Raw genomic sequence first — 56,809 nt, forward strand, 5'->3', positions numbered from 1 at the left:
GGCGCCACAGGGCCGGGTACGAACGGCCCAGGTTCTTCACTCTGCCCTGGTTGCGACGACTCCGTCTGATCCGGGACCATCTCTCCGCCTCCGTCCTGGGTGCAGAGCCCGACCGCCTGGCGGTCGGGCTCATTGCGTCTAGAACTTGTCCGTGGGGAACTTGGCGCCGGTGTTGCTGTGGCAGCGGTAGCCGTTGGGGTTTTTGTGGAGGTACTGCTGGTGGTAGGGCTCGGCGTAGTAGAAGGTGGTGGCGGGGGCTATTTCGGTGGTGATGTCGTCGTAGCCGAGGGGCTTGATGACGGGGGCGTAGAGGTCGCGGGTGCGTTCGGCCTCGGTGCGCTGGGCGTCGGTGGTGTAGTAGACGGCCGAGCGGTACTGCGAGCCGAGGTCGTTGCCCTGGCGCATGCCCTGGGTCGGGTCGTGGGTCTCCCAGAAGACCTTCAGCAGATCGGTGAAGGTGGTCTTGGTGGGGTCGTAGACGACCCGGACGGCCTCCGCATGGCCGGTGCGGCCGGTGCAGACCTCTTCGTACGTCGGGTTCGGGGTGTAACCGCCCGCGTACCCGACGGCCGTGGTGTAGACGCCCGGCTGCTGCCAGAAGATCTCCTCGGTGCCCCAGAAGCATCCGGTGCCGAACCAGACCTCCTCGAAACCCTCGGGCGCGGCGGCGGTCTGCGGCGTGTGCAGGACGATGTTCTCGTCCGGTACGGCGAAGCCGGGGGTGGGCCGGCCGGGCAGTGCGGCCTGCGGCTCGACCATGGCGGTGTTGCGGGTGAAGAACGACATTCTCACGCCTCTCGCAGTGTGACTCTCATAGTCTCCCAACGCCCCCGGCAAGGCGAACCTTCCCCACACCCCTTACGGCACGATGACGTGCCATCACGCGATCATCACGCCGGTCCGGCGGGTGGGGGCCACGGTCAGGGAGTCGTACGACGCGGCCAGCCGGTGTACGCCGTCCCGCAAGGCGTCCTCGTCGAGCGTGAACGGCAACCGGATGAACGACTCGAGGCCGCCGTCGGGGGAGAAGCGGGAGCCGGCTACCAGTAGGGCGCCGTTGCGCTGGGCGACGCCGACGAGGCTGGAGCCGACCGGTTCGGGGAGCTCGCACCACAGCGACAGCCCGCCCGACGGCAGCCGGAACTTCCACGCCGGCAACTCCTCCGCCACGGCGGCAGCCAGCGCGTCCCGCCGCCGGGCCAGCGCGGCGCGGCGTTCCGGGAGCAGCGTGGCGCGCCGTCGCAGCAGGTCCGCGACCACGAGCTGCTCCAGCACCGGCGCCCCGAGATCCAGCGACGCCCGCGCGTCCAGTACCCGGGCCACCAGCGCCGCCGGCACCCGCATCCAGCCGATCCGCAGCCCGCCCCAGAACGACTTGCTCACCGACCCCACGGTGATCACCCCGTCCGGGTCGTACGACGCGAACGGCGGCGGCATCTCCTGCCCGTCCAGCGACAGCTCGAACAGCGTCTCGTCCACGATCGCGGTCGTCCGCGACCGCGCGAACGCCCGCGCCAGCCGCTGCCGGTCCGCCGCGGACATCAGGAAACCGGTCGGGTTCTGGAAGTCCGCGACCAGCCACGCGGCCCGCGGCGCCGTCTGCCGGATGGTTGCCTCCAGCAACGGCAGGTCCCACCCGCCGGGCGACATCGGTACGGCGACCACCCGGCAGCCGCTGCGCCGGATCGCGTCCACCGAGTTCGGGTGCGTCGGGCTCTCGGTCAGGACCCGGTCGCCGATCTGGGTCGTCGCCCGGACCGCGATCGACGTCGCCGCGAGCGCCCCGGCGGTGACGATGATCTGGTCCGCGGTGGTCGGCAGGCCACGTGCGGAGTACGCCGCCGCGATCTCGACCCGCAGTACCGGCAAGCCCTGCGGGTGGTACCCGGGTGTCGCCAGGTGCAGCGGCAGTTCGAGCGCCGCGGCCGCCACCGCCGTACTGATGCCGGGCACCGCCGCGGGTGCCGCACAGGTGAAGTCGTACAGCCCCTCGGTGTCGATGCCGGGCGCGTGGTGCCGCCCGAGCTCGGGCTCGACCTTCGACGGCAGCGCGGTCACGCTGCCGGATCCGCGCCGGCTGGTCAGGTACCCGCTGTCCCGCAGCTCCCGATAAGCGGACGCCACAGTCGTGCGGCTGACCCCCAGCGCCTCGGTCAGTTCGCGCTCGCTCGGCAGCCGGGAGCCGGGCATGATCCGCCCGTCCGCGATCAGCAGCCGGAGCCGTTCGGCCAGCACGCGGTACGCCGGACCGGGGCCGCCGGCCCACTCGCCGAGCAGGCCGGTCAACGTACTGGCGGGGAGATAGCGAGCTTGCATGCAGTCCACTATCGCGCAATTGGCTATCGAATACCAGGCCACTTCCCCTGGACACTGGGGTGTGTGACCGCCACCTCCGCTGCCCCGCCGCGACAGCTCGCCCCGATCAACCCGATCCAGCAACTGAAGGCGGGCCACCTGCCCCGCCGACTGGTGCAGCTGTACGCCGGCCTCTCGCTGTACGGCGCCTCGATGGGCCTGATGATCCAGGGCAACCTCGGCCTGGACCCGTGGGACGTGTTCCACTCCGGCATCACCAAGCACGTCTCGCTCAGCTTCGGGACCGTGGTGATCGCGATCAGCTTCGTCGTACTGCTGGCCTGGATCCCGCTCCGCCAGTGGCCCGGGCTCGGCACGATCAGCAACGCGATCGTGATCGGCCTGGTCACCGACCTCACGCTGGCCACGATCGACCGGCCGCACGCGCTCTGGCTGCGGATCGTGTTCATGCTGTCCGGCGTCGTCCTGAACGCGCTGGCCGGCGCGCTCTACATCGGCGCCCAGTTCGGCCCGGGTCCGCGCGACGGCCTGATGACCGGGCTGGTACGCCGTACCGGCCTGAGCGTCCGGCTGGTCCGGACGACCCTCGAGCTGACCGTCCTCGCCACCGGATTCCTGATGGGCGGCTCGATCGGCGTCGGCACGGTCGTCTATGCCTTGTCGATCGGGCCGCTCGTCCACATCCTGCTGCCGATCTTCACGGTCCGCCTGAAGACCACCGAGCCGAGCGAATGAAGGTGAGAAGGTGGTGACGTGCAGCAGGCGGCGGCGGAGACGATTGGGACGGTGCTGTGAGGGCTTATCAGTTCACGGCGACGCTCTGGCTGTATCCGGGGGAGGCCGCGTGGCACTTCATCACGGTGCCGGAGGAGGTCAGCGACGAGATCACCGACCTGACGGAGGGGCGGCGTCGTGGGTTCGGGTCGGTGCGGGTTGCGGTGACGGTGGGTGGGAGCAGTTGGCGTACGTCGGTGTTTCCGACGAAGGACGGGACGTACGTCCTGCCGGTGAAGAAGCCGGTCCGTGTTGCTGAGGCGCTGATCGAGGGCAGCCCGGTGGAGACGCACCTCCAGCTTGTCGATCTCTGACGAGCCAGGCTCAGCGGCCGTCTCTGTTGGGCGACTGCTTCTGGGTGTCGTGGTGCGCACCGGTCCCGCTCTTGGTGCCTCCCTCGACGGCGGTCTTGACGTCGTCGGACTTCACGCTGCTGAGCGGAGGCTGGGCGTTCTGGAGTCGCGCCAGCGCCGCCACATCGTTCGCAGCCCCCTGCTGTTGACCGGTGGCCTGTGGCTGCTGGCCCGTCACCTGCGGCTGCTGCCCGGTTGCCTGGGGCTGTCCGCCGACCTGCGGCTGCTCGCCGGTGACCTGCGGCTGTTCGCCGGTGACCTGCGGCTGTTCGCCGGTGACCTGGGGCTGTTGCTGGCCGGTGACTTGGGGTTTGGCCGGCTGGGGTGTGTCGACGGCCGGCGCCTGGGGGTCGGCGGCCGGGCCGGAGGCTTCGGCGGCCGGTTCTTCCTGGGTGACGGTGGGGGTGGCCTCGCCCTCGGCTTCGAGGTCGTCGAAGGTCAGCTGCTCGTCGGCGACCAAGTCGTCGTCGAGTCCCGCGATCCAACGGTCGGCCATCGTCGGCTGCGCCGGCTCGGCGCCCTCGACCTGCGGTTCTTCGCCGACGGTCTGGTCGCCGGTCTCCACCTCGTCGGACGTGTCGACCGCCGGCTCGTCACCAACCGTCGGCCCGTCCGTGCCGTCACCGACGGCCGGCGCCGCGTTCTCGTCGACGGTCGGCGCGCTGGTGTTCTCGTCGAGGGACTGCTCGCCGCCGTCCTCGCCGATGGCGCGCGGACTCTCGGCTTCCGGTCCGGCGATCGGCGTCACGAACTGGACGTTGTCGTTGATCGGCTGACGTTCCGGCTGCTGGCCGAGCTCCGGCCCGGTCTGGCCCTGCCCCTGGTCGGCGACCTGCTGCTGGAGCTGCTGAATACGGGTCTCGAGCAGTCCTTGGAGCTGCGCCTGCGCCTCGAGGTTCTGCTGCATCGCCGAGATCACCCGGGACTGCTGCTCGATGGTTGCCTGCAGCGTCTGGATCTGCTCGGTCATCCGGTCGTCGAGCTGCTGAGCCGCCGCCGTCGGCTGCGGCTCCTGCATCTGCTGCCCTTGAACCTGCTGCCCCTGACCTTGCTGCTGCCCGGGCACATTCGAGAAGCGGCCCTCCGGGCGGAACACATCGTTCAGTCGGCCGGAGGCCAGTGCCGAGAGGTCGTGCTTGTTGATCCCCGACCGGCCGATCGCCCAGCGCACGGCCGGATCAGCGCGCTTCACGTCCCGTGCCCCCTGGGTGAAGGCCGCCTTGAGGGCCTTGGTCCCGCGCCTTGTGTTGCGCCAGCGCGAGTACCGGTTCGCAAGCCGGCGCAGCGGGTTCCTCGTGGGCGCAGGATCGGGGGATCGGTTCAGCTGAGCAGTGACGCTCTGGGCGAGCTGCTGCGACCGGTTGGCGTAGCGGTCGGCCTGGAACCGCGCATCCACATGGGCGTTCGCGAGGCTCTGCAGGTCGGCGCGGGTCATGTTCGACCGGCCGATTCGCTCCCGGACCGTCGGGTCCATCCGCTTGACGTCCCGGGCCGCCTGCGCGTACGCCGCCTTCAGCGTCTTGGTACCACGACGAGTCGTGTTCCACCGCGAGAACCGTTGGCGGATGCCGCGCGGGTTCTCCGGGTAGGACTGGCTCATGAGGTCTCCTAGTCGATGTACACGGCGTAGTTGACCCCGACAGACGTCGTCAGCGGGTCCTTGCTCGGCTTGGTGCTGTAGAGATGGATCTGGGCGCCGGGCCGCAGCCAGACGGCCAGGTGCCGGCGGCCGGTCCCCGCGCCCGGCTCCCACTCGTCCGCGAACGTCGGGCTGCTCTCGTCACCCACGTAGTCGGGCCGCCCCCAATGCCGGGTCGCGAGCGCCAGGTGGTCCGGCCAGTGCGCGTCCAGCCCGGCCTCGGCCGCGGTGATGTCGGCCGGGCCGATCTCGTACGCCGACCAGCCGCTGTCCGGGCAGTCCGGGAACGCGAGCCCGTCGAACACGATCATCGTGGTCCCGCGCCGGGTGGTGAACCCCCACGAGACCATGTCGGCGGCGATCACCTCGCCGGCCTGCAGCGGCCACGGCTGCCAGGACGTCCGGCCCATCACCCGATGCACCAGCGCGCGCACGACCTCCGGCCCGGCCTCGTCGCCGTCCGGCCCCGCGATCACGGTCCAGTCCGGGATCTCGGCGAGGTCCGCCATCGCCAGGTCGTCCTGGTCGAGCGGCCTGTCCTGCGTCTTCATCCGGCGCCGTCGTCCTTCCTGCCCGGTCCCACCCGTGGGGTCTCCTCCGAGCAACCGTAGGCGGCGGGTGGGTCATTCCGCCAGCCGGTACGACGTACCTGTGGACAACTCGGTTCCGCCGATCCGCCGGGCTGTGGACGGGCTGCCGGCGTTCAGCAGACCAGGCCGTACGCTGGTCCGGTGAACACCGAACACCAGTACGGCTTCGAGACACTTGCCATCCACGCCGGGAACGAGCCTGACCCGACGACCGGAGCGGTGGTCCCGCCGATCTACGCGACCAGCACCTACAAGCAGGACGGCGTCGGCGGGCTGCGCAACGGGTACGAGTACTCCCGGTCGGCGAACCCGACCCGGACGGCGCTGGAGGAGTGTCTGGCCGCGATCGAGGCGGGCAGCCGCGGTTTCGCGTTCGCCAGCGGCCTGGCCGCCGAGGACACGCTGATCCGGTCGGTGTGCGCGCCCGGCGATCACGTGGTCTTCCCGGACGACGCGTACGGCGGCACGTTCCGGCTGTTCTCCAAGGTGCTGAGCAACTGGGGTGTCGAGATGACGCCCGCCGCGGTCACCCACCCGGAGGCGATCCGGGCCGCGATCCAGCCCGGGAAGACCAAGGTGGTCTGGCTGGAGACCCCGACGAACCCGCTGCTGAACGTCGCGGACATCGCGATCGTGGCGCAGATCGCGCACGACGCGGGCGCGCTGCTGGTGGTGGACAACACGTTCGCCTCGGCGTACCTGCAGCAGCCCCTCGAGCTCGGCGCGGACGTGGTCGTGCACTCGACCACGAAGTACATGGGCGGGCACTCCGACGTGGTCGGCGGCGCGCTGATCGTCCGGGACGCGGAGCTCGCGGACAAGATCGCCTTCCACCAGAACGCGATCGGCGCGGTCGCGGGGCCGTTCGACTCCTGGCTGGTACTGCGGGGCATCAAGACGCTCGGCGTCCGGATGGACCGGCACAGCGACAACGCCGAGCGGGTCGTGGAGTTCCTGCAGCGGCACCAGTCCGTCAGCCAGGCGCTGTATCCGGGGCTGGACGGACACCCCGGCCACGAGACGGCCGCGAAGCAGATGAAGCGGTTCGGCGGGATCGTCAGCTTCCGGGTCACCGGCGGCGAGGCGCAGGCGCTGGACATCTGCAACAAGGCGGAGGTCTTCACCCTGGGCGAATCCCTCGGCGGCGTCGAGTCGCTGATCGAGCACCCCGGCAAGATGACCCACGCCTCGGTCGCCGGCACCCCGCTCGAGGTCCCCGCCGACCTGATCCGGCTGAGCGTAGGCATCGAAACCATCGACGACCTCCTCGCCGACCTCGACCACGCGCTCGGCTGATCCGCCGAACCCGCCGGCTCCATCCGCTACCGCCTGGTCATTTGAGTGGTGAACCTCTCGGATCGTCCCTTCACGTCTGGCATGCGAGAGGCGAAGGGACAATCTCCGGGGTGAACCTCCGAGGTGCCGGCCGGCGGGGCGGGCTGGATCCGGTGGCTGGCGGGAGGCGGAGCGGGCTGGATCCGGTGGCTGGCGGGCGGCGGAGCGGGCTGGGATGTGGATGGTTGTCGTGGCGAGGGGGTGAGAGCTGGTGAGCCTGGTGGTGGCGGTCGACTTCGGGTCGACGTTTACCAAGGCGGTGGCGGTGGATCCCGGGTCGGGGGAGTTGGTGGCCCGGGCAGAGCACCGTACGACGATCGACACCGATGTGATGGACGGCTGGCACGCGTGTCGCGCCGTACTGGAGGAGGCCGACCGCGGTGTGCGGAACGCCGAGGTGCTCGCGTGTTCGAGCGCGGGCGGCGGGCTGCGGATCGGTGTCGTGGGCAACGAAGAGCTTGTCACCGCGGAGGCGGGCAAGCGGGTCGCCCTGTCGAGCGGCGGGCGCGTGGTGGCGGTCGTCAGCGGTGGGCTGACCGCGACGACCCAGAAGGAACTGCGCAAGGACCGTCCGGACGTCGTGCTGCTGCTCGGCGGGACCGACGGCGGCAACTCGGCCGTACTGCTGCACGCCGCCGAGACGCTCGCGAAGTACACGTGGCGGAAACCGATCGTTGTCGCGGGCAACGTCGAGGCCCGGGACGAGATCGCCGGCACGCTGGCCGCGGCGGGCGTACCGCACGTGCTGGCGGACAACGTCGTACCGGAGATCGGGGTGTTCGCGCCGGGCAGTGCGCGGGCGGCGATCCGGGAGATGTTCCTCGCGCACGTGATCGGCGGGAAGAACCTGTCCAAGGACCCGGCGTTCGCGCGGATGGTGCGGGCCGCGACGCCGGACGTCGTACTGCGTGGTGTCGAGGTGCTGGCCGGTCTGCACGGGGATGTCGCGGTCGTGGACATCGGCGGCGCCACCACCGACGTGCACTCGGTGATCGAACTCGACCCCGAGGACGCGAACCTCGGCCGTGAAGTGGTCGCGACCCATCCCGTCACCCGGACCGTCGAAGGCGACCTCGGCATGCGGTGGAGCGCCGTACCGGTCGTGGACGCGGGCGCGGAGGCCGGGCTGATCGCGGACGTCGACGGGGCCCGGGCGGCGGCGGAGCGGCGGCGCGCGGATCCGGCGTACCTGCCGGGCGATCGGCGCGAGGCGGCGTACGACGAGACGCTGGCGAGTGTCGCGGCGACGGTCGCGCTGCGGCGGCACGCGGGGCGGCAGCGGATCGTGTTCGGGCCCGGTGGGCGGGTGATCGAGCGGTCCGGGAAGGACCTGCGCGAGGTCGACCTGCTGGTCGGCTCCGGGGGAGTACTGCGGCACAACCCGCCGGAGGTGGCGGCGCGGATCCTCGGCGCGATCGGGACGAACGCACGGGAGGAGGGCTGGCTGGTACCGGAACGCGCGCAGGTGTGCGTCGACGCGGACTACGTCCTCGCCGCCGTCGGCCTGCTCGCCGACGACGCCCCGAAGGCCGCCGAGGGCCTGGCCGCCCACATTCACGGAACAGGCCTCGCAGGGCATTAGGCTCCTCAACCAGGGAGGCCAGATGAGCGACGTTGGGCGGGACGACGAGACCGAAGAAAGTCCGGTCGCGGACCAGGAGGGGCTGGAGACTTCCAGCGAGCCTGCGGCCGGGACCGCGCCGGTGAAGGTCGATCACGGGGTGACGCCGGCGATGGAGATCGCCAGCGCGTGGTCGTGGCGGTTCCTGGTGGTGGTGGCGGCCGTGGGCGTGATCGGCTACATCATGCGGTACCTGTCCGAGGTCGTCGTACCGGTGACCGTCGGCATCCTCCTCACCGCCCTCCTGGTCCCGGTGACGAAGGGCCTGCAGAAGCTCCGGATCCCCCGCGGCCTCGCCGCCGGCATCACCGTCATCGCCACGCTGATCGTGGTCGCGGGCCTGCTGACGCTGGTCGGGACGCAGATCGCCGGACAGTTCGAGGACCTGTCCAAACAGGTCGGCGAGGGCGTGCAGAAGCTGCGCGACCTGGCCCGGATCAACTTCGGCCTGACCGACAGCGACATCACCAACCTGTTCAAGCAGATCCAGAAGCAGATCACCTCCGGCGGCGCCCTCGGTCAGCAGGCGGCCGCGGTCGGTACGACGGCGACGCACGTGGTGGCCGGGCTGTTCATCTCGCTGTTCTGCCTGTTCTTCTTCCTCTACCAGGGCGAGCAGATCTGGTCGTGGCTGGTCCGGCTGTTCCCGCGCCGCGCCCGCGACAAGGCCGACTCGTCCGGCCGTCGCGCGTGGGTGTCGCTGACCGCGTTCGTCCGCGCGACCGTGATCGTCGCCGCGGTCGACGCGATCGGCATCTCGCTCGGCGCGGCGATCCTCGGCCTGCCGCTGGTGAGCGCGATCGGGATCCTGGTGTTCGTCGGCGCGTTCATCCCGGTGGTCGGCGCGCTGGTCAGCGGCATCGTCGCGGTCCTCGTCGCACTGGTTGCCAAGGGCCCCTTCATTGCGATCGTGATGCTCGCGGTCGTGATCGGCGTACAGCAACTGGAGGCCCACGTCCTGCAGCCGTTCCTGATGGGCCGCGCGGTCAGCGTGCACCCGCTCGCGGTCATCCTCGCGATCGCCACCGGCGTCGTCATCGCCGGCATCGTCGGCGCCCTGGTAGCCGTCCCCACCGCCGCCGTCCTGAACGCCATCGTCAACCACCTGGCCGGCAACGACCCAGACCCGGAACCCCCGAGAAGACGCCGCCGCCAGCCAACCCCCGCCGACGACTGATCAGCTCCCCGCAGCCAGCTCAGGAAAGGCCTCGACCCACAACGCCGTGCACCGGCGAGGGAGGTGGAGCTGGGGCCAGAGGGCGAGCAGGACGTCGCCGTTCAGGAACTCGGTGAGGTCGGCCTGGGTCGAGGCCTCGCTGATCACCCGGTTGTACAGGCCGATCGCCTCGTCGCGGTTCCCCAGGTCGTACCTGTTGTTCGTGGTCCAGTCGAGCCGGGTCGGCAGTTCGACGGCGCCCGCGGTGGGTCCCTGGAGCAGGTCGAGCGACTCGGGTACGACGTACGAGATCATCCACCCGTAGGTATCACCAGGCTGAGCGACGTCACTCATGCGGTCATCTTCCCAGACAGCCTTTCCACTCAGGCACCGCTGAGCGTCGCGGACCATTCCGAGGCGGTACGCCGGATGCGCGCGATCTGCTCCGGTACGGCGGCGTACCGGACGAACGCGTCATCGGGGAGCTGGGCGCCGGCGCGCAACTGCGCCGAGAACATGCCGCGGTCCAACGGCGTCGCCTCCCGGAGATCTGCGAGCTCGAGCAGGGCGTCCTGGTCGTACCGGCAGCTGTCGAGCACGGCCTGTACGTCGATGAAGTCGCGGGCCTCCAGCCGGGAATAGATGGCGCCCACCTTGCTGCCGACCGCGTCGGCCTCGGACAGCACCGGGCCGAGGCTCATCCGGACCGGGGGATCCTGGCGGAGGTCGACGCCCAGGTCGACCTTGGTGGCTGTGTCGACGACCAGTCTGGCGAACTGCGGGGCGCGCCGGGCGACCTCGACCTTGTGACCGGCCGCGCGGTACGTGTTCACCAGTTGGGCGACGGATTCCGCGAACCGGACTGGATCGACGTCGTCGGTGAAGAGGTCGATGTCGTTGGAATCCCGGGTGCCGAACCCGTGGGCTCGGAGTGCGTAGCCGCCCGCGAGGACGAACCCCGGCAGGGCCTCCAGGCCGACGGTGGCCAGCTCGGTCTGCAGCGGAGTCATGGACCGAACCTACGTCTGGGCAGCAGTTCTGCCGTACAGCACGCGACCGGCCGCCCTCGTGGGAACGAGGGCGGCCGGGGAGTTGGCTGGTGCGGTGGTGTCAGCGCTGCACGCCGCCGTTGCCGTTCTGGCGGTCTGGTTGTGCCGGGCGCTGCTGTTCGCCCTGGCCCGTGCCCTGTGGAGTGGCAGCGGCAGGACCCTGAGCGGCGGGAGCCTTCGTCGCCTGGGACGCGGGCGCCTGGGTGGTCTGCATCATGGACGAGTTGTTCCGGTCGATCTGCTGCTGCAGCGCCGTGAGCAGACCCTGCGTGGCGGCAAGCCGCTCTTCCGGGGTCTGGGCCGAGACGACGGCAGCGGCGCGGTCCGCGAGGTCGAGCCGGTCGTGGCTGCTCACGTCGGGCGAACTCGGGCTCTTCTTGGCCTCGGCGAAGGCCCTTCGGCCGGCTTCGGCGGCGACGGTCGCCCGGCTCCACTTGTCGGCGACCCAACGGCCCACCGAGGCGACGCCGCGAGCGGCCGACACGGCCGCGGTGCCGACCGGTGAGTTGCCGACCCCGCGAGCGGTGGCCACCGAGACGTTCGCGATGCCTCGACCGGCGGTGCCGACCGGCGAGTTCGCGACTCCGCGTCCGGCGGCGACCGCGGCCTGGCCGAGCCCCCGGCCCGTCGCTGAGATCGCGCGGCCGCTGGCATCCCGGGTGTTGTCCCACGCCTGACCCGGGTTCTGCGCCGCGAACTGCGCGCCCCTGGCAGCGCTGCCCAGAGCACCGACGCTCGTCCGGGTGGCGGACGCAACGCCGTTGCCGAAGGCGCGGGTCTTCAGACCGGGCTGTGAGTTCCACGCTTCGGTGGCTACCTTGACCGAGGCGTTGTACATCCGCTTCAGCCTCGGCTGGTGGTTCAGCATCTTCTCGAAGTTCTGCTGTTGCTGGGGCGACAGGCTGGCAAGGTAGTCGACCGCAGCTCTGCGGTCACCTGGCGTGAAGAGCGGTCCTGATGGCTGTGACATTCCAACTCCTAGTCGAGGTAAACCGCGTAGTTGACACCGACTGCCTCGGTCAACGGCTCCAGCGCCGGCTTGTCGCTGAACAGACGGATTTGGGCACCGGGCCGGACCCACACGGCCAGGTGGCGCTTGTCGGCGCCGACTCCCGGAGCCCACGCGTCGTCGAAGTCCGGGTCGTTGTGGTCACCGACGTACGCCGGCTCGCCGAAGTGCTTACGGGTCAGCTCGAGGTGCTCCGGCCAGTGGGCGTCCAGCCCGGCCTCGGCCTCCGCGAGGTCGTTCGGGCCGATCTCGTAGGCCGACCAGCCGCTGTTGCGGGTGTCGGCGAAGGCCATCGCGTCGTACACGATGATCGTGCTGCCGCGTGGCGTGGTGAATCCCCAACCGGCGCTGTGCGGGCCGACGCCCTCGGGCGACTGCAGTCCCCAGGGCGTCCAATCGGTCACCGCGGTGACCCGCTCGACGATGCCCTTGATGGTTGCCGGGCCGGTGTTGTCCGAGTCCGGGCCGGCGATCGGGGTCCAGTCGGCGATCGCGGCGAGGTCTGCCAGCGCCAGGTCGTCCTCCTGGAGCGGCCTGTCCTGCGTCTTCATTCGGGACTTGTTCCTTCCATCGCTGCTCAAGCCGTCGTCGGCAACCGTACGGCGGGGTCAGGGTCAACAACAACGGGTTCTTCGGCTGCCTGTGGATAACTGGTTTTGGTCTGTTCGGGGAGCGGATTCCGCCCGGGGATCGGTGGCTGGACCGGACCTTTCAGCGGCTGCCGGTGCCGCGGTCGGTGCCGCGCTCAGGAGCGGTGCGGCCGCCGGTTTCGGGGCGGGCGCCGGTGGGGTTGGCAGCGGGATCGGTGGTGCGGGTGGTGCCCTTCGGTGGGGTCGCGGCGCGGAGGGCGGCGCCGAGGTCGGCGGACAGGGTGGGGGACTCGCCGGCTGCCTCGGCGGCCGCGGTGGCGCCGTGGGCGATCCGGGTCAGGTTCTCGGGGGAGACGGCGCTGGCCGTTCCGGTTCCGGTGCGGACGTCGCTGTTCGCGGCGGCGTCGCGCATGGTCGTCCGGTAGTCCTGCTTGGCTGTCGTCATGACCCCTCCTCGTTGAGGTACACCACGTAGTTGATGCCGACCGAGGTCGACAGCGGCTTGCGCCGCGGGCGGTTGCTGTACAGGTGGATCTCGGCGCCGGGCGGCGTCCAGACCGCCAGGTGCCGGCGGTCGCGGCCGGCTCCCGGGGCCCAGTCGTCGTCGAACCCGGTCTTCGTCTGTATTCCGACGTACGCCGGCTGTCCCCAGTGCCGGCAGGCGAGCTCGAATTTCCCGGGCCAGTGGTCGTCGAGGCCTGCCTCGACCTCCTCGAGGTCCCAGGGCTCGATCGCGAACGCCACCCAGCCGCTGAACGGGCTGTGCGCCAGCACCTGGTCGTCGTACACGGCGAGCTCGGTCTGCCGTTTGGTCAGGAAGCCCCAGCCGTCGAGCTGCTCGTCGATCACCGTGCGGCGGTTGATCGGCCACGGCTTCCAGTTGGTCGCCGACTTCACCCGGCGGATCAGCCGGCGCACCGGGACGGGCCCGGTCTGGCCGGCCTGCGGGCCGCCCAGGCGTCGCCAGTCGCGGACGTCCGCGAAATCGGCCATCGCGCGGTCGTCGTCGTCCAGTGGCCGGTCAAGTGTCTTCATCCGTGGGCCAGTCCTGTCGTTGCGGTACGTGTCGAAAGTACGACCCGGGGAGGGTCAGGCGGCCGCTGCGACAACGGAACAGCCGCCCTGGAAAAGCTTTCCAGAGCGGCTGTCGGGTAGGTCAACCGACGTTTGGTATCGGTTCGGTGACGCGGTCAGTGCATCGCGGCGGTCGCCGAGGCCTCCAGCGACTCGTCACCCTCGGCCTTCGGCCCGTCGTTGCGACCGGCCAGCCGCTGCTCCGGCGTGATCACCGCGAGGATCAGGGCCAGCGCCAGGAACGGCAGCGAGACCAGGAACACGTCGTCCATGGCGTCGACCAGCCCGTGCAGGGCGAAGCCCTTCAGCGGCTCCTTGAGCGTGTGCAGCGCCTGGACGCTGTTGGCCGCCTTGGCCAGTCCGTCGACCATCGACTGCGTGGCGTTCGGGATGATGTCGCCCAGGTGGACCTTCAGCCGGCTGGTCAGTACGGCGCCGTAGACCGCCGTACCGATCGCACCACCCATCGAGCGGAAGAAGGTCATCGTCGAGGTCGCGGACCCCATGTGCTGCCGGGGCACGCTGTTCTGCGCGGCGGTGACGGTGATCTGCATCGACAGGCCCAGGCCGGCGCCCATCACGAACATGTAGATCGCGAGCTGCCAGTACGGCGTGGTGAGGCTCAGCGTGGACAGCAGCACCATCGCGCCGCCGACCAGGATCGCCGAGATGATCGGGAAGTGCTTGTACCGCCCGCTCTTGCTCATCATCTGACCGCTCGGGATCGACGCGGAGAAGATACCGACGATCATCGGCAGCAGCGCGAGGCCCGACCGGGTCGGCGACAGGTCCTTGACGGCCTGCAGGTACAGCGGGAGGAAGATCAGCGCACCGAACATCGCGAACCCGAGCAGGAACGCGTACCCGGCGTACCCGGAGAAGATCCGGCCCTTGAACAGGTCCATCGGGATGATCGGCTCGGCCACCCGCAGCTCGATGATCACGAAGGCGACCGCGAGGACGACGGCGCCGGCCAGCAGCGCGATCGTGGTGCCGGTGCCCCAGCCGTTGGTCGGGCCGCTCCAGGAGATGGCCAGCAGCAGCGAGGTGACCGCGGCGGCGATCGTGGACGCGCCCAGGTAGTCGATCTTGTGCGAGCGCTTCACGTGCGGCAGCCGCAGTACGGCGGCGACGATGCCGAGGGCAACGAGACCGATCGGGACGTTGATCCAGAAGATCCAGCGCCAGCCGGGACCGTCCGTGAGCAGGCCGCCGAGCAGCGGGCCGGCCACCGAGGACAGACCGAAGACGGCACCGAAGTACCCCATGTACTTACCGCGCTCGCGCGGCGGGATCACGTCGCCGATGGTGGCGAAGGCCAGTGACATCAGACCGCCGGCGCCCAGACCCTGGACGGCGCGGAAGCCGATCAGCTGCTCGATGTTCTGCGACAGCGCGGACAGCACGGAGCCGCCGAGGAACGTGACGATCGCCGCGATGAACAGCGGGCGACGGCCGTAGAGGTCGGAGATCTTTCCCCACAGGGGGGTGGAGGCGGTCGAGGTCAGCAGGTACGCCGTGACCACCCAGGACAGCTTGTCCAGGCTGTTGAACTCGCTGACGATCCGCGGCAGCGCCGTACCCACGATGCTCTGGTCGAGCGCGGCCAGGAACATCCCGGCCATCAGTCCGCCCAGGATGACCAGGATCTGCTTGTGGGACAGGTAGTTGGGACCACCGTCGGTCGGTGCAGCGCCGCCGGCGGTGGCGGGCTCTGTGGTGCTCATCTGGTGCTCTCCAGGTTGTTGTCGTGGTTCGCGCTGCTGGCAGGGTCACTGTCGGCAGTGGAGTCTGTGTCGGTACTGCGCTCTGCCGGGGCGGGCTGCTGCAGTCGTGGTGCGACCGCGGCCCAGCCCTTGTCGGCCCAGGCGGCGCTGGCGGGTGCTTCGATGAGGGCGGTGACGCCGTCCGCGAAGCGGGTCATCAGCCGCTCGAAGGTCTGCACGTCCTCCTCGGACCAGCCCTCCATCGCGGCGCTCAGCAGTTCCATCCGGTGCCGGGCACTGGTCTCCCACTGCTCGATGCCCTGCTCGGTGAGCTCGACCCGGAAGGCCCGGCCGTCGTCGGGGTCGGGGGAGCGCCGGACCAGGCCGAGCTGCTCCAGGGACCGGACGTGCCGGCTCGCGGTCGAGGCGTCCAGCTCCAGCCGGGCGGCCAGGTCGGACAGCCGCAGTGCGCCGTTGCACCGCAGGGCGAACAGCACGACATGCGCGCTGTGGTCGATCGTGTCGCCGGGTTGCTTGGCCTTCAGCCGGCGCCCGATCCGGGTGAACGCGTGCATCACACCCTCGATCGGGGTCTGTGGAGCGTACGCGTCGTTTACTTGCATGCTGCAAGCATATACATGCTTGCGTGATACACGCAAATGAGTTTCCAAGATATTCAACTGAGCCGCCACTCATTTGCTCTCGGTCGCGGGATCGTCACTCTCCGCAGTACTTCGCAGGCTGCGGATACCCATTCGACGGCGGACGGTGGCGTTTTGTGACGCGGATCGGGATAGAAGTGGTGTTCGCCGCACCTGGGAAGGTCGGTCATGCTGGACGCCTGTTCGACGAGGCGGAAGGGTGACGGCATGACGCGGGTTGCGGTGGTGACCGGAGGCGGGTCGGGGCTCGGGCGGGAGATGGCGCTCGCGCTGGCCGGCGCCGGCTACCAGGTGTGGGTGACCGGACGCACCGAGGACAAGCTGAAGGAGACGGTTGCCCTCGGTGGAGAGCTGATGTGGTACGCCGTTCTCGACGTCGCTGATGGTGCTGCGGTGCGCGGGTTCTTCCAGGGGCTCGAGCGGGTGGACGTGTTGGTGAACAACGCCGGGACGGGGTCGCCGGCCGCTGGGGTGGAGGACGTGCGGGAGGAGGACTGGCGGCGGGTGGTGGACACCAACCTGACCGGGTCGTTCCTCTGTGCGCAGGCGGCGTACGACCTGATGCTGCGGCAGGACCCGAAGGGCGGGCGGATCATCAACAACGGGTCGATCTCGGCGCACGTACCGCGGCCGCAGGGGATCGCGTACACCGCGAGCAAACACGCGATCAGCGGGCTGACCAAGGGGCTCGAGCTGGAGGGGCGCGCGCACGGGATCACCGCGTGCCAGATCGACATCGGCAACGCCGCCACCGCGATGACCGCGCGGATGGAGCAGGGTGTGCTGCAGCCGGACGGGTCGATCGCGGTCGAGCCGACGTTCGACCCGAAGATCGTCGCGGACTTCGTGGTCCGGATCGCCGGCCTTCCGACGTCCGTCGCCGTACCCACGCTGACCGTGATGGCGGCGGGAATGCCCTACGTCGGCAGGGGATGAGGGACGTACAGGTCTGGCTGGGCGTCGTTCCAGAGGGCTGAGTTGTGGATGTCGGCCTCGTGGATGCCGGCCTCCAGGTCGACGTCGCAGATGAGTGACGCACCATCGCGCGGGGCCTCGGCGACCGTGGTGCCGTCCGGGGCGATCACCCGGCTCCGGCCGAACATCCCGCCGTCGCTCTGGTTCACGGTGATCCACCACTGACCGTTGGCGAGCGCGTTCGCCGGGTGCAGCAGGTCCCACCAGCTCTCGGCGGCGGTCTCGTACGCCGCCGGCATGACAACCAGCCGCGCCCCGCGATCGCGCAGCGCCCGCGCGTACCCGGGGTGATCGCCGTCGAAGCACGTCGCGAGCCCGACCGCGCCGAACCGCTCGGTGTCGAGCACTGTCACGGTCTCGCCGGCCGCAAACACAGCGTCCTCAGCGGTAGGCCGATAGAGATGCACCTTGCGATGTACGCCGACCAGTTCACCCTCAGGGTCGAACACCAGCGTCGTGTTGTACACGCGCCCGTCCGCCAACTCAGGCACAGACCCCGCGAACAGCCACAGCCCATGCTCACGCGCTGCCTGTGCCAACGCCTCACTACGAGGCCCAGGCACAGGCTCTGCGGTGGCGGAGACGATCTCGCCGAGCCGCGCCGCGTCGTACCCGCTGGCCCACAGCTCGGGCAGTACGACGAGCTCGGCGCCCTGCGCGGCGAGGCCCGCGACGACCTCGAGAGCCGTTGCCAGGTTGACGTTCTTGTCTCCGGGTACAGCGTGCCACTGGCCGAGACCGATGCGCGTAGTACTCACGCGACTCAGCCAAGCCTTCGGCTGAGTCGCTGTCAACGAATCACGTCATCGGCATTATCGATGGCTTGTACGGGACAGGTCGATGTCGATCAGGTCGTACCACCGGCCCGCCGCCGGCTGCTCCAGCAACGGGTCCTTCCAGCGCAGCCGAACCCGCTCCGGCTGCGCCTCCATCAGCACAGCCTCCTGCCACTCCCCGTTCGTCCGCGCCCACCACGTGTCGGTCAGGCACTCGAGCCCTTCCTTCTCCACCAACGCGACAGCCGCGTCCCGGTCGCTCGCCGGACCCAGCGCGGCACCGAAGACGGTTGTCGGCAACCACCCACCGGTCACGGGCACGACGCGGCCGAGCACCTCGCCGTCCTCCCGCACCACGTCCTCCGGTGACGGGAACCCGGGCCACTGCTCCTTCAGCGCCTTGATGATTCGCGCCGTGGTCTCACCGAGGAACCGGATGCTCGCCAGCTCCGCAGCACTGCCCGCGTACTCAGCCGGTACCTCCCCGCCGACCCAGGTCTGCCGGATCCGTTGGGTAGCAGTGATGTCGACCAGTGGATTCCCGTCGACCAGGAGGAGGTCAGCACGCGCCCCTACTTCCAGCCGCCCACGGTCGGCCAGTTTGAACACCTCAGCCGGAGCACTGGTCGCAGCAACGAGCGCCTGCGCCGGTGTGAGCCCAGCACTCACCAGATGCACCAGCTCGCGGTGCAACGAGGCTCCGAACACCAGGCCCGGGTTAGGCGCGTCAGTACCGGCCAGCACTTGTACGCCGGCCTTCAGCAACGCCAACGTGTTCGCCCGCGCAGGTGCACCGTCCGGCGGTTGCGGCGGCATCCAACGCCGCGACTGGTGGTCCAGCACGCGCCGCCAGCGCGCAGGCATCCTGGCCATCAGCTCCTGCTCGTCCTGCAACGGCAGGTGACCAGCTGACCCGAACATGTCGACAACGCCCAGCGTTGCTATCACGGCCACGTCCTTGATCGCGTCGATGTCCTCCGGCGTCATCAGGTCGGACGGCGCATGCGCCAGTACGTCGACGCCGCACTCGGCCACCGTCACCGCACCGGCTGCGGTGGACACGTGCGCGACCACCGTGAGCCCGTACGCGTGCGCCTCGTCGACGAGCGCGCGAATCGTGTCCCGGCTGAGCGTCGGGATGTTCAGCATCGCGCCGGAGCCGTCGTCGTAGATCAGCTTGAGGTGGTCGGCGCCCTCAGCGATCCGGTCCGCGACGAACCGCTTCGCGTCCGCCGGCCCGGTCACGTACGGGAACGGCGGGAACGCGATCGTCGGATGTCCGCCGGGTGCGGTCGCGCCGATGCTCGACGTGAAGAACCCGGACCGCGGCGTCTCCCCGGCGATCACCTCCGGCATGCTGAACATGTCGAGCTGCGTGGTCACGCCGTACGTCGCCGCGAGCTGCGTGCTGCCCGGCGCGAGGTGGACGTGGGCGTCGATCAGCCCGGGGAGCAGCGTCGTACCGGAGCCGTCGACCAGGACGTCGTCGGGCCGGGCGATGTCCGGGCCGACGATCGCCGCGACGCGGCCGTCCGCGACCCGCAGGCAGTCCGCGGGCAACGCCGTACCGCGGTCGACGAGTCGGGTGTGCAGGATCGTGAATGCCATGCCGGGGACGCTAAAGGGTGACGTAACGTCAGACTCCAACCCGATTTTTCCGGAGGTGTCGTGGAGCGAACGGTCAGTGAGGTGGCGCGGCTCGCCGGTGTCTCGGTGCGCACGCTGCGGCACTACGACGCGATCGGCCTGCTCCCGCCGGGGCGGATCGCCGCGAACGGCTACCGGTACTACGGCCGCCCCGAGCTGCTCCGGCTGCAACGGATCCTGCTGCTCCGCGAGCTCGGCGTACCGCTGCCGTCGATCGCGCGGATCCTGGACGAGCAGGACGACGAGGTGACCGCGCTGGAGGGGCACCGGGAGCAGCTGCTGCGGGAGCGGAAGCGGCTGGACGACGTGCTCGGCGCCGTCGAACGGACGATCGCGGGGCTGTCGGGGGACGCGACTGTCGCGGACGAGGAGTTCTTCGCGGGGCTGAGCGACGCGCGGGCGCGGCTGCGGGAGGAGTTGGCCGAGCGGTACGGCGAGGCCGCGGCGGAGGGGTTCGAGAAGGCGGTGCGGGAGACCTCCAGCTGGACGCGGGAAGACTACGAGCGGCTGGGGGACGAGGGGCGTCGTCTGCTGTTGCGGATGGCTGCCGCGCGGGACCGGGGCGTACTCCCGGACTCGGCCGAGGGGCTGGAGCTGATCGAGCAGCATTACCTGGGCGTGCTGGAGGTCTGGCCGGCCACGCCGACGACTTATTACGGGCTGGCGGACCTGCTCGTGGAGAACGCGGATCAGCGGGCGATCATCGCGACGGTGGACGCGGAGCTGCCCGAGTGGCTGGCGGCCGGCGTCCGGGCATATGCGGTGCGGCGGCTCGGGTACCGGCGAAACGGGGAGGAAACTGTCCGACGGTCCGTCTAGTGTCGGGCAGGTGAGTGATTCTCTGGTGCACGTCCGCGGTCTGCGGAAGTCGTACGGCGACTTCGAGGCGGTCCGCGGCATCGACCTGGACGTGTGGCGCGGCGAGGCCTTCGGGTTCCTCGGGCCGAACGGCGCGGGCAAGTCGTCGACGATGCGGATGATCGGCGCGGTCTCCCCGATCAGCGGCGGCACGCTGCGGATCCTCGGCCTGGACCCGGCCACCGACGGCCCGGCGATCCGCGCCCGGCTCGGGGTCTGCCCGCAGGACGACACCCTCGACACCGAGCTCTCGGTCCGGGAGAACCTGACGATCTACGGGCGGTACTTCGGGCTCAGCCGGGCGGAGTGCCGGCTCCGCGCGGACGAGTTGCTCGAGTTCGTCGCGCTCACCGAGAAGGCCAAGGTCAAGGTCGACGAGCTGTCCGGCGGGATGAAGCGGCGGCTGACGATCGCGCGGTCGCTGGTCAGCAAGCCGGACCTGCTGCTGCTCGACGAGCCGACGACGGGGCTCGACCCGCAGGCGCGGCACCTGTTGTGGGACAAGCTGTTCCGGCTCAAACAGGCCGGCGTCACGCTGATCATCACCACCCACTACATGGACGAGGCCGAGCAGCTGTGCGACCGGCTCGTGGTGATGGACGGCGGGCTGATCGCGGCCGAGGGGTCGCCGGCCGAGCTGATCCGCGACTACTCGACCCGGGAGGTGACCGAGCTGCGGTTCGGGCCGGACGTGATGCTCGCGGACCACGACGCACTGGCCGGCAAGGTCGAGGACCTCGCCCAGCGCATCGAGGTGCTGCCGGACCGGCTGCTGCTCTACACCGACGACGGCGAGCGCGCGGTCGCCCAGGTGCACGAGCGCGGCCTGCAACCGGCCGCGGTGCTGGTGCGCCGTTCCACGCTTGAGGACGTCTTCCTGAGACTGACCGGCCGGACGTTGGTGGAGTGATGACCGTTGCCGTGGAGAACGGTCGCCGGATGTTCGACTACTGGCTGACCGTCTACAAGCGGACCTGGAAGGGCACCGTGATCAGCAGTTTCCTGCTGCCGTTGCTCTACCTGGCCGCGATGGGGATCGGGCTCGGCTCGTTCGTGGACAGCAACGGGACCGGTGCGCTCGGCGGCGTCAGCTACCTGCAGTTCATCGCGCCGGGGCTGCTCGCCTCGACGGCGTTGCAGATCGCGGTCGGCGAGGCGACGTACCCGGTGATGGGTGGGCTGAAGTGGCAGAAGTTCTACCACTCGATGATCGCGACCCCGCTGCGGCCGGCGGACGTGGTGTACGGGCAGCTCGGGTTCATCGCGTTCCGGGTGTTCACGTCGTGCACGGTGTTCCTGGTGATCATCGCGCTGTTCGGCGGGCTCCGGTCGCCGCTCGGGATCCTCGCGCTGCCGGTGGCGCTGCTGGTCGGGATGGCGGTCGCCGCGCCGATCGCGGCGTACGCGACGACGCTGGAGAACGACTCCGGCTTCGCGATCGTGTTCCGGTTCGGGGTGGTGCCGGCGTTCCTGTTCTCCGGCGCGTTCTTCCCGGTGTCGCAGCTGCCGGACTGGATCGAGTGGCTCGCGTACGTGAGCCCGCTGTGGCACGCGGTCGACCTGTCCCGCGCGCTCAGCCTCGGCTCGGTCAACCCGCTGCTCGCGGTCGTGAACGTCGTCTACCTGCTGGCGTGGTTCTTCGTCGGCACCCGCCTCGCCGTCCGCGGCTTCACCAGGAAGTTGATCGGCTGACATGGCGACAATCGCAGCACGCGTACTTCCGGTGCCGGTCCGGCTCGGCGGCGGGCGGCACATGGTCGAGCGGAACTTCATGCTCTACCGCCGGTCGTGGGTGGTGTTCATCTCCGGCTTCTTCGAGCCGGTGTTCTACCTGCTCTCGATCGGCGTCGGCGTCGCGCACCTGGTCGGCGCGTTCACACTCTCCGACGGGACGAAGATCGCGTACGCCGCGTTCGTCGCGCCGGCGATGCTCGCCAGCTCCGCGATGAACGGCGCGATCTTCGACTCGACGTACAACATCTTCTTCCGGATGAAGTACGCCAAGCTGTACGACTCGATCCTCGCGACGCCGCTGCGGCCGTGGGACGTGGCGACCGGCGAGGTCACCTGGGCGCTGCTGCGCGGGGCGATCTACTCGGCGATGTTCGTGGTCGTGATGCTGATCATGGGGCTGATCTCGTCGTGGTGGGCGCTGCTCGCGCTGCCCGCGTCGGTGCTGATCGGGTTCGCGTTCGCCGGGGCCGGGATGGCGCTGACCACGTTCATGCGCAGCTGGCAGGACTTCGAGCTGGTGCAGCTGGCGATCATGCCAATGTTCCTGTTCTCGGCCACCTTCTACCCGGTCGAGACGTACCCGGGCGCGATCCGCTGGCTGGTCGAGATCACCCCGCTCTACCAGGGCGTCGTCCTCGAGCGCGCGTTCAGTACCGGCGCCGTCGGCTGGTTCCTGCTCGTGCACGCGCTGTACCTCGCCGCGATGGGCACCTTCGGGATGTACGTCGCGTCCCGCCGCCTCGGCAAGCTGCTGCTGAAGTGACCGGAACCAGCACCCCCTGTCCCGCCGTCCGAGACTGCATGACCGATGAGTCCTTCCACGATCTGGTGCGGGCACCGAAGGTGGCGCTGCCGGGCGGACCGCGGCGCTGGGTCGAGGACTCGTTCCGCTTACTGGCCGAGCACTTCGGTACGGCGGCCCTGCGACGGCCGGTCGTCGTACCCGACAAGTTCGTGCCACCCGGGTACGACGGCTCCGACGCCGCCGCGCGGGCCGTCTGCGCGCGGGTCTGCGAGCACCTGGGGATCCCGGCCGAGCGGGTGCATTTCAGTTTCCGGTTGGAGAAGGTCGCCGAGGCCGCCGAGTTGCTCGGGTCGGCAATGCTCGACGGCTATCTCGACCCGGAACACCCGTTGTCGCAGGGCGCCGCGCCCGGGGACCGCGCGGCGGTGCGGACACACTCGAGCCGGCTCGGTACGGCGTCGTTCGAGCAGGTGGACAGCATCATCGACGCCGAGCTGACCGAGGACAGTCTGCTCCCGTTCCTGGTGCGGCGGCTCGGTGCCGACGAGTTCGGGGCCGAGGTGGTGCGGTGCCTCCTCGCGGCCTCCGATCCGGGGCGGGCCGGCGTTGTTCACCCCGCCGTACAGGCCGGCCCGGCACTGGGCCGATGGGTCGACCTGGGCGCCGAATCCCCTGGTATCGAACCGATTCCGGGGCATTGCGCGGTCCTGCTGCGGTCCGATGTGATCGCCGATCCGTTGAAGCTGCTCGCCGCAGTGTCGCACGAGTTGAGCCACGAACTGCTGTCCAGGCCCGCTCCGCCGTGGGCGTCCGGGCCGCTCGAGGAACCGTTGACCGATCTGTGCGCGCTGTTCCACGGGTTCGGTGTCGTGCTGGTCAACGCGGCCGTCGACGAGACCACCCTCGACGACGAATGGGTACACACCTCCGGCTACCTCGGCGAACACGCGCTCGCCGAGGCGTTGGCGTCGTACCGCTTCCGTCAGCACCGGCTGCTCCGCGACGGCCCGCTGCTCCCGGACTGGCACCAGGCGCTCGACCCGGCACCACGGGTCCGTTTCGCGGCCCGTCTGGAGGAACTGATCGGAGGCCCGCCGACCGTGTTGGGTTGGTGATGCAGCTGCAACATTTCCGATGGAACGGGCGCCGGGGCGACCGCGTCAGTTCCGGTATGAATCTGATCGGTGCCTGGCGGCGTCGGCAACGCGAACGCGACCTCCTCTACGGCCCGAAGGTGATGCTCCCCGGCGGACCCGAGCAGTGGATCGAGGACTCGCTGGACTGGCTGATCGGCCGGTTCGGCGTCGAGCCGCTGCGCCGCCGCCCGGTACTGCCGAGCGCTTTCGTGCCGGCCCGGTACGACGGGTCCGAGCGCGCCGCGCGGGAACTCTGCCTCCGGGTCTGCGCCTGGATGGAGGTGCCGGACGACCGGATCCGGTTCAGCTTCCGGATGGAGGACGTCCGCGCCGCGGGCCGCAGTACCGCCGTCCGCCGGTTGCGGGCCGAGCATCCCGCGCTGGTGAGGATTTCGGGGCTGCAGGCAACGATGTCGGCGGTGGAGGTCGAGGAGCTGGCCGCGGCCGGGTACGCCCCCGAGATCTCGGTCCTCGCCGAGCGGGAGCTGGCCGCCGAGGTGAAGCGCAGTACGGCGCTCCGCGACACGACCGACCCGGAGCAGCGTGCCGAACTGTACGAACGCGCCGTCGCGGCCTGGTCGGCACCGGCCGGCACCGGTTCGCGCGCGGCCTGGCTCGACCTGCGCACCGGCGGCCACGAAGGTACGGCGGTGATGCTGGCGGCAACCACCCAGGCCGACCCGTCCGCGGTGATCGCGGCGACGGCGCACGAGCTGGGCCACGAGGTACTGTGGGGATACCACCTGATGGACCGGAGCCGGCCGGACGCGGAGGCGGTGACCGACCTGTTCGCGGTGTTCCACGGCTTCGGGATCTTCCTCGCGAACCAGGCCGTCGAGCGGGTCCCCGGACGACGATCGATGCGGCAGAGCCTCGGGTACCTCGGGGAGCGCGGCGCCTCGGACGCGCTGGCGGCGTACTGCTTCCGCCGCCACACGCTGTGGCCGGAGTCGCTGCTGCCGGTGATGCCGACCGAGCTGGACCGGGCGGTTCGGATCCGCACGTTCGCGCGCCTCGCGGCGCTGGTGAAGAACGCCGAGATCGACTCGATCCAGGACGGCGCCCCACTGCGCTGATGTCAACCGGCGGTGACGCAGCGGTACCGGGAGGTTTCGCTGCGAGGTCGGGCAGGCATGATTCGGCGGGTGAGGAACCCGATCGGCACCATCAAACGAAGCCAGCAGCTGCGCTCCCAGCTGAAGGCACCCCGCGAACGCCTGCGCGGCGGCAGCCGGCGCTGGATCCGGATGTCGATGGACTGGCTGATCGAGGAGTTCGGCCAGGACATCGTCCACCGGCCGATCGTGCTGCCCACCGACGTGATCCCTTCCGGGTACGACGGGAGCGAGGCCGCTGCCACCGCCCTGTGCGAACTGGTTGCAGGGCGGATGGACCTACGCCCCGGGCAGTGCGGTCTGAGCTTCGAGCTGAACGGCGTACGCCGACCGGTGCGCGCGCACATCGTGAAGGAACAGTCCGGCCGCTGGATCCGCGGCGACGGCCGCAACTCGATCCAGTTGGCGCCCGCGCTGGCAGCGGATCCGGTCGCCCTGACGGCGATCTATGCCCATGAGGTCGGCCATGAACTGCTGCTCGGCGGCGGCCGGATCACCCGCGCGGAGCGACCAGACCACGAGTCGCTCACCGACCTGATCACCGTGTTCTACGGACTGGGCATCTTCACCGCGAACGCGGCCTACGAACGCCGCCCCCGCCCCAACGGCCGAGGCAAACAACCACTGGCCCGCGGCTACCTCCGCGAAGCAGTCCTCTCCGAAGCCCTCGCTTACTACGCAATGCTCCGAGGCGAACGCACCCCAACCTGGGACCACCACCTGGACCCACCCGTACGCCGAGGCATGCGCAACCACCTAGCAATCCTCCACCGCTAACAGCCGCCGCGCGGAGCGTCCGGAGAGCTGACAGCTGCGGTGGTTGTAGGGGAACGGCTGACGGGTGCTGGGGTGGAAGGGCAGAGAGGTGCCGGGCGCTCGGAGGACTGACAAGTGCGCTGGCCGTGATGGGAGGGTTAACGGGTGCTGTGGTTGTGAAAAGAGGGGTGATAGGTGCAGTAGTTGTGACGGGAAGAGCTAACGGGTGCTGTAGTCGTGTGAGTTGTCCGCCCCGCCTGTCGCGGGACGGCGTACCTGACGACGTCGGCGTCACCGCACGACCTGTTCCGCACCACGTCCGCGGCCCGAGTCGCGGCGAACCCTCAGGCGCCACCCGATCGCCCGGCAGAACAAATCTTCCAGATCGCCTTGAAAACAAGGGAATTCGCTTTGAAAACTGTCGGAGGCACCAGCTAGAGTCTGTTCATGGACATTCTCGGCGGACGCACGGTGGTTGCTATAGGCAACCATGAGGTGATGCCTGCCCTCGACGACGTCAACGCCGAGATCATCCGCCTGCAAGCCGTCCGCCTCCAGCTCATCGCCCGCGCCGAGGCAGACGGCCTCGCCCAGGAGCTCGGCGCCCGCGACACCGTCGAACTCCTCACCGTGCGCCACCGCCGCGACCGCACCGAGGCCTGGCGCGACGTCCACCTCGCCCGCGCGCTGCCCAAATACCGCGCCGTCGACACCGCCCTCACCGACGGCGTCCAATGCGCCGACGGCACCGTACGCCAGATGCAGACCGGCCACGCCGCCGCGATCATCACCGAACTCGAACGCGTCCGCACCCGCGTCCCGGTCGAAACCCTGGACGTCGCCGAGGAACAGTTGGTCGGCCTCACGGCCCATCTCACCCCCAAGGAACTGCGCACCGCCGCGAAGCAGTTGTGTGACCGGATCGACGCCGACGGCCCCGAACCCGAGGAGCAGAAGGCCTCCGCGCGCGAGTCGTTGACGTTGACCACCGCCGAGAACGGCGTCAAGTTCCGGGGCTATCTCGCCAACGACAACGCCGAACTGTTGCGTGCGATCGTCCATGCCGGTGCCCGTCCCCACAAGACCGTCGACGGGGAACACGATCCCCGTCCGCGGGACAAGCGTCAGGCCGATGCGCTGACGACGGCGTTGACGGTGGCCGCGAACGCCTGGGACACCGACACCGCCGGGCACGGCGCGAAGGCGAACATCACGGTGACGATCGACCTCGACGACCTCCGCTCAGCGACGGCGACCGCGCACGCGACCGGCCAGACCGTGTATGGCGACGACCTGTCCGCCGGCACCGTCCGGCGTCTGGCGTGTGACGCGAACGTCATCCCGCTGGTGCTGGGGTCGAACTCCCAGCCGCTGGATGTCGGGCGTAGCGAACGCCTGGTGACCAGGCACATCCGGCACGCGCTGGTCGCCCGGGACCGGGGCTGTGTGGTGTGTGCGGCGCCGCCGGTGATGTGTGACGCCCATCATCTGACGCACTGGGTGGACGGCGGCCCGACCGCCGTCGACAACCTCGCGCTCTTATGCCGACGGCACCACGTCGACCTCCACAACGACCGCTGGACCATCACCATCACCACCGGCAAGGTCCACGTAGCCCGCCCCACCTGGGCCGACCCGACCCCCGCGCAAGGCGTAGCCCGCTTCACCCCGGAGAACCCGAGCCCCGCAGAAGGCGTAGCTCGCTTTACCCGGGAGGACCCGAGCCCCGCGGAAGGCGTAGCCCGGTCCAGCCGGGAGAATCCGAGTCCGTCCCAGGGCGTAGCTCGCTTCACCCGGGAGAACCCGAGTCCCTCGCAAGGAGTAGTCCGCCCCGCCTGGGCTGGCTCAACGGCTGCGCAATCCGCGTCGGCTGGGTCTGCTCTTCCCGATCCGTCGCCGCCAGCCGGACCACCGCCGGATATCCCCACCGCACCCGCACCAGCGGGCGCCGGATCAGCCTGCCTGGCTCGCACCGTGTGCGGCCCCCGACCGGAGGACCCTGTCGAGCCAACGGGCGCCCCCTGGGGCGACACAGCCGTGCCCGCCGCGCGAACCAGCCGCTGGAAGGCCGACGAAGCGACCCTCACCGCCGCAGCCCGCTTCGCAGTGTGGGGGGAGCGCACCTCCACCGACCCACCGTCCTTCGTGACAGTCTGAGCTGCCGATTCATTCACTGCCCGGGGTTAGGCAGCGAACGCATGCGGCTCGTCCAACTCGGCAGGAGATGCTGCACGAGCCGGGCGAACCTCTGCCGCGCAGACGGCTGAACGAAGCGCTGGTTTGCTACCTCCCGCCCAAGGTCGGAGGTCCCTGGAGCCTGCCTCCGATCCGGCACGGCGTCCGGGCATGACAGCCGTCAATCGCGTCGTGCTCGACGGGGACGAGCTGACCGCATACGGCGAGCGGGTCCGGCGATCCCCCAGAAGGACGACCCACCAGCACCCGAGTAAGCCGGCGCTGACAGCGGTGGGAGGTGGGGGTGACCGTGGGGGTGGGAGTCGGTGGTGACGGCGCGGTGGGAGGTGGGGGTGACCGTGGGGGTGGGAGTCGGTGGTGACGGCGCGGTGGGAGGTGGGGGTGACCGTGGGGGTGGGAGTCGGTGGTGACGGCGCGGTGGGAGGTGGGGGTGACCGTGGGGGTGGGAGTCGGCGGTGACGGCGCGGTGGAGGGTGGAGGCGACTGCGGGGGTGGAGCCGACGGCGGCAAGCGGGGCGGGTGGGAGGACACCGGATGGGAGGAGGCCCGGGGCGGGAGGATGCCGTTGGGTGGACGCTGGGCGTGGTAGGTCTGCTGCTTCTGCTGCGTCCTCCTCCAGCACCTTCAGTCGTAGGTGCTGCCCATGTTCGTCCCGTTGAGCGTCGACGTCACAGTGGGCGTAGCTGGTGACGGCGCCTCACCTGTGGGCGGCTGCTCCGCCTCACAGACCTGGTCTTCGCATGGCGCGTTGGATCGGCACGCCAGGACACTGGACGATCACGTGCGCGCGACGTGGGTCGAGCCATCAAAGGTGGTGGATCCGGCGCAAGCGCCTCGCGGCCGGATAGTCCAGTCACTCGTCGGTGGTCGTTCCAATACCAATAGCGTCATCAGGTGTCGAGTGTTGACGGGTCGGTAACGGGCATCCCTGCGGTTATGGGTGCCCGTCACCTGAGCAGTTTGCGGGTCCAGAAGTCGCCGCCTCGGAGGAGGGAGGTTTGGCTGGGGCCGGTTACGTGGTCTACCAGGTGGAGGTAGGTGATGGTTTGGTAGAGCACGCCTACTTCCTCGGCGAGGTCTACCGCACGGCGTAGGGCGGTGGGGGTGGCGTACTCCTCCCACTCGGCCAGGTAGGCGTCTCGTACTCGCGGGTCCGCGGACAGTGGGGACCGCGGCTCGACGAATGTCACCAGGTCGAGGAACGGATGCGCCAGCGCCGCGTCCGTCCAGTCGAAGGCGAGCACCTTCCCGTCCCGCACCGCCAGGTTGCGTGGGTGCAGATCGCCGTGCAGCAGCGTCTCCGGTACGCCGATGTCCGCGAGCTCGGTGATTGCCTCGCGCAACTGCTTCGCGCGGTCCGGCAGCTTGGCGAGCTCCGCTGAGGCGAGGCGCCGCGTCAGCTTGTTCGGTTCGAGGAGGCGGTCCAGTTCGGAATCGAGTACGGCGAGCCGCCGATCGGCGCAGCTGTAGTCGAGCAGAAGTTCCGGTTCCGCGACGTAGCTCCGCTGCAGCCGAGCATGGTTGCGTACGGCATCGATCCACAGCGCGACATCGGTCTCCTCGCCGAGCGGCGTACCGAGGTCGGCCAGCAGCAACCACCGACGCGCCTCGTCGATCGCGATCGGCGCCGGGATCTCGCCAGGCCGATCCGCGGACGCCCGCTGCAGGAACCGCGGCTCGTGCGCGAACAGGAACGGCAACGCCTCAGGATCGCTCGACGCCTGCGAAAGGGCCTTGAAATACACGTCACCCGTAGCAGTCCGCACCCGCAGTACGTCGGACAGGCCCCATGTCTTCACCTGCGCCCACGGGCCGTTCGCGTGTACGTGTTTCCCGATCCACTGCAGTTCCTCGTCGTACCGCTCCCGCGATTCGAGCAGGTACGTGACCGGCTCGTCCGACACGCACTCCCGTACGACGGCCTCGACGTCGTACTGCTCGCGCAGCGCCCGCAGTACCGGCTCGACGTCCGGGAACCAGAAGTCGTCCGGCATCTCGACCCTGAAGACCTGTTCGGCGAGGTGAGCCTGGACTTCCATGTGCAGAAGCGTATGTTCCGGGCGCAACTGCTTTTCCCCGTTAAGGTGCATGTCGTGATCGATGCCAGAGATGTAGCGCGGGCGGCCGATCTGCTGCACGACGTGGTCGCGCCGACGCCCCTGGAGTACTCGCGCTGGCTGAGCGACCTGGTCGGCGGCGACGTGTTCCTGAAGTGCGAGAACCTGCAGCGCACCGGGTCTTTCAAGCTGCGTGGGGCGTACGTGCGGATGGCCCGGCTGTCCAAGGCGGAACGCGCCCGCGGCGTCGTCGCGGCCAGCGCCGGGAACCACGCGCAGGGTGTCGCGCTCGCGGCGCAACTGCTCGGCATCAAGGCGACCGTGTTCATGCCGAACGGCGCCCCGATCCCGAAGGAGAAGGCGACCCGGGCGTACGGCGCCGAGATCCGGTTCGCGGGTACGTCGATCGACGACTGCCTGATCGCGGCGCGGGCGTTCGAGGTCGAGACCGGCGCGATCCTGATCCACCCGTTCGACCACCCGGACATCGTCGCGGGGCAGGCCACGACCGGGCTGGAGATCGTCGAGCAGTGCCCGCAGGTGCGGACCGTCGTCGTACCGACCGGTGGCGGCGGCCTGCTCGCCGGGATCGCGGCGGCGATGCAGCGTGACGGCCTGCCGATCGAGGTGGTCGGTGTGCAGGCGGCCGGCGCCGCGGCGTACCCGGCCTCGCTGGCGGCGGGGGAGCCGGTGCAGCTGGAGCGGATGCGGACGATGGCGGACGGGATCGCGGTCGGGCTGCCCGGGAAGGTCCCGTTCGAGACGGTCCAGCGGTACGTCGCCGACGTCCGGACCGTCGGCGAGGACTCGTTGTCGAAGGCGCTGCTGCTGGTCCTCGAACGCGCGAAGCTCGTCGTCGAACCGGCCGGCGCCGCCGCGGTGGCCGCCGTACTCGACGAGCCGATGCGTTTCAAGCCGCCGGTGGTCGTGGTGCTGTCCGGCGGGAACATCGACCCGCTGCTGCTGATGCGGGTGATCCGCCAGGGCATGGCCGCGGCCGGACGGTACCTGTCCGTCAGAGTGCGCATCCCTGACACGCCAGGTGGGCTGGCGATGCTGCTGACCCAGATCGCCGCGCTGGACGCGAACCTCATCGAGGTCCTGCACGAACGCATCTCCGAAACCCTCAGCCTGGAAGAGGTCGAGGTCGCGCTCCAGCTGGAGCTCCGCGGCGAGGACCACCGCGAACGCCTGCTGGCCGGCCTGGTCGCGAACGGGTACAGCTACACGCTCAACTGACGCACGTACGTCACCAGGCTGACCAGGAACTTGCCCGGCTCCTCCCACGGCGCGAGATGCGCCGAGTGCTCGAACCAGATCGCCCGCTTGTACGGCGCCTGCAGCGTCTCGAACCAGGCCTCGACCGGCGCCGTCGGCGTCGTGTAGTCGTGCCGCCCGAGGAACATCAGCACCGGGATCGGGAACTCGGTCACCCCGGTGAAGTCCACCTCGAGCATCTCGTCGAGCACCCGGCCGAGCGTGAACACGTTGCCGTCGCCCATCGCCTCGGCCTCCGCGACGGTGTACTCCGGCGACAGCAGCGGCGCCATGAAGAAGTAGAACGAGCTGTCCCGGTACGCCGACAGCCCGCCGCGGTACTGCGCCCACTCGCGCGCGATGATGATCCGTTCGCGGGTCACGGGCTGGTCACCGGGGTACGGCGCGATCGACGCGAGCTGCTCGAGTGCCTCGGTGTGGTCGTGCTCGCGGGCCTGGTCGAGCGCGTACTCGAAGCAGAGCTGCTCGTTCGCCCGGGCGTTCGCGATCTGCCCGATGCCGACGTACGCGTGGAAGAGGTCCGGCCGTTCGAGCGCGGCCCGGGTGGCGATGATCGTGCCCCAGCTGTGGCCGAGCAGGACCAGTTTCGGTACGCCGTACCGGTCGCGGATCTGCTCGGCGAGCTCGATCGCGTCGGCGACGTACTGCGCGATCGTCAGGGTGCCGGCGATGTTCTCCGGGTCGACCGTGTGCAGGGTGCGGCCCGCGGCGCGCTGGTCGTACGTCACGACCGTGAAGTACTCCTCGACCGGTCGCTGGAACTCCCAGGCCACCGGGGCGAGCGGCGAGGCCGGGCCGCCGTGGACGAACAGGATGACCGGGTTGGCGCGGTCGTTGCCGCGGGCATAGACCCAGTGGTCCACGCCGCCGGCGGTCAGCAGGTAGTTCTCCTGGACGCCGTCGGGCGTGACGATGCGCTGCAGGTCCGCGACGATCTCGCGAGCGTCGTCGAAGGTTTCACTCACTCGGTGAGAGTACGGGCTCGCAGGTCTTCACCAGTGGGGCGTGCAGTCGCTGCGCGAGCACCTGACGCTGGGTCGGCTGGGCCTCGGCCTGCCGCTGCAGGCCCTCGTCGGTCAGCCGGACGTTGATCGCGCGGCGGTCCTCGGGGCACATGTGCCGCTCGACCAGGCCGGCGACTTCGAGGCGGCCGATCACCCTGGACAGGGCGCTTTGGCTGAGGTGGACGGACTTCGCGATCGTCGCCACCTTCGCGGAGTGCTCCGGGAACTCGGCGAGCCGCTCGAGCACCTCGTACTCACTCATGCCGAGCGAGTGCCCGGCCTGCAGCGCCCGGTCGAGGGCGCAGGTCAGATCGGCGTGGCGAGCCAGCAGCTCGCGCCATTCGCGCACATCGGCGGTGGTCTCACCAGTCCCACCGCTGACCTTCGTAGCGGTCATGTCGCTCAACATAGCATGCAGGTGCAATCAATGCAAATGCATTTAATGCCTAGACATTAGATGCACACGCATGCAATAGTCTCTTCTCGTGACTACGCAAACCACATCTCCCGCCCGCATGACCTGGGATGCCCGTCTCTGGGGCGCACTCCTGGTGGTCTGCGGCGTGATCTTCCTCGACGGCCTGGACGTGTCGATGGTCGGCATGTCGCTGCCGTCCATCGGCGCCGACCTCGGCGTCTCCCTTGCCTCTCTGCAGTGGGTCGTGACCGGCTACGTGCTCGGGTACGGCGGTCTGCTGCTGCTCGGCGGCCGGACCGCCGACCTGCTCGGCCGGCGCCGGGTCTTCCTGATCGCGCTGGCCGTCTTCGCCGTCGTCTCGATGCTGAGCTCGCTGGCGAGCAACCCCGAACTGCTCATCGCGGCGCGGTTCGTGAAGGGCATCGCCGCGGCGTTCACCGCCCCGGCCGCGCTCTCGATCATCACCACCACCTTCCACGAGGGACCGGATCGCAACCGGGCCCTCAGCATCTTCACCACCTGCGCCGCCAGCGGCTTCTCGATGGGCCTGATCCTCGGCGGCGCGCTCACCGAGGTCGGCTGGCGCTGGACCTTCCTGATGCCCGGCCCGGTCGCACTGATCGTGCTGCTGTTCGGCCTCAAGCTGATCCCGAACAGCCCGCGGGACAACGCCGCCGGCGGGTACGACGTACCGGGAGCGGTCACCGTCACCGGCGGCATGCTGTCCCTGGTTTACGCGGTCGTCGGCGCCGAACACGCCGGCTGGGTGTCGGTGCAGACCATCGGACTGTTCGTACTGGCCGTCGTACTGCTGGCCGCCTTCGTTGCGATCGAGTTGCGCACCAAGCACCCGCTCGTCCGGCTCGGCATCCTGCGCAACGCGTCGCTGCGGCGCGCGAACCTGGCCATCCTGACCGTCTTCGGTTCGTATGTCGCCTTCCAGCTGATCGGCACCATGTACCTGCAGAACCTGCTCGGCTGGTCGTCGTTCCAGACCGCGCTCGGGTTCCTCCCGGCCGGCCTGCTGGTCGCCACGCTGTCGCCGAACGTCGGCAAGATCGTCGACCGGGTCGGCACCGAGAAGATGATCATCGTCGCGATGGCGTTGTTCGTCGCCGGGTACGCCCTGAGCCTGCGGATCGGGCCTGAGTCGGCGTACTTCTCGACCGTGTTCCCGACGATCATGCTGCTCGGGCTCGGGTTCGCGCTCGGGTTCCCGTCGCTGAACATCCAGGCCGTGTCCGGGGTCCCGGACCACGAGCAGGGGCTGGCGTCGGGGCTGTTCAACACGTCGAACCAGGTCGGCGGCGCGGTCGTGCTGGCGATCGTGACCGCGGTGATCAGCGCTCAGACGGTCGGTGTCACCGCGACCACCGGTGTGCTGTCGGCGTACAAGTCCGGGCTCGGGGTCGTGACCGGGATCGCGGCACTCGGTCTGGTGATCGCGCTGACCGGTCTGCGTGGGCTGAAGGCGCGCCGGGCGGCCGAGGAGGCCGAGGCGGCGGAGCTGGCCGCGGTACAGGACGAGCTGGCGGCGGAGGAGATGACGCCGGCGGCGTGACAACAACCAGCCCTCGCCGGGCTGTGAAGTGATAGAGAGCGGGACGGTGCGGACTCCTTCGGGGGTCCGCACCACTGCTTTTCGGGGGATTCCCCGATTGGTTTCGACCCGGTGGGGTGCTGCACTGGACGCATGAGCAACCAGAGCTACGACGAGAAGGTCAGAGACATCCTGGACCGCGTCGCCAAGGGCCACCTCTCCACCGAGGAAGGTGCCACGCTGATCACCGCCCTCAAGACCGCCGGCACGGCTGACACCGGAGCCACGGCCGGCACGTCTCCGGTTGCCGAGGACACACAGGACAACTCCACCGCCTCCCCGGAGGTGTGGGCCGACGCCGTCGACTCGCCCACCACCGAGCCCACCAAGCCCACCACCGAGCCTGCCTCCGAGCCCACCGCCGGGCCTGCTGCCGAGCCGACCGCCGAGCCGACCGCCGAGCCCACCGTCGCGCCGGTCGGGGAGCCGGGCGCCCGGCACGCCGCGGAGCCTTCGTCCGTGCAGGACGTCGTACCGGATGAGGCCGACGAGGCGCCTGCCGAAGAGGAGCACAGCAACGTGCCGATCCCGTCCGGGGTGCAGCGCGTGACCGTGCGGGCGATCGGGCGCCGGGTGCGGCTGATCGGTGAGCCGGCGGTGAACGGCGTCGCGGTGGACGGGCCGCACGTGATCAAGCGCGACGGCGACACGCTCGCGATCAGCAGCGAGGGCGACATGGGCGTCTCGATCGACGGGTTCAGCATGCTGCGCAACCCGACCGACCTGAAGGCCCACGTGAACGGCCTCGCCAAGGAGCTGTCGATCCGCGTCAACCCGCACCTCGAGGTCGAGGTCGAGGTGACCGGCGGCAGCGTGAACGCCGAGCGCCTCCCCGGCCTGACCAAGGTCCGCGTCACGGCCGGCACCGCGAAGGTCGCCGACGTCGACGGCCCCATCGACGTACTCGTCCAGGCCGGCTCGGCGACCCTGGACGCCCAGCTCACCAAGGGCCGCTCCCGCGTCCGCGTCGAGTCCGGCACGGCGAACGTCGCCCTCCGCCGCGGCTCCGACGTGCACGTCCACACCGAGGCCCAACTCGGCCGCGTCACCTGGGCCGGCGCCGTCTCCGGCCAGTCCAAGGACGTGGAAATCGGCCGCGGCCGCGCCGCCCTCGACGTAGAGGTCCTCGTAGGCACAGCTCAGATCACCTCCGACTGAGGGACTGATTCGCACGGAACGATCTCCGGGTGGCAGGCTTCGTGATTCTCTTGCCACCCGGACGGTCATGGCGTTCCTACGCTGCGTCGATGGGCAGGACACGAACGGACTCGCGATCACCGTGGAGTGCCAGCCTGCGCGCCAAGGACTCCTCGTAGGTTGTGACGAGCAGCTGGTCCAGAACGCTTTGCGACGTCAGATCGGTGAGCATGCGGCCGATCGTCCAGCGGTTCCTCGGATCGAGATGTTCGAGCGGCTCGTCCAGCAGCATCAGCGGGGCCGTGGTGAGCGCCTTCAGTGCCGCCACCTTGTACACCAGCAGCGACTGGGCCTTCTCACCTCCGGACAGCGAGTGATAGTCGACCGTCTTGTCTCCTCGCGCGGCTTGGATCGTGCCGTCGCGCGAGACGGTGAGACTGTCACCGCCTGGCAACTGCTTCCAATGACCGCGGATCAGTCTGACCAGCGGATCCGCGCCACGTGAGGTCAGGTCCCCGGCGACCGCGTCGACGGTGTCTCCCAGAACCGTCGCGTAGGCCTGTCGCCGATAGCTCCTGACAGCAACCTCGAACATTCGGTTCTGAACCTGCAGCCGTTGTTCCTCGCTGCGTGCGACACCGAGCCGGTCCCGGAGAACCTCGCATCGCACCTGTAGGTCGCCGAGCAGCTCGGCCAGGCGTTGGTCAGAGTACGAGGCGAGCTCTGGAGAGGCCGGATCGGCAGGCTCGTCCGTGACGGCCAATGGAGCGGGCAACGGCTCCGAGAGAGTCACACGGAACTCGCGAAGCTTCTCCAGGTGCGAGCCCAGGGATGCCGTCTGCGCTTCGAGCACGGACGCCTCCCGCTCCAGCCGTCGGATCTCCCCGCGGTGTCCCTCGGCAGCCTTCTCCGCGGCGCTTGCATCGAGCTGCCGAAGACACACCGGGCAGTCGTCGCCGGGATGGAGAAGACGTAGCTGCTCCGCGGACACTGTGGCCATGGCGCGACCGCGGGCAGCGCTCTGGACGAGCTCGTCCCACTGCGACCGTAGCCGCTTGCCCATCTCGTCGACCATCGTGAGCGTCAGCTGCCTCGACGGAAGCGACTCGCCTTCCTGCTGTGCAATTCGGACCACGCCCGCAGCCGCCTCGTTGTGACGCGCTCGGACGGCGTCCGCACCTGCCTTCCACTCGGTTCGTTGCTGCTCGATCGTGGCTCGTTTCTCCCGGGCCGCGAGCTCGACCTCGACCTGCCGCAGTCGCTCGGCGGCGACCTCGTACTCGCTCTCGGCAGTGATCAACGCCGTCTGTGCGGCGTCGATCGCCTCAGCGTCGATCTTCTTGGCCTCTCGCGCCTGGCGCTCGGACGCTCTGGCTTCGCTGCGGGCCGCGCGCTGAACATCCGTCAGGACGTCGAGCCGGAGCAGGCGGGAGACCTCCGTGGTCAGGTCGATGCCGATCGGTCGATCTTGTTCCCGCCAGATGGCGTCGTCGGAGCCTACGAGCAGTCGGCTCAACAGCCCGGGAGGGGCACCCAGCGTGGCGGTGATCAGGTGCGCCCAATCGTCATCGCCGGTGCCGGACCCGTCCGCGGTGTGGAACTCGACTGTGCTCCTGGGCTTGCGTGCTTTTGTCGCCGCGGTCATCGAACGGGTGACGGTCACCGGTCCGCGGCTGGGCAGCTCGAGGTCCAGCGTCACCCGGCAGGGTCCGTCGCCGCGCCTGGCTTTGTCGGCGTCGATCCCCGACACCGACCCGAGCAAGGCCCAAGCGATCGATTCCAGGAGTGAGGTCTTTCCCGTTCCGTTCCGCGCTACGAGGAACGTCGTCCCGCCGAACAGTTGGAGGTCGAGGCTGTCGAAAGCCTTCCAGTTCTGTAGCCGTACGCGACTAATCATCGACGCCACCGGTGATGTCGTTCAGATCGTGGGCGAGTTGATCGGCGCTCCAGTTGCCCGCAAGGGCCGCTGTCACACGCTGCGCGACCCAGTCTTCGATGTGATCGTCCAACGAGCCGTAGGCGGCCTTCTTCGCCTCCAGTTGCACCTTCCTCCCGCGGGTCGCTCGCGCTTTGGATGCGGCGATCTCGCCGATGTTCTGTGGATCGATCAGCTCGCTGAGCCCGACTGCGATCGATGCTCGCGGAAGGTCCGACCAGTCGTGGTATGCCGGAGCGAGCAGTTCCTGGACGGCTCGCCGTACCGATTCGTACGGCGTGGCCGACACGCGCTCGGTGGTCCCTCCCACCGAGATGTCCAGACGACCGGGCAGTTGGTAAGCGTCGATCACAACGCAGGGAAACGGCGGGCTCGGCCGGCAGAGGATCACCGCGTCGGCCTCGACTGTCGTGTTCAGCAGTTCGGTGCCGGCCCGCAGGACCTCCGTCGGCGGGTTGTCCCAGACGACCTTGACCAGGACGCGCAGGCTCTGGCCGTCGACGACGAAATCGGCTGCGGAACTCCCGAGCTCTGACTGCCGGTGCTCGGGCAGCACCGTGACCGGATGCTCGAGGTTCTCGAGCTCGGTCAGAATTGTCCGGAGGACGACCGACCGCTCCTGTGCGGGAACCTGCGGGTCGTCGGCTGGCAGATCGATGGCGCACCCCTCTCGATCGTTGTTCTGATGATGTGTGGCTTTGCCGGACAAGATATGGCGTTTCGGTCCGCTCGGGCGCGACGAATCCGGAGCCTGTGGACAACCGTCAGTGCGCGGCGAGGATGTCGGCCAAGTCCTTCTGAGTCCGGAGCGGGGAGAAGTACAGGAACGATGTGCCGGCCAGGGTTGCGAAGCCGGCGGTGTAGAGGGTTGGGCGGAGGCCGAGGGTTGTGCCGAGGATGCCGCCGAGGAGGCTGCCCAGGGGAGTGGCGCCCCAGGAGACGAAGCTCATGGTGGCGCTGACGCGGCCTTGGAGGTCGGGTGGGCAGACGCGTTGGCGGGTGCTTGCGCCGAGGATGTACGCGACGATGATCGAGAAGCCGGCGAGCAGGGTTGCGAGGACGTACCAGGCTAGTTGCCAGCCGCGGTTCGTCAGTGCCTGCAGGACGAACGCGACACCGATACCTGTTGTCGAGAGCAACAAAGCGCGGGCGTCACCGAGCCGGGTGCTGAGCCGCTCAGTGACGACCGATGCGACGATCGCGCCGAGTAGGCCGAGCATGCTGAGGACGCCGTTCGTGCTCGGTCGCAGGTGCAGTTGGCGGACCAGGAACACCACCATCACCGCGCCGTTCGCGGACTGGAACAACATTGTCGTGGTCTGGTTGAGTGCGATCGGCCGGAGCAGCGGGTGCTTGAAGACGTACCGCAGGCCGTCGCGGATCTCGCGGCGCAGGTGCGGGCGTTCGGGCTTGACCGGCGCGGGCTCGGGGTAACGGATGCTGCGGAGCCAGATCGCCGACCAGACGAAGCTCAGCGCATCCAGGCCGATCGTGACCGCGGCGCCGATCCACTGCACGAGGATCCCGCCCGCTCCGGCGCCGATCACAGCCGCGACTGAGTGGTTGGCGGCGAGCTTCGCGTTGCCCGGGAGGAGCTGGTCGGTGTTCAGCAGCCGCGGCGGATAGGTGCTGTGGGCAACGTCGAACAGTACGGTCAGCACGCCGGCCAGCGCGAGTACGACGTACAGCTGCGGGAGGCTCAGTACGCCGAATGCCGCCGCCACCGGGATCGACCCGAACAGGACGGCACGGCCGAGGTCCGCGGCGATCAGTACCGGCAGGCAGCGGACCCGGTCGACCCACGCGCCGGCGAACAACCCGAGCAGCAGCCAGGCCGCGGTCTCACAGGTCCGCAGGAGTGAGACCTGGAACGTCGTCGCGTCCAGCGTCAGCACTGCGAGCAGCGGTACGGCGAACATCGTCAGCCGGCTACCGAGCTGGCTGAGCAGATCGGCGAGCCAGAGCCGCCGGAAGTCGGGATGCCTCAGAATGCCCATGTCCTGGACCGTAGGCATGTAACTTGAGCCCTGTCGACTCAAGTATCAAGAAAGTTGAGTCACTATCGCTCAACTTCAGGCTCAAAGAAGTTTCAGAGCCATCCGCGACGCATCGCGACGGCGCCCGCCTGGAAGCGGTTGGAGGTGCCGGTCAGTTCGTGCAGGCGACGTACCCGGCGGCGCATCGTGCGCAGTGACCAGCCGAGCTGGCGGGCGATCGCGTCGTCCTTGAGGCCTGCGACCAGCAGGGTCAGCAGCGCGCGGTCGTCCTCGGTCAGGTCCCCGGACGCCTCCGCGCCGAACGGGATCGCCTGCTGCCAGCACAGCTCCCAGTAGTCGACGAGCGCGTCGAGCAGCGTGCTCTGGTGCACGACCGCCGCTCGCAGACCGTCGCCGACGTCGAGCGACAGCGGGAGCAGCGCGGTGGAACGGTCGGCGATCGCGAGCTTGATCCGTACGCCGGTCAGCATCCGCGCGTCCTCGCCCGCGCGGACGAGGCGCTGGATGTCCTTGCCGACGATCGGATGCGCGAGCGCCTCGGGGGAGTACACGACCCGGTAGCGGACGCCGCGGTCGATGGCCCGCTCCTCGACCGGGTTCTCGGTGGCCAGCACGTACGGCGGGCGGTCGAGGGCCATGAACTCCTCGGACGTCTCCTGCTGCAGCTGGACGAAGCGCCGCCCGAGCGCCTCGGGGCCGTGCACGATCTCGATCTCGTCGCCCTGCCGGCCGCCGGCGCCGTGGCGGTACAGCTCGCCGAGCTCGCGAGCGGCGACACGGACCAGTTCGAGGGCGCGTTCCTGGTCGCGGACGAGAGCCTCGACGCCGCTCGCCGGGTCGATCGCGGCGAAGCGCTTGCCCTCGCCGGCGAGCTGGCCGACCAGGCCGAGGTCGTGGAGGCGGCCGAGGGCCTTGGTGACGCGGGCCTGGGAATCGCCGAGGTCGGGCATCAGCTCGGCCGCGGTGGCCGACGTACGGGTCAGGAGAACGCGGTACACACGCTCGTCGAAGGCGCCGATCCCGGCGGCTTTCAGCTTCTCGTCGGCCATCGGTCGATGATGGCTCATCTGGGCCACTGGCCGCTACGCGCCAGCACAAACCGGTGCGCTGCCACGGGGAACGCGGCTTCAATACCCGCTATGCATTTCACAGCGCGCACCACGAACCTGACCGGCGCCGTCACCGCCGGTTGCCTCGCGGTCACTCTGCTGGCGTCCGCGGGCCTCCCACCCGCCGCCGCAGCCCCGTCCGCCGCCGCTCGTGACGTCATCGTCGTCTTCGACACCCCGCCAGCCGCGGTAGGCGCGGACCTGGCCGAGCCCGCGGGCGCCCGAGCCGCCGCTGGCAAACACCAGCAGCTCCGCCAGACCCAGGACGGCGTACTGGCCGCCGCCCGAACCGCAGGCCTCAAGCTCGACGTCCACAAACGCTTCACCACAGTCCTGAACGCCGTTGCCGCCACAGTCCCGGCGTCCGAGCTGCCTACGCTCGAACACCTCCCAGGCGTGGCCCGCGTCGTCCCCGACCTCCCGGTGCACGCGATGGCAGCCGATTCAGTAGTAGCCACCCAAGCAGCCACCAAGTCATCGGCCGCAGCAAACGATGGCGCCGGCGTGACGGTTGCTGTTGTCGATACCGGGGTCGACTACAGCCATCCGGATCTGGGTGGTGGGTTCGGGGAAGGTCACAAGGTTGTCGGGGGCTACGACTTTGTGAACGGGGATGCCGACCCGATGGACGACAACGGGCACGGGACCCATGTGGCCGGGATCATCGCGGCCGACGGTGAGATGACAGGTGCCGCGCCGGGCGCGGAGATCACCGCCTACAAGGCCCTGGACGCGAACGGCTCCGGCTCCAGCTCGGACATCGTCGCGGCCATCGACGCCGCCGTCGACCCGGCGGGCCCGCACCCCGCGGACGTCGTCAACCTGAGCATCGGAGTCGACGGCGGATCCGGCGACGACCCGGTGACCGCGGCGGCTCAGGCAGCCGCGGATGCGGGCGTGATCGTGGTCGCCTCCGCCGGCAACGCGGGACCGGGGGCCTCGTCGGTCGCCAGCCCCGCGGTAGCCCCCGGCGTGATCGCCGTCGGCGCCACCCAAGGCAACCGCCGCGTCGGCTCGGCACGCATGGGCACCGAACCGCTCCAGACCTTCGAAACCCCGCTCACCGCGGGCGCCCCGGCCAAGCCCGTCACCGGCACCCTCGTCGACGTCGGCTACGCCTCGCCGGAGGAGGTCGGCGACCTGCACGGCAAGGTCGCGCTGATGAACGGGTTCGCCGGTCCCACCGCCGAGTACGCCGACTTCATGGACCGCGCCGCGATCCAGCGCATCCAGGACGCCGGCGCCATCGCCGTACTGATCGGCCAGCCGAGCTCCGGCGGCATCGGCATCAGTTCGGTCCCCGAACCCGGCCACCTGTCGGTCGACGACAGCCTCCGGATGAAGTCCCTGGTCGTCCTCGGCATGGACGACACCCAGTACGCCGAACTCGCTGCCGCCGCCGGCCGCGACGTCACGATCCTCGGCAAGGACGTCAGCGGCGAGATCGCGCCGTTCTCCGCCCGCGGCCCCGTCAACGACGGCACGTTCCGCCTCAAGCCCGACGTGTCCGCACCTGGCGTCGACGTGGTCTCGACCGTCCCCAAGGCGCTCGACCCGTCCGGGTACGCCGCGATGTCCGGTACGTCGATGGCCAGTCCCGCGGTTGCCGGTGCGGCCGCGGTCATGCGCCAGCGGTACCCGGACAAGCCGGTCGCGGAGATCCGGTCGGCGCTGATCGGCGCCTCCGACCCGCTCCCCGACGTACCGCCGACCACCGACGGCGCCGGCCGGATGAACCTGGCGTCGGCGCTGAAGTCCCCGCTCGAGACCAGCCCGACCAGCCTGTCCTTCGGCCTCGCCGACCTCGACGGCAAGTCGGTCTCCGCGTCGAAGGCGATCACCCTGCACAACACCGGCACGAGCCGGCTCGTCGTACACCTCAACGCGAAGGGCGTGAAGCTCCAGCCGGCCACCGTGTCGCTCGCGGCCGGTGAGTCGCGCACCGTCAAGGTCACGCTCACGGCCGACGTACCGACGAAGAGCACGAACCTCGAGGGCGATCTGATCGCCTCGTTCACCGGCGGCGCGGTCACCGTGCCGTACCTGCTGGCGGCCCGGCCGATGGGCGTCTACGTCACGCTCGGCTCCGTCCCGAGCCTCGACGTCGTCGCACCGCTCCCGTTCCAGGGCACACCCAAGGCGAACCTGACCGGCCCGGACGGCAAGACGCAGCCCATCACCCTCCAGAGCCGCGGCCCCGGCTGGGCAGGCGCCCCGCTGACGGGCCTCGTCCCAGGTCTGTACCACGTGACCTCCACGGGTACGACGGCCTCGGGCGTGAACCTGATCGGCAGCACGTCCTTCGAAGTACCGGGTGCGTCCTCGACAACCAAGTGGTCCGCCACTGGTCCGAACAGTCAAGGAGGCGACGTAACCCCTTCGCCACAAGGTGATGTCGCGGTGGCAACGGTCTCCGGCTCCACCCTTCCGTGGGTGAGCACGGACGCGGGCAAGACGTGGAATCCGCGTCCAGGCGCACCGCTCAGCGGAAGTCTGGGCCGGGGCTACGTGACGTTCGACCGCACCGACTCGAAGCGGTTCTGGTACGCCGTCAACGAATGCGTCGGCGGCTGCGGCACCATCGTCCGTACCGACGACCAAGGCGCCACCTGGAAACCGCAGCACCTCGACAACGCCCAGATCCTCGGCCTGTTCACGATGCCTGACGGCGCCGTCGTCGCGGTCACGCCGACCTCGCTGCTGTCCAGCACCGACGACGGCACGACCTGGTCGTCGCACCCCACGGGGATCAGCGGTGACGTGCAGTACGCCGCCGTACTGGGCGGCAAGCTCTACCTGACCGACGGCCGGAAGATCTGGTCGACGCCGATGTCCGGCGGCGCACCGGGCGCCGTCACGCTCTCGTACTCCGCCACCACGACGGTCTTCGTCACCTCGCTGTCCGCGGGCGACGGCGTACTCGCCGCGAACGTCTGGCTCCAGGGCGCCGTCGCGAGCACCGACGGTACGACGTGGAAGACCGTGCATGCGGGCAACTTCCACGAGAGCGTGCAGGCCTCGGGTACGTCGATCTACGCCACCGACAATGGCACCGGCTTCCTGTCGGAGGACCGCGGCGCGACCTGGCGCGAGGTGCAGACGCCGAACCGGAACGGGGTCGTCACCGACTTCGACGTCTGGGCCGCGGGCGACACGATCGCCAACTCGGCCGGCATCTACCGCCTCGGCACCGACGGCTTCCAGCGGATCGGGCTGTCGGCGGCGACCGTCGACGACCTGCTCCCGGTCGGCGACCGGATGCTCGCGGCGACCGAGACCGGTGTCTACAGCAGCCCCGTCGACGCCACCGGCAAGGACTGGGGCGTGGGCGAAGGCGAGGGGATGGTCGGTGCCGGCACGCGGTACCTCGCGTCGAGCGGCGACGTCGTCTGGCGGCTGGGCAGGACCGCGTTCGGAGGCAGCCGGCTCGACCGCAGCGACGACGCCGGTACGACGTGGACGACCCTGAGCGACACCGAGAACCAGCCGACCGCGCTGTGGGCCGACCCCGACGACCCGGCGCACGTGATCGCCGGGTTCAAGCGCCCGAACGACGGCGCCACCGGTATCCGGGTCACCAAGGACGGCGGCCAGACCTGGAAGAACATCTACACGTCGTACTACGTCGAGGCGATCAACACCGACGACGCCGGACGGCTGCTGCTCGGCGGCCCCGACGGGCTGTTCCGCTCGACCGACGGCGGCGCGACCGCCACAAAGGTCCTGGACGGCCGGGTCAGCACGATCCGCCGTACCGGCCGCTACCTGATCGCGGCCGGCGACGCGATCAACGTCAGTACGAAGGACGGCCGCTGGACGACTGCCGGCCTCGGCGGCGTGCCGACCTCGATCGGTGACGTCGTTGTCACCGGCAAGGCGTGGTACGCCGCGGGCGCCGACACCTTCTGGGGTGTGCCGGTCGCGGGTCGTGGCGTCCTCGAATCGACCGACCACGGCCGCAGTTGGCACAGCATCGGCGCCGGACTGCCGACCACGGACGCCCGGGCGCTCGCGGTCAGCTCCGACGGGAAATGGCTGTACGCCGGACTCGGGAACGCCGGCACGTACCGGATCCCGATCGGCTGACCCCGGCCCGCGGGTCCGGGCGAGCCGTGCTCCCCCAATGCGAAGCGCCCCGGTGGGGCTGTCCACCGGGGCGCTTCGGGAGCTTGGTGGGTCAGCCGGTGAACGGTTCCGCGGCGACGATCTCGACCGTGACGGGCTTCCCGTTCGGGGCCTCGTAGGTGGCCTTGTCGCCCTTCTTCTTGCCCAGAATGGCGGCGCCGAGCGGGGACTGCGGAGAGTAGACGTCGATGTCGACCGACGCGTCCAGCGCGAGCAACTCGCGGGAACCGAGCAGGAACGTCTCGACGTCGTCGTCGCCGGCGAACTTGATCGACACCTTCATGCCGGGCTCGACCTTGCCGCCCGCCTTCGGGGTCTCGCCGACCCGGGCACGGCGGAGCATGTCCTCCAGCTGCCGGATGCGCGCCTCGATCTTGCCCTGCTCGTCCTTGGCGGCGTGGTAGCCGCCGTTCTCCTTGAGGTCGCCCTCGTCCCTGGCCTCGCTGATCCGCTGGGTGATCTCGGCACGGGCAGGGCCCTTGAGGTGCTCGAGCTCGGACTTCAGCTGGTCGTAACCGTCCTGCGTCAGCCAGACAACGCTGTCCTCGTCGATCTTCTGCGTCACGGGCTGCTCCTTGTGTCGGTGGATGGGCAGGAAAATACTGCTGGCCGCCGTCGTCGACGGCGACCAATCAAACGAGCGTAGCAAGAGACCGCCGATCACGCAGGGGTTCTGACCGGTCACCAACGCTTGGAAAACGTTTGCTACCTCGGTTTCTCCAAGCGCGAACAGGACCCGGCGGCAGTCCGCTGCGCGGCAGCGGGTTCGGTGTCAGCGCGGCCGGTGCTGGTCCGCCGTCGTACAGCCGACGAGCACCACCGAGGTCGCCGAGCGTTGCGTTGTCAACGTCACCGGCAGGGTCTGGTGGCGGGCCGAATCGGCCGGGACCGTGACGGTCACCTCCCCGACGATCGAGAAGTCCGCGGCCTTCGCCTGCAGCCGGCAGCTCGCCTCGACGGACTTGCTCCGGTCGACCGTCATGGTGGCCGTCGCGCTGGTCGGCGAGACGATCGTGAAGCCCTGCAGCTCGGACCGGACCGGCGGGTTCGACTGCACCCAGGCGACCCACACCAGCCAGATCAGCCCGGCGAGTACGACGACGCCCAGGACGCCGATCAGCAGCAGACGACGGGACCGCCCGCCACGCCCGTACCGCGCGTTCAGGTCGGAGGTCGGGGTGGCTGCAGCTGACTCGGTCACAGGTCGTCCAGGGGGTCGGTCGTGGGTTTTGCGTGGGCTTGGAGGACCATTGTGTCTTGTGAGTGGAGATCTTCGGTTGTTGCATGTACACGCCCACCCGGACGACGAGTCGAGCAAGGGAGCCGCATCGACCGCCCGGTACGTCGCCGAAGGCGTCGAGGTGCTGGTCGCCACCTGTACCGGCGGCGAACGCGGATCGATCCTGAATCCGAAGATGGACCGCCCGGAAGTCCTGGCGAACATCACCGAGATCCGGCGCAAGGAGATGGACAGCGCGCGCGAGATCCTCGGCATCCGGCAGGAGTGGCTGGGCTGGGTGGACTCCGGGTTCCCCGAGGGCGACCCGCTGCCGCCGCTGCCCGAGGGCTGCTTCGGGGCGCTGAAGGTGGAGGACGCCGCCGCCCCGCTGGTGAAGCTGATCCGCGAGTTCCGCCCGCAGGTGGTCACGACGTACGACGAAAACGGCGGGTACCCGCACCCGGACCACGTGATGTGCCACCAGATCACCGTGGCGGCGTTCGAGGCGGCCGGTGACAAGGACGCGTACCCGGAGCTCGGCGAGCCGTGGCAGCCGCTGAAGCTGTACTACCACCACACGTTCCACTACGAGCGGATGAAGGCGCTGCACGACGCGATGGTCGAGCGCGGCCTGGAGTCGCCGTACGCCGAGCGGCTGAAGGACTGGAAGCCGGACCCGGAGAACGAGCGCCGGATCACCACCCGGGTCGAGTGCGCGGAGTACTTCCCGGTCCGGGACCAGGCGCTGCTCGCGCACGCCACCCAGATCGACCCGGACGGCGCCTGGTTCGCCGTACCGCTCGAAGTGCACCAGGCGGCCTGGCCGACCGAGGACTACGAGCTGGCGCGGAGTCTGGTCGAGTCGGAGCTGCCTGAGAACGACCTGTTCGCGGGGCTGCGCTGACGGGCGGCCCGGACAATGAGAGAATGGTGGCGTGACAGCGATGATCTCCCTTCAGACGGCCGAGATCGACCCCAACGTGGTGAAGCCGGGCTGGGTCGCGCTGCTGATCGTGCTGGCGCTCGGTGCCGCCACGTTCCTGCTGTGGCGCAGCATGGCCAAGCAGCTGAAGCGGATCGACGTGGACCGCGATGGTGCGGACGACCCAGCACCGTCAGGCGACCCAGCGAGTCCGGCCGACTCGCCGTCCCCGGATGGCGATGCAGCGCCGACGACTTCGGAGCCGAAGGACCTGACGAAGACCCCGAGTGACCACTCTCCGAAGTAACTAGATCTCGGTCCGGTCACCGATTCCTGGGAGCCCGGTCACGAGATGGTGTCAGACTGGGCTGCCCACCTCCGGCTGACCCTATAGTGAGCCGGGTGCTGACTGGTGCCCACGACCACATCCTCCGGTGACCGCGACCCGCGCGACCCGCGCCGCCCGGCACCGCATGCCCGGACGCCTGGTCATCGGTGGCGTCGGTGCCGTCCTCGTCGCGTCCGCCGCGCTGGTGCTGGCGCTGTACCTGGCCGACAGCCAGCCGGGGAACGCCGGCGGCATCGGCGGCCCTGGCGCGTTCGTGTCCTGGTTGCAGCCGCTGCTCCGGCTCGTCTCGACACTGGCCACGGTGGGTTGCGCGGGCGCGCTGCTCGCGGCCGTCGTCCTGCTGCGGATCGAGGGCGGGCCGCTCGGCGTCCAGGGGCGGCGCGCGGTCCGGGACGCGAGCAACGCGGCGCTGATCTGGGCGGTCTGCGCGTTCGCCGGTGCGATCGTGACGGCGGCGCTGCTGCTCAACACCCCGGTCCGGCTGCTGCGGCTCCGGGTCGACGACGCCCTCGGCGTACCCGAGGTGAAGTCGCTGCTGATCACCGGCATCCTCGTGCTCGCGCTGGCGATCGGGATCCGCCGCGTGCAGACCTCCTCGGCGGCAGGCCTCGGCGTACTGGTCGCGATCGCGGCACTCGTCCCGACCGCGGTCACGGCGTACCCGAGGAACGAGTCGTACGTCGTCCTCGCCGGCGCCGCCCTGGTGATCCACGTGATCGCGGCGACGACCTGGGTCGGCGGACTCGCGGGCCTCGTACGGTACGGCCGGGCCAGCCGGAGCGGGCTGCCGATCGTGCTGGAGCGGTACGGCCAGGTCGCGGTCATCTCGGCCGTCGCCGTCCTCCTGAGCGGCCTGCTCAGCGCCGCCGGCCGCCTGGCCGCGAAGGGCGGCGGCTGGGGCTCGGTCCTCGACGAGCTCATCCACGACGCGTACGGCACCGTGCTGATCGTGAAGGTGATCGCCTTCGTCCTCCTGATCGTCCTGGCCGGCCTCCACCGCGCCCGCTCGCGCGGCGACCTGCTGGAGCGCGGCAACCCGTTCTGGCGGGTCGTCGGCGTCGAACTCCTTGTGATGGCCGTGACCCTCGGCCTGTCCGTCGCCCTGTCCCAAACCGCCTAGTTCCAGGGCGCCTAGTCCCAGGGCGCGCTGCGGAGGTCCGCCGTACTGCGTCGGTCGCGGTCGGCGGGGCGGTCCTCGGCCGGGGTTCCGACGGCGATCATCGAGACGACGTGCCAGCCGGGACCGGGGTTCAGATCGGCGGTGAGGGCTTCGAGGTCGAACGCGCGGAACTGGCGGCAGGCCAGCCCCATCGCGTGGGCCTGCAGCGTGAGGTGGGCGACGGACTGGCCGAGGTCGTAGTCGGCGAAGTCGGAGTATGCCCAGTCGGTGTCCTCGACGTACCGGTGCGCCATCGTGACGACCAGCAACGACGCGGTCGGCGCCCAGCGGGCCGAACTGCGCGCCAGGTGGCGGACGATCCGCTTGTGCTCGGGCTCGTCGCGGCGCGCCACGAAGTACGCCCAGGGCTGCGAGTTCCCCGCGGACGGCGCCCAGCGGGCGGCTTCGAGGAGGACGTCGACGTCGTCCTCCGTGACGGTCCGCGCGGGGTCGAACAACAACGGGCTGAAGCGGCTGGCAAGCAACGGATGGACAGGCATGCTCCCATTCAACATACGGTGGGGCCGTGACGCATGTACTCGGCCGCCGGGCGCTGAACCGCGCGACGCTCGACCGGCAGCTGCTGTTGCGCCGCTCGGACCTCTCGGTCGTCGACGCGGTACGCCGCCTCGCCGGTCTGCAGGCCCAGACACCGCACAGCTGGTACGTCGGGCTGTGGTCCCGGCTCACGGACTTCGCCCCCGAACAGGCGGCCGGCCTGCTCGTCGACCGGACGCTGATCCGGATCGCGTTGATGCGCTCGACGATCCACCTCGTGACGCCGGACGACGCCCGCGGGCTGCGGCCGCTGATCCAGCCGGTGCTCGATCGCGACCTCTACCAGAACCACACCCACGGCAAGCCGATCGCGGGCATCGACATGACGCGGCTGATCGCCGACGGCGTCGAGCTGCTCGCCCCGAAACCCCTGACGAACAAGGACCTCGGCGCCCTGCTCGCCGAACGCTGGCCCGATCGCGCACCGGCGTCCCTGGTCTACGCGATCCGCAACCAGGTGCCGCTGGTCCAGGTACCGCCGCGCGGCGTCTGGGGCCGGAGCGGGCCGATCGCGCACACCACCATCGACGCCTGGCTCGGCGTCGGCTCGCCCTCGACCGCGACACTCGAGTGGATGATCCGGCGCTACCTGGAGGCCTTCGGCCCGGCGAGCGTGAAGGACGTGCAGGTGTGGTCCGGCCTCACCAAGCTGCGTGAGGTCGTCGAGCGGATGGACCTGCGGGTGTTCCAGCACTCGGACGGCCAGGTTCTGTACGACGTACCCGAGGCCGTCCACCCGGATCCGGACACGCCGGCGCCGCCGCGGTTCCTGTACGACTTCGACAACCTGCTGCTGTCGTACGCCGATCGCTCGCGGGTGATCACCGACGACCACGGCCGGCAGGGGTACCGCACCCAGCGGCCGGCGCCGCAGATCCTGCTGGTCGACGGCTTCACCGCGGGCGACTGGACGGTCGACCGGACCGCCGACGAGGTGACGCTGACCATCCGCCCGTACCAGCCACTCTCTTCGAACGCCGATGCGGTCGTCGCGGAAGGCGAGGCCTTGCTGGCGTTCCTGCATGCGGACGCGAGCAGCCGCAAGGTCCTCCTCTAGCGTTGGGGTATGGCGAACGAGCTCGGGCGATCGACCAGTCCGTACCTGCGGCAGCACGCGGGGAATCCGGTGGAGTGGCGGGAGTGGTCGGAGCGCGCGTTCGCCGAGGCGCGGGAGCGCGACGTACCGGTGTTCCTGTCGGTCGGCTACTCCGCGTGTCACTGGTGCCATGTGATGGCGCACGAGTCGTTCGAGGACCCGGGGACGGCGGCGTACCTGAGCGAGCACTTCGTCAGCGTGAAGGTGGACCGCGAGGAGCGGCCGGACGTCGACGCGATCTACATGGCGGCGACCGTCGCGATGACCGGGCAGGGCGGGTGGCCGATGTCTGTGTTCCTGACGCCGGCCGGAGAGCCGTTCTTCTGTGGGACGTACTTCCCGCGCGAGGCACGTGGCGGGATGGCGTCGTTCGGGCAGGTGCTCGAGGCGATCACCGACGCGTGGCAGCACAAGCGCGAACAGCTCGACGGGATCGGGAAGCGGGTCGTCGCGCAGCTCGGGGCGCAGCAGGCCGGTACGTCGCCGGACTTCGACCTCGAGCGGGCCGTCGAGCTGCTGAAGGTGGACTTCGACCCGGTGGACGGCGGGTTCGGGCGGGCGCCGAAGTTCCCGCCGTCGATGGTGCTCGACTTCCTGCTCCGGCACTACCGGCGGACCGGGGACGAGGACGCGCTGGCGATGGTGGCGCAGACGTGTGCGCGGATGGCGCGCGGCGGGATGTACGACCAGCTGGCGGGCGGGTTCGCGCGGTACTCCGTCGACGGGCAGTGGGTCGTGCCGCACTTCGAGAAGATGCTGTACGACAACGCGTTGCTGCTCGATGTGTACACGCACTGGTGGGTCGTGTCGGGGGATCCGCTGGCTCGGCGGATCGCTTCGGAGACCGCTGACTTCCTGCTGGGCGAGCTGCGGACGGCGGAGGGCGGGTTCGCGTCGGCGCTGGACGCCGACACGGAGGGGGAGGAAGGCAAGTACTACGTCTGGACGCCCGAGGAGCTGCGCGCGGTGCTGCCCGCCGACGATGCCGCGTGGGTGATCAGCTTGTGCGACGTCACCGGCACCTTCGAGCACGGCTCATCGGTCCTGCAGCTCAGGCAAGACCCGTCCGACGAGGTCCGTTGGTCCCAGGTCCGCGCAGACCTGCGAAGCGCACGGGACCTTCGTACCTACCCAGGGCGTGACGACAAGGTGGTTGTCGCCTGGAACGGTCTCGCGATCACGGCCCTCACCCGCGCGGGCGTGCTGCTGGAGCGGCCTGAGTACGTCGAGGCCGCGCTGGGGGCGGCGCGGTTGATCCGGGACGTGCATCTGGACGGGGCGCGGTTGTACCGGACGTCGCGGGACGGCGTACGGGGGAGCGCGGACGGTGTACTGGAGGACTACGCGGCGTATGCGCAGGGGTGTTTGACGTTGCTGGGGGCGACCGGGGACGTCGAGTGGTTCCGTACGGCGGAGGCGCTGCTCGGGCGCGTCCTGGAGCAGTTCGTTGCCGACGGCACCTACTACGACACGGCCGCCGACGCCGAACAGCTGATCTGGCGCCCGCAGGACGCCACCGACAACGCCACCCCGTCCGGCGTCAGCCTCACCGCCGAAGCCCTCACTACCCTCGCCAGCCTGACCGGTTCAGACCAGTACGAAACCGCCGCCCACCAGGCCCTCGCCGCCTCTACCACCATCGCCGCCCAGGCCCCCCGCTTCGCCGCCCGCGCCCTGGCAGTAGCCGAAACCCTGGCCACCGGCCCCCTTGAGATCGCCATCGCCACTCCCGCCGCCGCGGCGGAGCTCCTTCGTGTTGCCTTTGGCAACGCGCCCTGGGGCACCGCGATTGTTGCCGGTGCGCCTGATCTGGCGGTGCCGCTGATGGAGCGACGAGGGCTCGTGGACGGGCGGCCGACGGCGTACGTGTGTCAGAAATTCACCTGCAAGCTGCCGGTGACGTTGCCGGAAGACCTTCGGGAATTGTTGCGTCCTGCGCACTGACCCCCTGTGCGGGTGCGGGTTTTCCCTCAGGTTTCACTCAGTTCTCTTGACTCACGGCGACCGGGCGGCAACAGTCGGTCCTCAAGCCGGATGTAACAGAACTCGCATGTACCGACACAAAGTGTCACAAATGAGGCAGTGGCACTGTTGCGTCAGCATCCGGCGCGTCCCCAACTGAATTGGTCGCTGCGCCCAAACAGCGACCACACCGTGAGGAGATGTTGTCTTGAAACGACTGACATCAGCAGGGGCGGTGGCGATCGTCGCAGCGGCGGGTCTGGCCACTGGCATGACGGGGTTCACCGCGTCGACCGCGGGTGCCGCCGAACGGGCGGTGCCGCTCCCGGCGTCCGGCTTCAACCAGCCGGCCGCCGTCAAGGCCGAACAGGCGCTGACCGCGCGGACGGCCGCCGCCCTCGGGCTCGGCTCCGGCGAGCAGCTCCAGGTCCGCGACGTCGTGAAGGACCCGGACGGTACGGAGTACGTCCGCTACGACCGTACCTACAACGGCCTGAAGGTCGTCGGTGGCGACCTGATCGTCAAGCGCAAGGGCGAGTCGATCGGCCAGGTCACCTACAACCGTGGCGCGAAGGCCGTCGAGGTCTCAACCAAGCCGACCCTGTCCCAGTCGGCGGCCCTGACCAAGGGCGCGCAGGCATCGAAGTTCAAGGCGAACTCGAGCAAGGGCCAGTTGATCGTCTTCGTGACGCCGGCCAAGCCCGTGCTCGCGTACGACGTCGTGACGACCGGCGTGAAGCCCGACCAGACCCCGTCGGTGCTGCACACGTACGTCGACGCCAACTCCGGCAAGGTGCTGGCGCAGAACGACGAGATCAAGGAAGGCACCGGCAACTCGATGTACGCCGGCAAGGTCCCGATCGGTACGTCGGGCTCGTCGGGCAACTTCTCGATGACCGACCCGACCCGCGGCGGCAACTACACCACCGACCTCAAGGGCGCGACGTCCGGGAACGGCACGACGTTCACCGACGCCGACGACACCTGGGGCAGCGGTGCGGCCTCGGACCGGGCGACCGCCGCGGTGGACGCGCACTACGGTGCCCAGCTGACCTGGGACTACTACAAGAACGTCCACAGCCGCAACGGCATCTTCAACAACGGCCAGGGCGCCCGCTCCCGGGTGCACTACGGCAACGCGTACGTGAACGCGTTCTGGGACGGCACCCAGATGACGTACGGCGACGGGATCAGCAACACGCACCCGCTGACCGCGATCGACGTGGCCGGTCACGAGATGAGCCACGGTGTCACCGAGGCGAGCGCCAACCTGAACTACTCGGGTGACGCGGGCGGCCTGAATGAGGCGACGTCGGACATCTTCGGCACCATGGTCGAGTGGTACGCGAACAACGCGAGCGACCCGGGTGACTACCTGATCGGCGAGAAGATCAACATCAACGGCGACGGTACGCCGCTGCGCTACATGGACAAGCCGTCGAAGGACGGGGCCAGCGTGGACTGCTGGTCGACCAGCACCGGTGGTCTGGACCCGCACTACTCGTCCGGCCCGCTGAACCACTGGTTCTACCTGGCCTCCGAGGGCACCGGCAGCAAGACCATCAACGGCGTCAGCTACAACAGCACCGCCTGCAACGGCACGACATTCGCCGGTGTCGGCCGGGACGTCGCCGCCAAGGTCTGGTACCGGACGCTGACCACCAAGCTGAGCTCGGGCAGCACCTACAAGGACGCGCGCGAAGGCGCGATCAACTCCGCGAAGGAGCTGTACGGCGCGGACTCCGCGCAGTGCAAGGGCATCGAGGCCGCGTTCGGTGGCATCGCGGTCCCGGCCGGCTCGGCCGCCTGCGGTGGTGGCACCACGCCGCCCCCGACCGGCGACAACCTGCTGAAGAACCCGGGCTTCGAGTCCGGCGCGGTCGACTGGACCGGCACCTCCGGCCCGGTCACGAACAACACCGGCCGCCCGGCGCGGACCGGTAGCTGGAAGCTGTGGCTGCAGGGCAACGGCCGCGCCACCACCGAGAGCGTCGGCCAGTCGGTCGCGATCCCGGCGTCGGCGACGTCCGCCAGCCTGTCGTTCTGGATCCGCATCGACACCGCGGAGACCACTACGACCACGGCGTACGACACCGCGAAGGTCCAGGTCGTCGACGGCTCGACCACGAGCACGCTGGCGACGTACTCGAACCTGAACAAGAACACGTCGTACGTGCAGAAGACGCTGAACCTGACGGCGTACAAGGGCAAGACCGTCACGATCAAGTTCGTCGGCCAGGAGGACTCCTCGGCGCAGACCAGCTTCGTCGTCGACGACACCTCGCTGACCGTCAGCTGAGAACGTCCGGGGCGCGCGCGGCCTCCGCCCAAGGCCACGCGCGCCCCGGATTCCCTTCGTCACAAGGTGGTTCCGGTTGCGTCGACTCCGCCCCTGTCGACGCGGCTAGAGCTTCGTGCAGAGTTTGCCCGGCGGGATGGCGGCTTCGGTGAGCAGTTTGGTCACCGGGGCCGCCAGTACTTTGAGCTGCGGGTCCTCGATCCGCGCGGTCTTCCCGTTCGCGGTCACGGACACGATCATGTCGTCCGGGTGCTTGGTAGCCGGTTTGGTCGCCGCCAGGCTCGCCCAGTCGACCTTCTCGACGGCCGCGCTGATGGTGGCCAGGAACGCCGGGTCGAGCTTGCACCGGAGCGTCGGCTTACCGCGGGAGCTCACGGTCGCGACCCCGTCGGTACCGATCTGCACCTGGTCGTCGAAGCCGGCGAACCCGCCGGTCCGGGCGACGGTCACCGGCAGGCCGGCGCCTACCGGGGCCGACTGCGTCACGGTCGGCAGGGTCGGTGGTGGCGTGCTGCTCGGCGTGCCGCTGGATCCTGACTCGTTACCGCACCCAGTCAGCACGAGTCCCGCGATCACGGCCACTGTGGTGTATCTGCTCAGGTTCCTCACGCACAATGGATACCCGCAGGGACGCCGTTCGTTGCGGCTGTGACACGACTGAAATGTTCAGATCACCTGAGACACCAGGTCTACCAGCGCACGCGTCAGCAGGACGCGCTCCTCGAACAGCTCCGGCGACGCCTCTGCCTTGCCGAACAGCTCCAGCGGTAGCGCAGTGAACGTTGCACGGATCAGCAGCGAGCCCAGGTACCCGTACAGCACCTGCTCCTCGTCCACATGCATCCCGTCCGCCGCAAGGCCCTCCTGGAACGCCTTCAGGATCACCTTGTGTACTGCGGGCAGCGCCTCCGCCGACAGCTCGCCCGCGTGCGCAAGACCGACCAGCAACTGGCCTAGGTCGAATCCCACGGCCTGTGGGCAGTCGAAGCCCCAGTCGATCACCACGAACTCGTCAGGGCTGTCGTGAGGCACCAGCAGGTTCTGCGGGCTGGCGTCTCCGTGCTGGTAGCACTGGGGGAGCGCGTCCAACGCGTCGAGCACCGCGGGCACCTGCCTGCCGAGCTCCAGCAGGTCGTCCTTCAAACGGTGGTCGCTGAGGTTGCAGACCGCTGCCGAGAGCATGGGGTGCCGCCAGGTCGCCGGGTCCGCCAGAGCGGGCAGAGCGGCCGTCCGGACGCGACCGTCCGCGTAGTACCGAAGACCGCACCCAGGAATCCTGGAGACCTCACGGTCGATCAGCGGCTCGACGAGGTGCGGCTGTCGCCGCGCGGACAACCGGCCGAGGAGGTACGCCGCCCGCTCGAAGCGGGTGATCGGCCACGGTCCCCACTCCTGGACGACGTTCTCCATCCAGAGCGTGCCGCGGTCGTCGTCGTACACATCGATCCGGTACGCCTTCGCGAGCCGCAGCCCGGCCGGCATCACGTCGGCGACGCCGCTGCGGTGCACCGCGATCTCCAGGTCCCAGGGCATGTAGTCGATGAAGCTCTGCCGGAACTCCGGCGGTATCAGCTCGATGATCGGCGAGTGCCGGACCGATTGGAGCTTCTTGACGAAACAGGACCAGTCCGCGCCGGTGGTCGCCGTACCGAAGACGCGGTGCAGCGACTCGGTGCTCGGCGTACCGATCGGGTAGTCGACCGCCTCGACGCGGGCGCTGCCCGGCACCGCCGCCGGGTCGCCGGTGATCGTCCGGACCAGGGCGGTCAGGTCGGCGGCGGACAAGGCGTCCCGGCCCAAGGGTTCGAGTGCGGTGATCATGTTCCCCCCACGGAAGCAAAGCCACTTTACTATCGGCATAGTAAAGTTGCTTTATGACCTCCGTCAACGGCACGGACCATGTGGCGCGACTGCTCGGCGAGGCGCTGCGCCGGATCCGTGCAGAGATCCTGGCCGACGCCGAACAGCAGTTCCCCGGCCTGCGCGTCTCGCACTACCGCCTGCTCGAGTTCATCCCACCCGACGGCGCACGCATCACAGACCTCGCCGAGGCCGCGATGATGACCAAGCAGGGCCTCGGCCAGCACGTCGACTACCTGCAGAAACTCGGCTACACCGAGTCGGCCCGGCTACCGGAGGACCGCCGCGTCCGCCTGGTCCGCCGTACCCCGGCAGGCGACAAGGCCGTTGCCTACGGTCAGAGCGCCATCGCCCGGGTGGAAGAGGCCTGGTCAAACCACCTAGGCCCCACCCGCTACGCAGCCTTCCGTCAAACCCTCCAAGAACTGGGGGAGTGGCACTGACCGATCAGCCCGCGCGGTACGTCGCGATGCTGACGGCGATGTAGTGGCAGATGAAGGCGGCCACCGTGAAGGCGTGGAAGATCTCGTGGAAGCCGAACCAGCGGGGGGACGGGTTCGGGCGCTTGGTGCCGTAGACGACGGCGCCGAGCGAGTACAGGCCGCCGCCGACCGCGATCAGCGTGACGACCGCCGCGCCGCCGGTCTGGTAGATGTCGCCCATCCAGAAGATCGCGACCCAGCCGAGCGCGAGGTAGATGGGCGTGTAGATCCAGCGCGGTGCGCTCAGCCAGAAGATCCGGAACAGGATGCCGGCCAGGGCGCCGCCCCAGACCAGGCTGAGCATCAGCACGCGGTCCTTGCCGTGCAGCAGGACCATGCCGAGCGGTGTGTAGGTCCCGGCGATCAGCAGGAAGATGTTGCTGTGGTCGAGCCGGCGCAGGATCGCCTCGCCGGTCGGGCCCCAGTAGAA

General features: G+C 69.6%; 52 protein-coding genes (1 of these 52 cut by a window edge). 25 read left to right on the top strand and 27 right to left on the bottom strand.

Annotated elements, in window-relative coordinates:
* Positions 1-138: 138 nt before the first annotated feature.
* Positions 139-786: a peptide-methionine (S)-S-oxide reductase MsrA gene (gene msrA / locus ACFV9C_RS14240; protein WP_380193658.1), complete on the bottom strand. Its 648-nt coding sequence runs from the start codon at positions 784-786 to the stop codon at positions 139-141.
* Positions 787-879: 93 nt separating this feature from the next.
* A complete protein-coding gene (locus tag ACFV9C_RS14245; protein ID WP_380193660.1) occupies positions 880-2,316 on the bottom strand; it encodes a PLP-dependent aminotransferase family protein in 1,437 nt (478 codons plus the stop codon).
* Positions 2,317-2,379: 63 nt separating this feature from the next.
* Between ACFV9C_RS14245 and ACFV9C_RS14250 the strand changes: the two genes are divergently transcribed.
* Together ACFV9C_RS14250 and ACFV9C_RS14255 are read left to right on the top strand one after the other, a co-directional pair.
* Positions 2,380-3,051: a YitT family protein gene (locus tag ACFV9C_RS14250; RefSeq protein WP_380193662.1), complete on the top strand. Its 672-nt coding sequence runs from the start codon at positions 2,380-2,382 to the stop codon at positions 3,049-3,051.
* Positions 3,052-3,107: 56 nt separating this feature from the next.
* Positions 3,108-3,404, top strand: coding sequence for a DUF1905 domain-containing protein (locus ACFV9C_RS14255; protein WP_380193663.1), 297 nt, complete (start codon positions 3,108-3,110; stop codon positions 3,402-3,404).
* A gap of 10 nt (positions 3,405-3,414) precedes the next feature.
* On the opposite strand, the gene ACFV9C_RS14260 is transcribed toward ACFV9C_RS14255, so the two are convergent.
* Both ACFV9C_RS14260 and ACFV9C_RS14265 read right to left on the bottom strand, forming a co-directional pair.
* Positions 3,415-5,043, bottom strand: a complete 1,629-nt coding sequence (locus tag ACFV9C_RS14260) for a hypothetical protein (RefSeq protein ID WP_380193664.1) — start codon at positions 5,041-5,043, stop codon at positions 3,415-3,417.
* A gap of 8 nt (positions 5,044-5,051) precedes the next feature.
* A complete protein-coding gene (locus ACFV9C_RS14265; RefSeq protein WP_380193665.1) occupies positions 5,052-5,633 on the bottom strand; it encodes a hypothetical protein in 582 nt (193 codons plus the stop codon).
* 180 nt (positions 5,634-5,813) lie between these two features.
* Between ACFV9C_RS14265 and ACFV9C_RS14270 the strand changes: the two genes are divergently transcribed.
* The 3 genes from ACFV9C_RS14270 (at position 5,814) to ACFV9C_RS14280 (ending at position 9,805) form a co-directional block, all read left to right on the top strand.
* Positions 5,814-6,968: a cystathionine gamma-synthase gene (locus ACFV9C_RS14270; RefSeq protein WP_380193666.1), complete on the top strand. Its 1,155-nt coding sequence runs from the start codon at positions 5,814-5,816 to the stop codon at positions 6,966-6,968.
* A gap of 250 nt (positions 6,969-7,218) precedes the next feature.
* On the top strand, positions 7,219-8,589 hold the full coding sequence (locus tag ACFV9C_RS14275; protein WP_380193667.1) for a glutamate mutase L: 1,371 nt from the start codon (positions 7,219-7,221) through the stop codon (positions 8,587-8,589).
* 22 nt (positions 8,590-8,611) lie between these two features.
* Positions 8,612-9,805 (top strand): AI-2E family transporter, encoded by a 1,194-nt coding sequence (locus tag ACFV9C_RS14280; protein ID WP_380193668.1) that lies wholly within the window; start codon positions 8,612-8,614, stop codon positions 9,803-9,805.
* Here ACFV9C_RS14280 and ACFV9C_RS14285 read toward each other — a convergent pair whose 3' ends face one another.
* From ACFV9C_RS14285 to ACFV9C_RS14320, 8 genes are all read right to left on the bottom strand, one after another.
* Positions 9,806-10,138 carry a hypothetical protein gene (locus ACFV9C_RS14285; protein ID WP_380193669.1) on the bottom strand — a complete coding sequence of 111 codons (333 nt, stop codon included), beginning with the start codon at positions 10,136-10,138 and terminating at the stop codon, positions 9,806-9,808. It abuts the gene before it with no gap.
* Positions 10,139-10,167: 29 nt separating this feature from the next.
* Positions 10,168-10,794 carry a nucleotidyl transferase AbiEii/AbiGii toxin family protein gene (locus ACFV9C_RS14290; RefSeq protein WP_380193670.1) on the bottom strand — a complete coding sequence of 209 codons (627 nt, stop codon included), beginning with the start codon at positions 10,792-10,794 and terminating at the stop codon, positions 10,168-10,170.
* Between the two features lie 100 nt (positions 10,795-10,894).
* Complete coding sequence (locus tag ACFV9C_RS14295) at positions 10,895-11,803, bottom strand: hypothetical protein (protein WP_380193671.1); 909 nt, start codon at positions 11,801-11,803, stop codon at positions 10,895-10,897.
* A gap of 8 nt (positions 11,804-11,811) precedes the next feature.
* Positions 11,812-12,393, bottom strand: a complete 582-nt coding sequence (locus ACFV9C_RS14300) for a hypothetical protein (protein WP_380193673.1) — start codon at positions 12,391-12,393, stop codon at positions 11,812-11,814.
* A 160-nt stretch (positions 12,394-12,553) separates the two neighbouring features.
* The gene (locus tag ACFV9C_RS14305) at positions 12,554-12,877 is read right to left on the bottom strand and encodes a hypothetical protein (protein WP_380193675.1); all 324 of its coding nucleotides are present in this window, start codon (positions 12,875-12,877) and stop codon (positions 12,554-12,556) included.
* The gene (locus ACFV9C_RS14310; protein ID WP_380193676.1) at positions 12,874-13,467 is read right to left on the bottom strand and encodes a hypothetical protein; all 594 of its coding nucleotides are present in this window, start codon (positions 13,465-13,467) and stop codon (positions 12,874-12,876) included. The genes ACFV9C_RS14305 and ACFV9C_RS14310 overlap by 4 nt, the downstream gene beginning before the upstream one ends.
* A gap of 155 nt (positions 13,468-13,622) precedes the next feature.
* Positions 13,623-15,233: an MDR family MFS transporter gene (locus ACFV9C_RS14315; protein WP_380193678.1), complete on the bottom strand. Its 1,611-nt coding sequence runs from the start codon at positions 15,231-15,233 to the stop codon at positions 13,623-13,625.
* Positions 15,230-15,835 (bottom strand): MarR family winged helix-turn-helix transcriptional regulator, encoded by a 606-nt coding sequence (locus tag ACFV9C_RS14320; RefSeq protein WP_380193680.1) that lies wholly within the window; start codon positions 15,833-15,835, stop codon positions 15,230-15,232. Before ACFV9C_RS14320 ends, ACFV9C_RS14315 begins: the two co-directional genes overlap by 4 nt.
* A 246-nt stretch (positions 15,836-16,081) precedes the next feature.
* Here ACFV9C_RS14320 and ACFV9C_RS14325 point away from each other — a divergent pair, with 246 nt between their 5' ends.
* The gene (locus tag ACFV9C_RS14325) at positions 16,082-16,810 is read left to right on the top strand and encodes an SDR family oxidoreductase (RefSeq protein WP_380193682.1); all 729 of its coding nucleotides are present in this window, start codon (positions 16,082-16,084) and stop codon (positions 16,808-16,810) included.
* Here the strand turns inward: ACFV9C_RS14325 and ACFV9C_RS14330 are convergent.
* Together ACFV9C_RS14330 and ACFV9C_RS14335 are read right to left on the bottom strand one after the other, a co-directional pair.
* Complete coding sequence (locus ACFV9C_RS14330; RefSeq protein ID WP_380193683.1) at positions 16,792-17,607, bottom strand: carbon-nitrogen hydrolase family protein; 816 nt, start codon at positions 17,605-17,607, stop codon at positions 16,792-16,794. The genes ACFV9C_RS14325 and ACFV9C_RS14330 overlap by 19 nt on opposite strands.
* Before the next feature lie 54 nt (positions 17,608-17,661).
* The gene (locus tag ACFV9C_RS14335; protein WP_380193685.1) at positions 17,662-19,233 is read right to left on the bottom strand and encodes an amidohydrolase family protein; all 1,572 of its coding nucleotides are present in this window, start codon (positions 19,231-19,233) and stop codon (positions 17,662-17,664) included.
* 60 nt (positions 19,234-19,293) lie between these two features.
* Between ACFV9C_RS14335 and ACFV9C_RS14340 the strand changes: the two genes are divergently transcribed.
* The 8 genes from ACFV9C_RS14340 (at position 19,294) to ACFV9C_RS14375 (ending at position 27,773) form a co-directional block, all read left to right on the top strand.
* Positions 19,294-20,091 (top strand): MerR family transcriptional regulator, encoded by a 798-nt coding sequence (locus ACFV9C_RS14340; protein ID WP_380193687.1) that lies wholly within the window; start codon positions 19,294-19,296, stop codon positions 20,089-20,091.
* A 10-nt stretch (positions 20,092-20,101) separates the two neighbouring features.
* On the top strand, positions 20,102-21,040 hold the full coding sequence (locus ACFV9C_RS14345; RefSeq protein WP_380193688.1) for an ABC transporter ATP-binding protein: 939 nt from the start codon (positions 20,102-20,104) through the stop codon (positions 21,038-21,040).
* Positions 21,040-21,822, top strand: coding sequence for an ABC transporter permease (locus ACFV9C_RS14350; protein WP_380193689.1), 783 nt, complete (start codon positions 21,040-21,042; stop codon positions 21,820-21,822). Before ACFV9C_RS14345 ends, ACFV9C_RS14350 begins: the two co-directional genes overlap by 1 nt.
* 1 nt (position 21,823) lies before the next feature.
* Positions 21,824-22,627: an ABC transporter permease gene (locus ACFV9C_RS14355; RefSeq protein ID WP_380193691.1), complete on the top strand. Its 804-nt coding sequence runs from the start codon at positions 21,824-21,826 to the stop codon at positions 22,625-22,627.
* A 38-nt stretch (positions 22,628-22,665) separates the two neighbouring features.
* Positions 22,666-23,724, top strand: coding sequence for a hypothetical protein (locus ACFV9C_RS14360; RefSeq protein ID WP_380193693.1), 1,059 nt, complete (start codon positions 22,666-22,668; stop codon positions 23,722-23,724).
* Between the two features lie 56 nt (positions 23,725-23,780).
* On the top strand, positions 23,781-24,821 hold the full coding sequence (locus ACFV9C_RS14365) for a hypothetical protein (RefSeq protein ID WP_380193696.1): 1,041 nt from the start codon (positions 23,781-23,783) through the stop codon (positions 24,819-24,821).
* A 69-nt stretch (positions 24,822-24,890) separates the two neighbouring features.
* Positions 24,891-25,637, top strand: a complete 747-nt coding sequence (locus tag ACFV9C_RS14370; protein ID WP_380193698.1) for a hypothetical protein — start codon at positions 24,891-24,893, stop codon at positions 25,635-25,637.
* A 426-nt stretch (positions 25,638-26,063) separates the two neighbouring features.
* Positions 26,064-27,773 carry a DUF222 domain-containing protein gene (locus tag ACFV9C_RS14375; protein WP_380193699.1) on the top strand — a complete coding sequence of 570 codons (1,710 nt, stop codon included), beginning with the start codon at positions 26,064-26,066 and terminating at the stop codon, positions 27,771-27,773.
* A gap of 986 nt (positions 27,774-28,759) precedes the next feature.
* Here the strand turns inward: ACFV9C_RS14375 and ACFV9C_RS14380 are convergent.
* A complete protein-coding gene (locus ACFV9C_RS14380; RefSeq protein ID WP_380193701.1) occupies positions 28,760-29,851 on the bottom strand; it encodes an aminoglycoside phosphotransferase family protein in 1,092 nt (363 codons plus the stop codon).
* Positions 29,852-29,905: 54 nt separating this feature from the next.
* Between ACFV9C_RS14380 and ilvA the strand changes: the two genes are divergently transcribed.
* Entirely contained in the window at positions 29,906-31,108 is a 1,203-nt protein-coding gene (gene ilvA, locus ACFV9C_RS14385; RefSeq protein WP_380193703.1) for a threonine ammonia-lyase, read from the top strand.
* Here ilvA and ACFV9C_RS14390 read toward each other — a convergent pair.
* Positions 31,093-32,112, bottom strand: a complete 1,020-nt coding sequence (locus ACFV9C_RS14390) for an alpha/beta fold hydrolase (protein WP_380193705.1) — start codon at positions 32,110-32,112, stop codon at positions 31,093-31,095. The genes ilvA and ACFV9C_RS14390 overlap by 16 nt on opposite strands.
* Positions 32,105-32,548, bottom strand: a complete 444-nt coding sequence (locus ACFV9C_RS14395; protein WP_380193707.1) for a MarR family winged helix-turn-helix transcriptional regulator — start codon at positions 32,546-32,548, stop codon at positions 32,105-32,107. Before ACFV9C_RS14395 ends, ACFV9C_RS14390 begins: the two co-directional genes overlap by 8 nt.
* A gap of 88 nt (positions 32,549-32,636) precedes the next feature.
* Here ACFV9C_RS14395 and ACFV9C_RS14400 point away from each other — a divergent pair, with 88 nt between their 5' ends.
* Together ACFV9C_RS14400 and ACFV9C_RS14405 are read left to right on the top strand one after the other, a co-directional pair.
* On the top strand, positions 32,637-34,130 hold the full coding sequence (locus ACFV9C_RS14400; protein ID WP_380193710.1) for an MFS transporter: 1,494 nt from the start codon (positions 32,637-32,639) through the stop codon (positions 34,128-34,130).
* Between the two features lie 132 nt (positions 34,131-34,262).
* Complete coding sequence (locus ACFV9C_RS14405; RefSeq protein WP_380193712.1) at positions 34,263-35,327, top strand: PT domain-containing protein; 1,065 nt, start codon at positions 34,263-34,265, stop codon at positions 35,325-35,327.
* Between the two features lie 76 nt (positions 35,328-35,403).
* Here the strand turns inward: ACFV9C_RS14405 and ACFV9C_RS14410 are convergent, their stop codons facing one another.
* The 4 genes from ACFV9C_RS14410 to ACFV9C_RS14425 all read right to left on the bottom strand — a co-directional run bounded on the left by ACFV9C_RS14410 (position 35,404) and on the right by ACFV9C_RS14425 (position 40,288).
* The gene (locus tag ACFV9C_RS14410; protein WP_380193714.1) at positions 35,404-37,203 is read right to left on the bottom strand and encodes an AAA family ATPase; all 1,800 of its coding nucleotides are present in this window, start codon (positions 37,201-37,203) and stop codon (positions 35,404-35,406) included.
* Positions 37,196-37,951, bottom strand: a complete 756-nt coding sequence (locus ACFV9C_RS14415) for a hypothetical protein (RefSeq protein ID WP_380193716.1) — start codon at positions 37,949-37,951, stop codon at positions 37,196-37,198. Before ACFV9C_RS14415 ends, ACFV9C_RS14410 begins: the two co-directional genes overlap by 8 nt.
* A gap of 55 nt (positions 37,952-38,006) precedes the next feature.
* Positions 38,007-39,239 carry an MFS transporter gene (locus ACFV9C_RS14420; RefSeq protein ID WP_380193717.1) on the bottom strand — a complete coding sequence of 411 codons (1,233 nt, stop codon included), beginning with the start codon at positions 39,237-39,239 and terminating at the stop codon, positions 38,007-38,009.
* 92 nt (positions 39,240-39,331) lie between these two features.
* Positions 39,332-40,288 carry a TrmB family transcriptional regulator gene (locus ACFV9C_RS14425; RefSeq protein ID WP_380193719.1) on the bottom strand — a complete coding sequence of 319 codons (957 nt, stop codon included), beginning with the start codon at positions 40,286-40,288 and terminating at the stop codon, positions 39,332-39,334.
* A gap of 90 nt (positions 40,289-40,378) precedes the next feature.
* Here ACFV9C_RS14425 and ACFV9C_RS14430 point away from each other — a divergent pair, with 90 nt between their 5' ends.
* Positions 40,379-44,434, top strand: coding sequence for a S8 family serine peptidase (locus ACFV9C_RS14430; protein ID WP_380193720.1), 4,056 nt, complete (start codon positions 40,379-40,381; stop codon positions 44,432-44,434).
* Between the two features lie 91 nt (positions 44,435-44,525).
* On the opposite strand, the gene greA is transcribed toward ACFV9C_RS14430, so the two are convergent.
* Together greA and ACFV9C_RS14440 are read right to left on the bottom strand one after the other, a co-directional pair.
* The gene (gene greA, locus ACFV9C_RS14435) at positions 44,526-45,038 is read right to left on the bottom strand and encodes a transcription elongation factor GreA (protein ID WP_380193722.1); all 513 of its coding nucleotides are present in this window, start codon (positions 45,036-45,038) and stop codon (positions 44,526-44,528) included.
* 207 nt (positions 45,039-45,245) lie between these two features.
* Positions 45,246-45,674: a DUF4307 domain-containing protein gene (locus ACFV9C_RS14440; protein ID WP_380193724.1), complete on the bottom strand. Its 429-nt coding sequence runs from the start codon at positions 45,672-45,674 to the stop codon at positions 45,246-45,248.
* Between the two features lie 58 nt (positions 45,675-45,732).
* On the opposite strand from ACFV9C_RS14440, the gene mca reads away from it, so the two are divergent.
* The 3 genes from mca to ACFV9C_RS14455 all read left to right on the top strand — a co-directional run bounded on the left by mca (position 45,733) and on the right by ACFV9C_RS14455 (position 48,083).
* The gene (gene mca / locus ACFV9C_RS14445) at positions 45,733-46,596 is read left to right on the top strand and encodes a mycothiol conjugate amidase Mca (RefSeq protein WP_380193726.1); all 864 of its coding nucleotides are present in this window, start codon (positions 45,733-45,735) and stop codon (positions 46,594-46,596) included.
* Positions 46,597-46,627: 31 nt separating this feature from the next.
* Positions 46,628-46,921, top strand: a complete 294-nt coding sequence (locus ACFV9C_RS14450; protein ID WP_380193727.1) for a hypothetical protein — start codon at positions 46,628-46,630, stop codon at positions 46,919-46,921.
* Positions 46,922-47,048: 127 nt separating this feature from the next.
* Positions 47,049-48,083 (top strand): copper resistance D family protein, encoded by a 1,035-nt coding sequence (locus tag ACFV9C_RS14455; protein WP_380193728.1) that lies wholly within the window; start codon positions 47,049-47,051, stop codon positions 48,081-48,083.
* Between the two features lie 11 nt (positions 48,084-48,094).
* On the opposite strand, the gene ACFV9C_RS14460 is transcribed toward ACFV9C_RS14455, so the two are convergent.
* Positions 48,095-48,622, bottom strand: a complete 528-nt coding sequence (locus tag ACFV9C_RS14460; protein WP_380193730.1) for a nitroreductase family protein — start codon at positions 48,620-48,622, stop codon at positions 48,095-48,097.
* 26 nt (positions 48,623-48,648) lie between these two features.
* On the opposite strand from ACFV9C_RS14460, the gene ACFV9C_RS14465 reads away from it, so the two are divergent.
* The 3 genes from ACFV9C_RS14465 (at position 48,649) to ACFV9C_RS14475 (ending at position 54,037) form a co-directional block, all read left to right on the top strand.
* A complete protein-coding gene (locus tag ACFV9C_RS14465; RefSeq protein ID WP_380193731.1) occupies positions 48,649-49,737 on the top strand; it encodes a winged helix DNA-binding domain-containing protein in 1,089 nt (362 codons plus the stop codon).
* Between the two features lie 9 nt (positions 49,738-49,746).
* Complete coding sequence (locus ACFV9C_RS14470) at positions 49,747-51,720, top strand: thioredoxin domain-containing protein (RefSeq protein WP_380193734.1); 1,974 nt, start codon at positions 49,747-49,749, stop codon at positions 51,718-51,720.
* A 253-nt stretch (positions 51,721-51,973) separates the two neighbouring features.
* Positions 51,974-54,037 (top strand): M4 family metallopeptidase, encoded by a 2,064-nt coding sequence (locus ACFV9C_RS14475; RefSeq protein ID WP_380193736.1) that lies wholly within the window; start codon positions 51,974-51,976, stop codon positions 54,035-54,037.
* Positions 54,038-54,142: 105 nt separating this feature from the next.
* On the opposite strand, the gene ACFV9C_RS14480 is transcribed toward ACFV9C_RS14475, so the two are convergent.
* Together ACFV9C_RS14480 and ACFV9C_RS14485 are read right to left on the bottom strand one after the other, a co-directional pair.
* A complete protein-coding gene (locus tag ACFV9C_RS14480; protein ID WP_380193738.1) occupies positions 54,143-54,523 on the bottom strand; it encodes a hypothetical protein in 381 nt (126 codons plus the stop codon).
* Between the two features lie 180 nt (positions 54,524-54,703).
* A complete protein-coding gene (locus ACFV9C_RS14485; RefSeq protein ID WP_380193740.1) occupies positions 54,704-55,858 on the bottom strand; it encodes a phosphotransferase in 1,155 nt (384 codons plus the stop codon).
* 53 nt (positions 55,859-55,911) lie between these two features.
* Between ACFV9C_RS14485 and ACFV9C_RS14490 the strand changes: the two genes are divergently transcribed.
* Positions 55,912-56,340, top strand: coding sequence for a MarR family winged helix-turn-helix transcriptional regulator (locus ACFV9C_RS14490; RefSeq protein ID WP_380193742.1), 429 nt, complete (start codon positions 55,912-55,914; stop codon positions 56,338-56,340).
* A 4-nt stretch (positions 56,341-56,344) separates the two neighbouring features.
* Here ACFV9C_RS14490 and ACFV9C_RS14495 read toward each other — a convergent pair whose 3' ends face one another.
* Positions 56,345-56,809 carry the 3' portion of a hemolysin III family protein gene (locus ACFV9C_RS14495; RefSeq protein ID WP_380193744.1) on the bottom strand. Its footprint extends 231 nt past the window's final position, so only the last 465 of its 696 coding nucleotides appear in the window; its start codon lies off the right edge, out of view; its stop codon occupies positions 56,345-56,347.

The sequence above is a fragment of the Kribbella sp. NPDC059898 genome (assembly GCF_042730855.1).
Taxonomy (GTDB): domain Bacteria; phylum Actinomycetota; class Actinomycetes; order Propionibacteriales; family Kribbellaceae; genus Kribbella.

Excerpts from the sequence above, each read along its gene's own strand:
- msrA (WP_380193658.1), bottom strand. The coding sequence starts at position 786 with ATGTCGTTCTTCACCCGCAACACCGCCATGGTCGAGCCGCAGGCCGCA.
- ACFV9C_RS14245 (WP_380193660.1), bottom strand. The coding sequence starts at position 2,316 with ATGCAAGCTCGCTATCTCCCCGCCAGTACGTTGACCGGCCTGCTCGGC.
- ACFV9C_RS14260 (WP_380193664.1), bottom strand. The coding sequence starts at position 5,043 with ATGAGCCAGTCCTACCCGGAGAACCCGCGCGGCATCCGCCAACGGTTC.
- ACFV9C_RS14265 (WP_380193665.1), bottom strand. The coding sequence starts at position 5,633 with ATGAAGACGCAGGACAGGCCGCTCGACCAGGACGACCTGGCGATGGCG.
- ACFV9C_RS14280 (WP_380193668.1), top strand. The coding sequence starts at position 8,612 with ATGAGCGACGTTGGGCGGGACGACGAGACCGAAGAAAGTCCGGTCGCG.
- ACFV9C_RS14285 (WP_380193669.1), bottom strand. The coding sequence starts at position 10,138 with ATGAGTGACGTCGCTCAGCCTGGTGATACCTACGGGTGGATGATCTCG.
- ACFV9C_RS14290 (WP_380193670.1), bottom strand. The coding sequence starts at position 10,794 with ATGACTCCGCTGCAGACCGAGCTGGCCACCGTCGGCCTGGAGGCCCTG.
- ACFV9C_RS14295 (WP_380193671.1), bottom strand. The coding sequence starts at position 11,803 with ATGTCACAGCCATCAGGACCGCTCTTCACGCCAGGTGACCGCAGAGCT.
- ACFV9C_RS14300 (WP_380193673.1), bottom strand. The coding sequence starts at position 12,393 with ATGAAGACGCAGGACAGGCCGCTCCAGGAGGACGACCTGGCGCTGGCA.
- ACFV9C_RS14305 (WP_380193675.1), bottom strand. The coding sequence starts at position 12,877 with ATGACGACAGCCAAGCAGGACTACCGGACGACCATGCGCGACGCCGCC.
- ACFV9C_RS14310 (WP_380193676.1), bottom strand. The coding sequence starts at position 13,467 with ATGAAGACACTTGACCGGCCACTGGACGACGACGACCGCGCGATGGCC.
- ACFV9C_RS14315 (WP_380193678.1), bottom strand. The coding sequence starts at position 15,233 with ATGAGCACCACAGAGCCCGCCACCGCCGGCGGCGCTGCACCGACCGAC.
- ACFV9C_RS14320 (WP_380193680.1), bottom strand. The coding sequence starts at position 15,835 with ATGCAAGTAAACGACGCGTACGCTCCACAGACCCCGATCGAGGGTGTG.
- ACFV9C_RS14325 (WP_380193682.1), top strand. The coding sequence starts at position 16,082 with ATGACGCGGGTTGCGGTGGTGACCGGAGGCGGGTCGGGGCTCGGGCGG.
- ACFV9C_RS14335 (WP_380193685.1), bottom strand. The coding sequence starts at position 19,233 with ATGGCATTCACGATCCTGCACACCCGACTCGTCGACCGCGGTACGGCG.
- ACFV9C_RS14350 (WP_380193689.1), top strand. The coding sequence starts at position 21,040 with ATGACCGTTGCCGTGGAGAACGGTCGCCGGATGTTCGACTACTGGCTG.
- ACFV9C_RS14355 (WP_380193691.1), top strand. The coding sequence starts at position 21,824 with ATGGCGACAATCGCAGCACGCGTACTTCCGGTGCCGGTCCGGCTCGGC.
- ACFV9C_RS14360 (WP_380193693.1), top strand. The coding sequence starts at position 22,666 with ATGACCGATGAGTCCTTCCACGATCTGGTGCGGGCACCGAAGGTGGCG.
- ACFV9C_RS14365 (WP_380193696.1), top strand. The coding sequence starts at position 23,781 with ATGAATCTGATCGGTGCCTGGCGGCGTCGGCAACGCGAACGCGACCTC.
- ACFV9C_RS14375 (WP_380193699.1), top strand. The coding sequence starts at position 26,064 with ATGGACATTCTCGGCGGACGCACGGTGGTTGCTATAGGCAACCATGAG.
- ACFV9C_RS14380 (WP_380193701.1), bottom strand. The coding sequence starts at position 29,851 with ATGGAAGTCCAGGCTCACCTCGCCGAACAGGTCTTCAGGGTCGAGATG.
- ACFV9C_RS14395 (WP_380193707.1), bottom strand. The coding sequence starts at position 32,548 with ATGACCGCTACGAAGGTCAGCGGTGGGACTGGTGAGACCACCGCCGAT.
- ACFV9C_RS14405 (WP_380193712.1), top strand. The coding sequence starts at position 34,263 with ATGAGCAACCAGAGCTACGACGAGAAGGTCAGAGACATCCTGGACCGC.
- ACFV9C_RS14410 (WP_380193714.1), bottom strand. The coding sequence starts at position 37,203 with ATGATTAGTCGCGTACGGCTACAGAACTGGAAGGCTTTCGACAGCCTC.
- ACFV9C_RS14420 (WP_380193717.1), bottom strand. The coding sequence starts at position 39,239 with ATGGGCATTCTGAGGCATCCCGACTTCCGGCGGCTCTGGCTCGCCGAT.
- ACFV9C_RS14425 (WP_380193719.1), bottom strand. The coding sequence starts at position 40,288 with ATGGCCGACGAGAAGCTGAAAGCCGCCGGGATCGGCGCCTTCGACGAG.
- ACFV9C_RS14430 (WP_380193720.1), top strand. The coding sequence starts at position 40,379 with ATGCATTTCACAGCGCGCACCACGAACCTGACCGGCGCCGTCACCGCC.
- ACFV9C_RS14460 (WP_380193730.1), bottom strand. The coding sequence starts at position 48,622 with ATGCCTGTCCATCCGTTGCTTGCCAGCCGCTTCAGCCCGTTGTTGTTC.
- ACFV9C_RS14470 (WP_380193734.1), top strand. The coding sequence starts at position 49,747 with ATGGCGAACGAGCTCGGGCGATCGACCAGTCCGTACCTGCGGCAGCAC.
- ACFV9C_RS14485 (WP_380193740.1), bottom strand. The coding sequence starts at position 55,858 with ATGATCACCGCACTCGAACCCTTGGGCCGGGACGCCTTGTCCGCCGCC.
- ACFV9C_RS14490 (WP_380193742.1), top strand. The coding sequence starts at position 55,912 with ATGACCTCCGTCAACGGCACGGACCATGTGGCGCGACTGCTCGGCGAG.